The following is a 57671-nucleotide window of genomic DNA, read 5'->3' as shown; positions in this document are numbered from 1 at the left end:
ACTAGCAGACAAGCTTTCAGCACGCGGATTTGATGTAGAACCGCTAAATGGTGATATCCCACAATCTGCCCGTGAGCGCACGGTTGATAAGCTTAAGCAAGGTAATATCGACATTTTAGTAGCAACAGATGTTGTTGCACGTGGTCTTGACGTTGAGCGTGTGAGTCACGTTATCAACTACGACATACCCTATGACAGTGAGTCGTATGTTCACCGTATTGGTCGTACAGGCCGTGCCGGTCGTCAGGGTGATGCAATACTGTTTATTTCTCACCGCGAAAAGCGTTTGTTATTCTCAATTGAGAAAACAACTAAGCAGGCTATTGAAGCAATGCCTATTCCTTCAATTAGCGAAATAAACCAGACCCGTTTGACGCGCTTTAAGCAGTCGGTAATGGAGGCAACGCAAGACGATAGTATTGAATCTTTGATGCCAATTGTCGAAATGATCAAAGATGAGAACGAAGCTTCTCCAGAAGTACTTCTTGCAGCAATGATCAAAATTGCTCAAGGCGACGAGCCATTGATGCTTAAAGAAGGCGATCGTCCAGACCTTAACAGCAAGCCGCCTCGCGATAGTCGTGAGCGCAATGACCGTGGTGGCCGTGAGAGCAGAGATAGAAAGCCAAGAGCGCCTCGTGGCAATCGCAAACCAGACGAAGGTATGCAGCGTTTTCGCATTGAAGTTGGCCATGTGCACGGTGCTAAGCCGGGTAACATCGTTGGCGCCATTGCAAACGAAGCTAACATTAACTCGAAGAACATTGGTGCTATCGAGATATATGACAACTTCAGCACGGTAGATTTGCCTGAGGGTATGCCGAAGGAAACTCACTCTACGCTTCAAGCAACTCGTGTTGCAGGTCAGCGCTTAAACCTGCGTGAATGGTCGGATACACCACCACCAAAACGTGAAAATCGCGGTGAAAGACCAAATCGAGCACCTCGAGAAGATCGCGGTAATCGTGATAACCGTAAGCGTAAGAACTAAAAAACAACTGTAAACGCCTTTATATATCAATATGTAATATGAAGGCTGTTTTCGTTGTTTCTAAAAAAGAAGAATTGGCGCAAAATAGCGTCAGTTCTTTTTTTTTATGTGCTCCCTATGGATTACTTTCCCTTATTTTTAGACGCTCGCTCGCTTAACTGCCTTATTGTAGGTGCAGGTGAAGTGGGGGCTCGAAAGCTCGAGCTTATTATGAAGACCCCCGCCACCATTACCGTGGTGGCCCCTTGGGTGTGTGATACGGTAAAAGCGTTGGCGAAAAACGATAAAGTTACTCTTATCGAAAGAGAATTTATCGATAGCGATTTAGCACATAAAGACATGGTGTTTATTGCTACCGATAAACCTGAAGTTAACCAATATATTCACGATTTAGGTCGCGCCCAAAAAGTGTTGGTAAACGTTGTAGACAATACGCCGTTATGCCAATTTATTACGCCTTCTATTGTCGATCGTTCCCCTATTATTATTGCTATGAGCAGCGGTGGCGTGGCCCCTGTATTGCTCCGCTATTTACGTCAGAAGCTAGAAACCGTACTGCCTGCCAACCTCAGCAGGCTTGGCGCATTCTCTGAGAAGTTTAGAGATAAAGTAAAACAGGCACTCGACGGTGTGACTGCCAGACGCTACTTCTGGGAAGATGTACTCGACGGTGACATTGCTGAGATGGTTGAAAAAGGGCAAGACGAGAAAGCAGACAAAGCTTTCGACATAGCCCTCCAAGCGGCGGCAGAAAACAAAGAAGTCAAAGGGCAAGTGTATCTTGTGGGTGCAGGTCCAGGCGACCCAGATCTACTCACCTTTCGCGCATTGCGCTTAATGCAAAAAGCCGACGTGGTTGTTTACGACCGCTTGGTCTCCCCTCAAATTTTAGAATTAGTGCGACGGGATGCCGAAAAGATTTATGTGGGTAAAGCCATGAGTAACCACACACTGCCTCAAGATGATATTAATCAGCTCATGGTTGATGAAGCGAAAAAAGGAAATCGCGTTGTAAGGTTAAAAGGCGGAGACCCGTTTATTTTTGGACGAGGCGGCGAAGAAATTCAAACTCTCATTCAGCACGGTATTGAATTTCAGGTGGTACCTGGCATTACCGCCGCCAGTGGCGCATCAAGCTATGCGGGAATACCGCTTACTCACCGCGACCACGCTCAATCGGTAGTGTTTGCTACAGGTCACTTGCGAAACGGTACCATCGATTTAAATTGGTCCGCATTAGCACACCAAAATCAAACGGCTGTTTTTTACATGGGGCTTACTGGTCTGCCGGTAATCTGCGAAAAGCTCATTCAGCACGGCTTACCAGAAACCACACCCATTGCACTAGTACAGCAAGCTACCACAGATGCTCAGAGAGTACTTATCGGTACACTATCCGATATATGCGAGAAGCAAGAAAAGGCGCAGCTTAAGCCGCCCACCTTGGTGATAGTTGGTACCGTTGTAAGTTTGCATAATGAGTTAAACTGGTTTCAACAGTAGCTAAGCTAAATTCTACCTTGAATATTTTTATACAAAGAACATACTCAAACGGCAGGGAAGAGAGCTTTCCTGCTCAGTAAATTGGCTTTGTATAGAAAAATGTTGGTAAACCACTATGCGCGAACGCACCGCCGTTAAACTATCACGAGGGCTTGTGACATCATTGGCTGCATTGGTCATAGCTGTGGCAACAAGCTTGTGCATCAATGTTAAGGTTAGTGCAGAACAACTCAACTTTGCCACTTCCAATAACGGCGATAGCGTTACATTCAACTACCAATGGACAGATAGCAAGCAAGTGGTTCATTCGGTGAGTTTTGAGTTGCCACGAGAGACAATTAAACAAAACCCCACGCTTCAACCGAATTACAAACCTAAAATAGCCCAGCGCTATGTCATGGTGGCGCTATTAAAAGAATCTCAAAAGCTTAACCCTAAAGAGGCCAAAGTAAGTCTTAAACGTCAGCAGGACGGTATTGATATTAAGGTTACGTCACCAAGCGAGGAAAAGGCAGCCGAGGTGCTAGAGAGCCTTCAAACCGTGCAGCAAACTGCATTTAACACCTATTTAGATGAACATTACTACACTCGCTTCTCCACAATCTTTAATCAGCGCGCGGTAAAACCCGATCACCTTCGTTATATAAATGAGTCGGTTAAACCTATGGTGCCAGTATCTCAGGCGTTTTATGAAAAATTAGCCCCTCAATCTAATTCGCGAGATTACTTTGCCCTGCTGCTAAGTTGGATCCAAAGTATTCCCTACAATGCCATGGAAGATAGAGTTGCAAGCAACGGTTCCGGGTTTGTTCCGCCGATAGGTTTATTGCTTCAAAACAGTGGTGACTGCGATAGTAAAGCCGTTTTGGCATCTTCTATGGTGAGAGCGTTTTTACCCACCACAAATATGATCATTGTTTTCCTCCCCAACCACGCGCTTTTAGGCGTGGCTCTAACGCCAATGGTCGACGATGAAACTATTGAGTTCGAAGGTAAGAAATACGTGCTTTACGACCCCACTGGCCCTGCGCAAATCCCCTTTGGTCAGGTATCAGAGAGTACAAAGCAATTTATTGATACGGGAAGGTTTCAAATTGAGCTGGTAAAATAAAGAAAGCCCGCAATGGTCACATAAATAGCGACCATTGAGGGAAATACTTAACGCTATCGGTCGAAAGAACTTATAAATTTTCCTCGGCGAAGCTTGCTAGACGACTTCTTACCACGCCATCTAAGTTGATAGTGGCACTGCCTGAGAAGTCTTTAAACTTCTCAACCAAATACGTTAACCCCGAAGTAACGGCACTAAGATAGTTGCTGTCTATCTGCGCTAAGTTGCCCCCTACGATAAGTTTGGTACCTTCGCCACAGCGGGTAATTATGGTTTTCAGCTGAGATGCCGTTAAGTTTTGCGATTCATCAAGTATAACGATAGCGTTTTGAATACTGCGACCACGCATAAAATTCACCGATTTATACTGAATGTTCGCTTTTTCCATAATGTAATTCATCGAGCCCTTTGTATTTTCATCGTGCTTGTGGAGCACTTCCAAAGAATCAGTGATAGCCGCCAGCCAGGGCAGCATTTTTTCTTCCTCCGTACCGGGTAAAAAGCCAATCGATTCCGCAATTTCTGGCGTGCTGCGGGTTACAATTATCTTGTCGTACATGTTGCGCTCTACCACCATTTCAAGAGCGGCAGCCAACGCTAACAGGGTTTTACCACTTCCAGCAGGGCCAGTAAGAATAACCATATCAATATGAGGGTCTAACAAGGCGTGTAATGCCATACCCTGACCGATATTTTTAGGAGTAATGCCCCACGCATGTCGGCTCATAAGTCGCTCGTAACCTAAATCGAGCACTTCTATATTGTCGCCAGATATCTCTTCAACAAGCCCGGCAAACTCCTTGCTGTCATCAAGCAAGAATTCATTAATGTAAGCCTCGGGCAGTATAGACTTGGGCACCGTGTGTATGGTGTCTCGGCCCTCTGTGCGGCTATCCACACTTTTCACATTATCCCAAAAGTTGCCCTCGAAGGTATGAAACCCTCGGGATAAATATTTAATATCGGTGATTAGCTGATCGGTACGGTAGTCTTCGACATGAGCAAGGCCAGCGCCCTTCGCTTTTAAACGCATATTCAAATCTTTTGTAACCAGCACTACCTTTTGAGGAGCGAAGGTTTTTTGAATATGTAGCGCAACATTGATAATACGATTGTCGTTTTCATTGCTGGTAAAAACCTGCTGCGCTTCGACCATATTTAAGTCAGCAAAAATAGATAACTTCCCAGAAGGCGCTGTATCTCCTGCGCCTAATCCTTCCATTGATACGCCTGCCAGCATCTCTTCTGGTGTGGCATCGTGAAGAAGGTCTTCCATGGAGCGAATTGACACTCGAGCGTCGCGAGCAACGTCTTTTTTGCTGTCTTTAATATAATCGAGTTCCTCTAGCACCGTCATTGGAATGACAACGTCGTGTTCTTTAAAAGAGAGAAAAGCATGAGGTTCGTGAAGCAAAATGTTGGTATCGAGGACGTATATTTTTGTATCGGTGGCGTTTTTTCTTGGCATCCTTTACTCCGTAAAATATGGCCAAGCCAGCCAATGAAAACCATGGCCAGCAAGCTACAGTTCCACCACTAGAAGGATGTCGTTCGAAACAGGACCATCCCCCTAATCGCGTCGACTGAGAAGCAGTCAAAAATAAACTGCCTCGCGCGTTTTAGCACGGCTAGAACAAAATCGTGCAAACGCTTAATTCCACCATAATCTAGAAATCGAGAATTCGCACTGTTTTTATATTTTTTTCTCCATTTAGTTGCGATATGAGCCCTTGTAAGAATTGGCGATATAGAAAAATAACTGTGCATTTTTAATCTTTACAGTGCCGGTAAACGTTTCAACACACACGTAATTGAACAAAAAATTGGCTTACAGAAACTGTGCTGAACAAGCTTATAGCAAAAGCGCAGTGGGAAAACATCCAGATAAAAAACGAATAGCGTTAACTGGTGATAATCAGCCCGCCTCAGCCTATAAGCAGGACAGGATGTGAACTTGAAATGGAATTGATTTATGTTGACGATAACTTACCCGGCATTACTAGGAAGCGTAAAAACGATACGTGGCTTTATTTCGATCCGGTTGGCAACAGAATAACAGATGACAAGATTATCCATCGATTAAACGCATTGGCGCTACCTCCCGCTTATAAAGACGCTTGGTTTTGCCCAGAGGAAAACGGCCACATTCTTGCCACAGGCATCGACAGTAAAGGCCGTAAACAATACCGTTATCACCCAGAGTTTAGAGCACAACAAGAAGAGAAAAAATACGAGGCTTGCGCGGTATTTGGTAACAAGCTTCCCTTGTTAAGAGCTCGCCTGATATCTGATCTGCAGGGAGATGAACTTACCGTTGAGCGCACAGTAGCGGCAATTGTCAGGCTCATGGACTTAGGTGCGCTTAGGGTTGGCAATGAACGCAATGTAAAACTCAATAAGAGTTTTGGCGCCACTACGTTGCGAAACCGTCACGCCAAGCTTACTGGTAAAAATATCCAGCTTAGGTATCGTGCAAAATCGGGTAAGGAGCGAGAGGTAAATATAACGGATAGAGTGCTAAGCCAAGTGATTAAAGCGCTTCAAGACCTTCCCGGTCAGCACCTTTTCCAATACATCAGTAATGGCGAGCGAATCAATGTTACCTCCAGTGAAGTGAATAACTATATTCAGCGCATTATGGGAGAAGAGTTTAGCGCCAAACACTTTAGAACGTGGCGAGCAAGCACAATTGCATTTGAGCAACTCGCGAAAGCTAGGGGAAACCTTACGTTAACGGTTATGCTCGATAGCGTCGCTAAGCAACTAGGCAACACGCCCTCTATCGCCCGTAAATCTTATGTTCACCCTGCGCTAATTGATTTATGTAAAAAAGATGAGGAAACTCAAAGGGCATGGCGACAGTCTCTCTCTTTACCTAGAAAAACGAAATACTTAAGCCGCTATGAACGCGGGCTTCTCGCATTTTTAAAAGAATGACTCAAAATTGCGCGATATTTTCTTCATTTACCGAAAATTTCGTGCAGCAGTGATCAACACACCCTAGTATTAATGACTTATCACAACGCAATGCGTACAATACCGCCCCCGCAAAAAAGGTTGGTGATTTATGAGTTCAGACAGTCAATTTTCTATTGGTCAGCGTTGGTTAAGCAACACGGAAACCGAATTGGGATTAGGCGCCATTATTGGCGTTGATTTTCGTTCAGTTGAAGTTTTGTACCCAGCAACTGGCGAAGCGCGCATGTATACCAAACAAGAAGCGCCTTTAACACGACTCATATTTGATATTGGCGATACCGTTAAGAGCCAAGACGGCTGGGAAATGACAGTAACTGAAAAGGAAGAGAGCCAAGGGGTATTCATTTATCACGGCTTACGAGAAGACACCAAGGCTCAGTCTCGACTTCCTGAAACTATGCTCGACCATCATATTCGCCTTAACCAACCTGAAAAGCGCTTGTTTAGTCAACAACTAGACCACCCCAAATGGTTTGATTTACGAGAAAGCGCCTTACGCTATCAGTATGACTATCAGCGTTCGACTACAATTGGCGTAGCTGGCGCGCGTATTTCACTTATTCCACATCAATTACATATTGCTTCTGAAGTGGGTAGCCGTCATGCGCCGCGAGTGCTGCTTGCCGATGAGGTGGGGCTGGGTAAAACCATTGAAGCTGCGCTTATTATCCATCAGCAAATAAAAACTGGACGAGCATCTCGTATTCTAATTTTAGTGCCAGATTCGCTAATGCATCAGTGGCTAGTAGAAATGTTGCGCCGTGTTAACTTGGCGTTTGCTATCTTTGACGAAAGCCGCTGCGAAGCCTTAGATGAAGAAGGTATTAATCCCTTCGACAGTGAACAGCTAGTATTGTGTAGTATCGACTTCTTAAGCAAAAGTGAAAAACGTCAGCAGCAGGTTGAAGATGCGACTTGGGATTTGATGGTTGTAGATGAGGCGCATCACCTTTCATGGTCTCAAGAAGCACCGTCTCAAGAATATCTTTGCGTAGAAGCACTCGCTAATAAGACACCAGGTGTATTGCTGCTTACGGCCACACCAGACCAATTAGGTCACGAAAGTCACTTTGCCAGACTGCGTCTATTAGATCCTGCGCGCTTTCACAGTTATGAGAGCTTTTTAACTGAAGAGTCTCAATATAGCCAGCTTGCTGATGCCGTAGCTCCACTTCTTTCAGATGCCGAGCCAAATGAGAAACAGCGTACAACGCTATGCAATTTTGCGCCTGAGGTTATGGAGCATGCGGGTGACTTATCCACCTCACAAAACAGGCACGCCTTACTGCACCAGCTTATCGACTGTCACGGTACAGGACGTATGCTGTTTAGAAACCGTAGAGCGAATATCGAAGGTTTTCCCGAGCGTAAACTTTCGGCGTACGAACTTGCCTTACCACAAGAGTATGAAGCCGCCGTTGAAAGCGATGACTTGCTGGTAGCTCTTTATCCGGAGCGCACGCCTTGTGTAGTGAACAGTTGGACCAAGCTAGACCCTCGCGTGAACTGGCTGATGGACTTCATGCAGGACATAAAACCAGAAAAGATATTGCTGATTTGCGCCAGCGCTCGCACTGCGCAAGAGCTAGGAGAAGTCATTCGCACGCAAACCGGCATACGACACAGTGTATTTCACGAAGGCATGAGTATTGTTGAGCGCGACAAAGCGGCGCACTACTTTGCCGACGAGGAAGAAGGCGCACAAATTTTGCTGTGTAGTGAGATAGGCAGCGAAGGGCGTAATTTCCAATTTGCCCATCATCTTGTTTTGTTTGACTTGCCTATTACACCAGACTTGCTTGAGCAGCGTATAGGTCGCTTAGATAGAATCGGACAAACTCACACAGTGAATATCCACGTGCCTTACCTGGCAAAAAGTGCTCAGCATGTGTTGCTAGATTGGTATCACGAAGGCTTAAACGCGTTTGAAAAAACCTGCCCCACAGGCTCTGGCGTGTTTGACGATGTGAAACCACTATTAATGAAAGCATGTTTGCACCCTAGCGACATGACGGTACGCGACGAGCTCATTAATTTGAGCGTAACGCTAAACAGCCAGCTGGTTGCTCAACTTGAGGCGGGCAGAGATAGGTTGCTAGAGCTTAATGCATCTGGTGAAGGCCGTGTCGAGCAGTTACTCGAAGATATTATCGCACTTGATAGCGACCAGGATTTATCACGATTCATGGGGCGTGTGTTCGACGCTATTGGTGTTCAGCAAGATGAAAAAGGCAACGACTGCTTTATTTTAATGCCAACGGAACAAATGGTGAGTCAGCTACCAGGCTTAGATCCTGAAGGCATGACAGTAACGTACAAGCGACGTGTGGCAACAACGTTGGAAAATGTACAATTTTTGAGCTGGGATCACCCGTTAGTTCATACCGCCATTGATGCCGTGCTTACTGACGTACACGGCAAAAGCAGCATGGCCTTTATTGCAGACCCTGAGCTTCCCAAAGGGGCATATTGGATAGAGGCATTGTTTGTTCTTCATGCTCAAGCGCCAAAAGCATTGCAGCTCGGTCGATTTTTACCGCAAACGCCGGTAAGAGTGTGTCTTGATGCACAAGGCAATGCCGTAGATTTAACATTTGATGTTAAGCGTAAGGTCAATCGTAAGATTTCAGCTCAGCTGCTCAAGGCGCTACAACAACCTCTTAGCATTGCGATTGAGAAAACCCGCACGCTAGCTCATCAGCAAGCTAACCAAAAATTACACGACGCGCTCAATACTATGCATACAACGCTCAATGATGAAATTCAGCGGTTAAAAGACTTACAAAAGCGCAACCCGGCTGTACGCGACAGCGAAATTGAGTTTATTGAACAGCAAATGAACGCCCTTGATAAAGTGATACAGGGCGCAGATGTGCAGTTTGATGCTATTAGAATTATAGTGAATAACCCGTAATGGCCAATCCAGCGTTCGTCTATAACCCACCATATCACCCCTATCTCAATTTTTTGTATAGAGATGATTTTATGGTGGTGGCACTAAAACCCAGCGGATTACTGAGTGTACCTGGCAGGCTTGAAGCCCACAAAGACGCACTCATTACCCGCGTTAATAAAGTTCTGCCTACTGCGACTGTAGTGCATAGGCTCGACATGGCTACGTCGGGCATTATGGTTATGGCGCTCACAAAATTCAGCCATCGCGCTATTAGCAAGCAATTTGAGCTACGGGAAACGAAGAAGCGCTACTTCGCCCGGGTCTACGGGCACGTTGAAAAAGACAGTGGCGAAATAGATTTGCCCCTAATTGTTGATTACCCTAACAGGCCCAAACAAAAGGTTGATCACGAGTACGGCAAACCTTCAGTAACTCACTATGATGTAATAACGCGTTCTACAGACAGCGAAAATCGCCCGTTTACGCTAGTGGCACTTCGCCCCATTACGGGTCGCTCTCATCAGCTCAGGGTGCATATGCTATCTCTTGGCCATCCAATACTTGGAGACCGTCTTTATGCCCATGACAGGGCATTGTCGATGGCAAACCGTTTACAGCTGCATGCAGAAAGTTTAAGCCTGAAACACCCAAAGTCGAACAACTGGCTGAATTTTCAAAGCACCATCCCATTTAGCGACTTTAAACCGACGCCGCTTACTACTTTTGCCTCGGTGCACCTCGCCAAATAACTCATGAACGCAAACATCAGAAAGCGAAATGGCTGAAACGCTGCAGCCCACAGATTTGATAAACTTTACCGAGTAGCTGCCGATATACTATTACCCATTCAGTAAGTATTGAAGACATACTAGCTGATACCGAAAGTTCTCGACAAGTAAGCTGAATTTAAAGGTTCCAAAGTTATGCAAAGGTGCACTGCTATCATGTTGTCTCTGCTAGCGCTAGGCGCAATGCCTTTTGCTGCCTGCGCAGACTACTTTACTGATATCAGTCATGGCTTTGCACTAGGCGAAGTACAAGAACTTATGGTTGGCGAGCAAGTCGCACCAATTATTGAAGTTGAATCGCAAACGCCGCTTTCTCAAGGCGTGGCAATTATTCTTGTTGAGCCATTTTTGTCTAATTTTTCGCTGGCACAAAGCAAAGAGCTGGCAGATTACCTTTCACAGAAAGGCTGGCGTGTAGTAATCAGCCCGTTTAATATGAGTATGATGCCATTGTCTGAAGATACGGCCAGTGAAACAACTGGCGCGTCCTCATCGGCCACAGATCCCTCGGACGCTGCATCAAGCACGTCGAATAAGGAGGATAGCTCTGTCTCAGATAGCGTTTCAATTCACCCTCGAAGCACAAATTTAACCCAATATTTCGATTTTGACGACACCACTCAGCAGCTTTCAACCCAGCTATTAGCGCTCAACAACAAGCTTCAGAACGTGCAAGGCTATCGCTTAGTAATTGCTCAAGGAATGATTGCTGCAGCGTTTTTAGACGCTACTAGTAAAAATAGCGACTTTGAACCCGATAGCTTTATCAGCATTTCTCCGTACTGGCCTCAACATACTGTTAACAAAGGTATAAGTAAGCTTATAGCCGCCAGCACGTTCCCGGTTTTAGACCTTTCTATAGAAGGGCTTAGTGACTGGGAGAGCAATACCGTTGTCATGCGCAGAAATCGTGCAAAAACTAGCCTAAAGCTACATTACCGACAAATAATCCTCCCTTCATCCAACTCAGTCTTTAGTCTAAATAAAAATCAAAAAACCCCACACATTCAATTGGTTGCAAATAACACCATTGGCTGGACACGCTATTTAGGCTGGTAATTTTTTGCATTCACCATTAGTCTAAATTGATACGCAGATCAATTACCTATCGGTATCTCCGCAAAAAGTAACTCGAGTTTAAGAGCAGTCGCAATGTTATGAACTATAATACGCTCAGTAGTAAGAAAACGGTTGGGGTCTTATGACTGTGACAGAATTTGTTGATAGCAAGTCAAAACAGTTGTGTTTTTATCTAAAAGCTTTTTGGAACGAAGGCTTGCCGGTAGAAGAGCTCGAATTGTTTTTTTGGGACTGCATGGAAGAATGGGGGCAAGTCGACTGTACTCTCACACAACCTTACACCGAAAAAGAGCGCGTATTCTGGCACGTGCTGCATCAAATTCATTACTGGAATGACGACAAACTTAAAAGTGACCAGATATTGATTGATGAACTCACTCATTGTGTCAGCTTTTTAGAAAACACTGGAAAGTGCCCTATAGACTGCGTTGGAATACGACCTTAACCCCTACTCTTTTATCGCCATCAATGAGTCCATAGCACACCTTGTTGTAGTTTGGGCCTCTTTAAACTCGTAAATTCCATATCCTCAGTTACTTGCAAAAAGTAGTAACCTCAAAAACCCTTTATCTGAAGCTTTTTTGTAGAAAAACACTGCCACCCATAAAAAGTGCTGACGCTGTTTTCAGCTTTCTGACAGAGGTCATTGGTTGTACGTGTTGCCATTTTCCCCTTTACATGGCTCAATACACAACTTGACTCTCTGATGGGCAATATTTTGCTAGGCGCTATAAAAACATATAACGACAAACGCTTTTTAAGCATTTTTTGCTTTGGTATTGCAAGTGGTTTTCCATGGATAATGATAGGCTCTGTGCTGTCAGCCTGGCTAAAAGACGACGGTCTGTCTCGCTCGGCCATTGGGTTATTCGGCATTATCTTTGCCACTTACTCAATCAACTTCTTGTGGTCTCCACTGGTGGATAGACTAAAACCACCGATTTTAGGCCAGCGAAAAGGCTGGATTTTTTCCATGCAGATTGGCATCGTTGCATGCTGCATAGCCATGTCTCAACTCACCACTTCGTCTCATCTTTTTTACATCGCGCTTGTAGGGCTTTTCACTGCCATTTTTTCAGCCACTCAAGATATTGCTATTGATGGCTTTCGCATAGACTGCATTGCCGAAGATGATAAAGACGGTATGTCTGCAGCCTCTTCCGTAGCAACCGCAGGTTGGTGGACAGGCTATGGCGGCTTGGGTGCTATTCCTTTTTTCCTTGCAGATCTGACTGATTGGAGTTGGGCCAACATTTATTTGTTGCTAGGGGTATTAATGGGCGTGCTTGCTATAGCTACGTTACTGGCCAGAGAGCCGGATATCGACAGAGATGCACTTTTTGACCGCATAGATTCTAATGGAACAGGCACTGGCTCTGTAGACTCTAAGGCCGGCGTCAAAGATAAAATTTCACGCTGGTTAAAGAGCACATTAGTAAGCCCATTTTCTGAGTTTTTTGCTCGAAATGGAGTGAAACTAGCGCTTTCCTTCTTATTATTTATTTTTCTCTTCAAAATAGGTGAAGCCTTTCTCGGGCGCATGAGCATTGTTTTTTATAAAGAAATTGGCTTCACCAACAGTGATATTGCTACCTACTCAAAACTACTGAATTGGTGGGTAACTATTGTATTTTCGCTGTTAGGGGGAATTGTAAACATTCGCTATGGCATTTATCGCGGATTAATGGTGGCTGGCATCGCTATGGCAGCGTCTAATTTACTTTTTGCAGTAATAGCACAAACAGGCCCTTCCACCTCATTACTGGCCTTCACCGTGATTGTAGACGGTTTTACGGGGGCTTGGAGCACGGTAGCCATGGTGGCGTTTATATCGCTACTGTGTAATCGCGCCTTTAGCGCCACGCAATACGCCCTAATGGCATCTTTAAGTGTGGCAGGAAGGACATTTGTCGCCTCTAGCAGCGGAATAGTTGTGGACAGTTTGAACGGAAATTGGAGTCTGTTTTTTATACTCACGGCGGTAATGGTGATACCAAGCTTGGTGTTCCTCTACAGCATTCGAGAGCATATTAAAAACGTGCAAAATCCGTTAGCGCCGAGAACATGACGGCCATAGTATTACACTTATTCTAACTCAACCTCGTGAACGCAATACTGGTTACGCCCACTCTCTTTGGCACGATATAGCGCTTGGTCGGCTTGTTCTAACCAAACCATAGGGCTATCCAGGCTTTGCTCAAACTGTGCAAGCCCCAAACTAACAGTGAAGGTAATGGTTTGCCCATCGTGCTCTACTTCAAGGAGTTCGGCCAGCCCTCGTATTCGCTCGGCAACACGCGTGGCGTTTTCAAGCGTAGAATCGGTAAGTATGATGGCGAATTCTTCGCCGCCGTAACGCCCTGCAAGATCAGTTTCCCTTACGCAGCGCTTGATAAGCGCGGCCAGCATTTTAATGACCTTATCCCCCGCTTGGTGACCGTAGGTATCGTTGACCCGTTTGAAATGGTCGATATCTAACATCATTGCGGTACTGGGCTTGTTTCTGCGTTTTGAGAGCTTATAAAGCTCTTCAAACCGCTCTTGCCAATAGCGTCTGTTGTACAGACCGGTTAACCCATCTACCCTACTGGTAATTTTAAGCTCTTCATTAAGCTCTGCCATGCCGCGCTTGCCTAGCGCTTGCTCTGTCACGTCGTAAACCAGAATGCAGAAATTTTCTACACTGCCGCTATCGCCCACAAGAGGAAACATGGTCACGTTTTGGTACATATGCGACGCGGCGCTGGTCACCGGTCTGCTACTTCCAAACTTGAATAAATACGGACGCTGCTCCCAAATAATAAAGACAGGGCTTTTAAGACTGAAGACCGGGTCTACTTTTGCCGTTAGCCACTGCTTATCTATTTCAGGAAAGTGTTCAAATAATGAGGTGCCCAACAGCGACGATGCTCGTTTACCGCTGTGGTTAGCCATAAACTTATTCCACACCTCAACTTCGAACTGCTGGTTTAAAATGACAATACCGACTTCGATAGAGTCTAGTAATTCATCAACAACATTAGGCGTGGAAGAAAGAGTAACACTGCTATGCATCGCTATTGACGCTCCCTGTCGGTGTTCATTAATCGCGCGTAAATTTGATTCATTGCATTGCCGGGAAACAACAGCAACAAATCAAAAGAGATGTCCTTGACTTTTATGGCATAGCCAATTTCAACGGCCATAACTTTGCCCCATTGATGCACATTCTCACTTAGAAGCGTGGAAAGGCCTTGGTGTTGCCCTAATAATACGGGGTGAGTATGACTGAATGCCACCGCCAACTGCTCTGACAAACCATTTAAGCAAGCACCAATGAGAATATTAGACACATCCATCAGTGCCTCAAGCTCTAGATTTTCAGATGATGCGGAGGGCGCGTATTTAAGTAATTCAACGATATTCTGTGATTTTGTATCGTTAAAAATAACCAAGGCTTCACCGCTTATTCCTTCACTAACAAAGCCCTTAGAGACTGCAGAAACACGATCGTTTCTGTTGATATCTGCAACAGCCATTGAGAGCTCATTGCTCTCTATTAAGTTAACATTAGGAATAGGTAAATCGATAAACTCACCTAATAACTTGGCAAGGTTTTCACCTGCGCGCCCCATGGCGACATTCACCATCTCGCGATAGGCGTCTAACTTTTCTTCTTCGGTGACCGCGTCTTCGCTATTCCCAATGGCGTTCCCAATGGCATTGCCAGCGGCTGGCGTAGCACTACTTTGTTGGCTAGTGCCCCCCGTTGCCAAGCTGGCACCGCTATAAATGCCGTAGGAAGTTAAAATGTGCATGAGCTTGGCATTGTCTATGGGCTTGCGAATAAAATCGATAGCGCCGAGCGACAGCATACGCTCACGCGCTTTCTCTTGCACATCGCCAGATACCACAATGACTAGACACGGAAGATCTTCTTTGCGAATCACCTCCATAGTCTCATATCCATCCATTACCGGCATATTCAAGTCTAAAAAGACAATGTCGCCCTTTCCTTCTCGAATTTGGCTAAGCGCGTCTTGTCCATGCTCTGCAAAAGATACCTCTACATCCCAACCGTCTGGAATACTGCGCGCCATTTGACGCCGAGCAAACCCGGAATCATCGCAGATCAAAATGGGAGTACTCATTATATCTCCTCAGATAGCGACAGGGGCTTTTATATGTGGGTGAGACTGATAGTTTTTAAGCTCAAAGTCTTCGTATTTAAACTCAAAAATATCTTTCACTTCTGGGTTAATTTCCATCGTTGGCCGTGCAAATGGTTCACGGCTAAGCTGAAGCTCTACTTGTTCGAGGTGATTAGAATACAAATGTGCATCGCCAAGGGTATGAATAAAATCACCGGGCTCTAGGTCGCACACTTGAGCAATCATCATGGTAAGCAGTGCGTAACTAGCAATATTAAATGGTTTTGTGACATTGGGGGGGTAAACCTAAAATCGTTTCGCACAGAACTGCAAGAAAATAGTTTAAGACTCATGATTATATACAAAACTAAAATACCAACCATCAAATTTTTTACTTGCTATAAGAGGCATATCAAAAGACGTATTTTCTGCCGATGAAATAATGTTATTGTAAGCATGAACTTTTTTATCAAATGTTTTTGGTGAATCAATTTGATAAGTGTAGGAATATTTTTTCCCCATACCAGCAAAACCTTCCGCATATACTAACACTTCCAAAATGCATTGAGAGTCTTTCCCTGATCTATAATCAACATATTTTCCAGATACCTTATTTAGCAAAACATCCAATTCAACTATACTTTCCTGCCCGGTTTTTCTTGGTGTGTATCTTTTAAATGTATCAGACTTGTCTAATTTGCAAGCCATTTCTGTCAGCTCACTAAACACTTCAGAATTGACTTGATAATTTTTTACTAGCCCCTCAAACGTTGGCCTATCCGAGCACGAAAACATAAAGATCGAAAACAGTAATAAAGAAAAAAGTCTCATTTTGAATGTTACTCCTATTTAGTAGAATACAAGGAAAGCCTAGCGGCAGAAAATAATTTCTACTACTAGGCTAATAAGTTAAGGAATAGCCTTATTCAATCCAACAATAAGTTGGGTAACCTTCTTGCACAAAGCACCATTCTTCTCCACCATCAAAAGGCGGCACTAAATAGCCTCCATCCCCGCCAGAGCTGCCTGAACCTCCACCTAAGTTTCCGCTTCCTCCACCAGAGCCAGCAGTCCCCCCCGGTAAGTTTGATATAGTCTGCTCATCTAAACATGAAATTGAAGACTGATTGTTTATGTCTTTCATAAAAACTTCTTTGTAATATCGTACACCTCTTAGCGTTTGTTCAGCATCCCCGGGAGCGTCTCCAGTATTCGTCAGAAACGCTTTAACTCCTGATGGAAATGATTTCCAGCCTTTACCATTTACTTGTTGGTAAAAAGCTGCCCCACGTAACAGAATAGATTCAGATAATCCAAGAGCTGAGCCAATAGCTCCATATAGAAAATTACCCATCTCTGCCGTAAGCGGTCAAAATAGACCGCTCTTTTATTCTTAAGCTAAGCCCCTAAAATCTAATCATTGATTAATATAGGAGAAAATATCAATGACTAGACGAAGCTTCTGTGTTGGTTTTTTTTGGCGAAAGATCTGATCACCAAATGCCATGAATGTTCCCTAACTCTTTGACTTTATTTTACTATTCGTGGGGATAGCTCAGGATTTAATTCAAGGACTACCATATTGCACAACTGTCTAATATTCAACCAGTTTTCATGGGTTTTTGGTTTACCTGTAAATGTTTGGGTAAAGTTCTTATTAAAGCCCGTATTCAAGCCAAGTCCTTTTTTACGTATTTCTCTAAAAGTTCCGTAAGTTTTTCCTCAATATGATCACCATTTAAAATAGCTTCAAATAGCTCACTAGCCATCTCAATCTGAGACAATTGTTTTTTGCGTGTTTGAACTTTAACCTCCAAATCACGTAGTAATTCGATATTATTCATTTTGGCTGCTAATCCTTCACTTCGAGATAGTGCCAAATAGTGCCGAAGGGATTGAGGATTTGAATGACCCGCTTTTTCAGCAGCCTTTATCAATACATCTTGAGCAGACTTTGGTTGCCCCCGATCATCAAAACCATCAAAAGCAGCAACAATATCCGTTAAACCTTTTGCCCTAACGCGATGGCCTGTTCCTGAAACCCCTGCCTTTTTCATTAAGCCTGAAAGCCTTCGAGAAATATATTGTTTATTCAACGGTTTTCCTGTTGTAGAGGCAAGGAAAAGTTCATCGGGTTCTTTGTAAAATTTATTTCGCTTTTTCGCAGCGCTAACCGCATCTGAACGCTCATTTTCAATGTATTCGCGAATTAACTCCATTGTTTCTGGTAGGAACTCCAGATCGCGATCTATTTTTCTTTTACCTGTCACTTCAACGTAGAAGAGCTTATTTTCGGCCTGATATTCTTCTATTTCATCCCAGTCAGGTACATCAGAGACTTTGATTTGCAAGGCTTCCATTCTTCTTGCTGAGCGTTCATAGATTGTAAAAATTAAGGAATCTCGCGTCCCAACCACATCTGATTCCTCAATCGTAACTGCATGCAGAAGTTCTAGATCATCATTTGTCGGAGTCGGTTTCGCTTTAGACGTTGACGATGGTATATGGGGCCACTTCCAACTAGTTTTGGTTTTCTCAGCAGAGATTGCGTACTCTTTGTCGTCATCATAAATGGCGACATGATGGCGAATAACTTTATTGCGTTCAGCCCATAAGTAAAAATCAAATACAGTGCGTAATACACCTGCGACATAGCTGTCTTTATTGCCACTCATTATTTTAGCATCACGAAACTCAACCAAATGACCGTCAGACACATTTTGCCATGATAATCCCTTACCTTTTTCATCAATAAACCTTAAGAAGGTTTGTAGTTGATCTGCATAAGTGGTTACGGATGTGATTTGATCGGTATCTTTTATCGCCTTAAAAATAAGATAATTGCTTACCGCTTCGATAACCCCATTGGCATCGAAAAAAACAGGAACACCGCTATATGATGATTTGCTAAATGCCCCTTGTAAAATGCAGTTTTCATCGGTTGTTTTATAAAAGATCATTAGGCGCTCTTACTTAGCTGATTAAGCCGTAATCTATCGAGGTGATGGTTAAGTCCAACAATTCGCTGTTCAACTGTTGGTGGTTTATTGACCGCTCGTTTAATTAGCTCAACATTCCCTATAAACACCACCTGTTCAACACCTCTGGTTAGTGCAGTATAAACCCATGTTCGATCAATCATTTTTCCATTGATTACTGGAATGATAACTCTACGAAATTGTGAACCTTGTGCTTTATGGCAGGTGATTGCATACCCCCACTGTAAAGTATCGATATCATTTTCATCTAGCAACACTTCTTCGTTGTCAAACGCAACGGAGATAATAGAAAGAGGTAAATTTGCTCGTTGTGCATCTTCTATTTCACGAATTGTTGCTAACCGAGTAATCCTCCCCAAAGAGCCGTTCATTATATCCTTTTCCCAGTTGTTTACGGTTGCCATAACCATATCCCCCACCATTAGCCCTGTTGGTTCTGGTGCGGCATTTCCACGGTTTAAACAAACTTGCTGATTATCACCTACATACTTATTTGATAGTTTTCGGTTTATACCAAGAGTTCCCCAATCGCAATCCTTTGTTGTTGGGCATATAATTTTCACATCTGCTTGTTCATCAGTACCGCCTAGCTCATCTAAGATTTTCTCGATTTGTCCAAAAATATTTTCAGCATCTGCGCTAACAACTGTAACACCTGTAGCTTTCCCACAATAAGTAGGTAACTCAGTCCAAACACCTTCTCTAACGCTCTGTGAGACCATTGGAATGCCTGTGCTCTCATCTTGCCTCCAAACCTTGGTTAGCCTTGTTACTGGCTCGCTCAACTCGTCTGACAGCACATGAAAGACTTTCCCTGCACCAACGGGTGGTAATTGAGCGGCATCTCCAACTAAGATAATTTTTTGAGAGGGTTTAATACGCTTAAATACTCTGACCAATGAATACAAATCGACCATAGAACATTCATCAATGATGATATGTGTAGCAGATTGAAGTTTGTCTTGATCTAGCTTGTTGAGGAAACCAGCAATAGTAATTGCATCTTCCCCTGTTGTTTCCTGCATTCGTTTAGCAGCTCGGCCAGCAAGTGCCATTTGAATTGCCTGACCACCAGAATGATTTAACACATAAAGCAGTGCCTCTAGTACACTTGTTTTACCAACTCCTGCACCACCTGTTATCACTGACAATGGCTTTGATAAACCATAGTAGACAGCTTGGGTTTGTTCACTAGTTAAAGGGTAGTTAGCTTGCTGCCACGTAGTTAAGTATGTTTGAATACTACCGTCCATTCGCTCTTCTTGGGTGATAGTTCGATTATATATTTCATCTGCAATAAAGCTCTCCTGAAGCGATGCGCCACGACTCTGATAAAGGTCAGGGTTCAACATTACAAAGCCGCCATTTACGTAAACCTGTTTTAGCGCCAGTTTTGCTAAATCACTACCAATGAGCTTGGAAACTGACTTAAGTAAAGTTTCTGCATCTAAAGCAGTATTGCCATCGTCAGTATATGCCGCGAATAGCACTTCTGTTACTGCTGCATGAAGCCTTCGTGGATCATCATGCTTTATTACAAATTGCTCAGTTGCAATCTTATCAATCTTCTTCCATGTCACTGCGAAAGCAATAAGTCTGTAAGGGTCAGCTTCAAGTTTATCTACTGCGTCATTGCTATATGCAGCTATAAGTTTTCGCCCAAGCCATACAGGTAAACGATAAAGTTCTAGCCATTCAACCAACTTGCCTTTTTTATCATGATGCCACCCTTGGATAAGGGTATGAGCTTTGTCTTCTGTAAGTTCTTCAACTTGTGATAATGCTTTAAAATTTTTTTCATCCAAGAGTCGGTAAATGTCTTGACCAAAGGCTTTATACAGAGCTGTTGCGGTTTTGACTCCAATATTGGCAAATGTTTCGTTGAAGGTGATATATGAAATGAAGTTTTCACCTTTCGGCTGATGTTCAACGATACTGGTAGCTTTAATTTGCTCTTCGACTTCTCCTGTATGCTTGTTGATATACTCACCATGTTGGCGAGCTTTTACCTTAAAGCGCTGACCTTGGTATAGGCGAAAGTCTTCACCTGCCAATTTCCCCGTTAGGAGTACATTAACTTGTTTGTCTGAGTGCAGTCCCTCATTATCAAGAACAATAGCTTTAAAAACACAACCATTATCACTTTTATAACGAACACGTTTTACTTCAACGTCTACAACAACGTTTACCACGGCAAACGCCCTTGTGCTGCAAGTTCATCATCGGCATCAACCCAGCCATATTCATACAACTTAGCCTTGAAACGACCGTTATCCTCAAGCAATTGCGCATTGCGTTGCTCTAATCTTGATACCCTTTGCAACAATTGCTTTGTTTCATGATTCTTAACTCCGGGCGAAGGTTTAACATTAATTTTTAATCCATTAGCTCTGAGTTTTTTTTCATATTCAGCAATAACTTTAATAGCATGATCATTTTGTGATACCCAATTTGCGCCACAACCTAGGGTTTCGCGTATCCACGTACGATTAATTCTTCCATTGACTATCTCGATGTTGTCATTTTCAAAAGAAGATTTAAGTAATTCGTCCAAACTGGATTCTAAGTTCTTCCGCTTACTTTGGTTGTCAGTTCGCATTATTACCACCTTTAACAAACTCAACTTTAGTTACTTTAGACGCCTTTCTATTCTCGTATTGCGCTAATTTTTTACGCAGTAAAATGATTTCATCACGTGCTATTTGTAATTCACTTAACGTTTCATCTAGTTCTTCAGTTAAACCTTCAACTTTGCTGTTAATTAGTATTAACTCTTCTTTTAATCGCTTAGTTTCTTGGGAATATTGCACATATTGGTTTGCTGCATTGGTCAATGACTCATTGAGTTCTTTGTTTTTCGCTTTTAATTCAGTTAATTTTTGTTCTTTTGGCTTTTTAGGTAGTTTCTTTTGTTTTTTTAGTGTCTCTAAGCAATTTGCAATCTTTTTAACTTTGCGACCATGCTCTTTATGCGAAGTGACAAATGAACTTGGGCTGCCTATTTTCTCAATGCCCAATTCATCACAAACCCAATTACGCACCTTTGTTAGACTGGTAGGTATTTCAAGTTCGGTATGAGCACCTATAATTTTTTCATTCAATACTCTAAGACGAAGCTCAATTTGCTCAGCCAACTTTTTCGCTTTATCTTCATTGCTTTCTGGACTATTCATTTGGCACCTCAAAAGGAGAGCTTGCATTAGCTTTTGTTAATAATTCTTGTAATGAAACAATTTGAACTCCAGTAATTTCATCAAGAACAGAGCCTTTCTCACAAAACGATTTAGTTTTTTCTCTTGCCTTAATATCATCAGAAATAGCACCTGAAAAACGATCTGTATAAGCTGCAAAAGGGCAACCGCCACACGTTTCGACAGAGCCTTTTGCAATATTAGGTTCACCTTTATCATTGGCACAATTTGAGTGCTTTCTTAGTACGGTTTTTTTAGGGCAAACACAAATAGTTCCCCAAACCTGTTGGGTAAATTCGGCTCCAACACGTTTCATATAACGCATTAGTTTTTCAACAACTCGCTCACGCTCAACAACATCAACTTTGCCACGAAAATGTGTTAACCAATCTGATAATTTTCGCTTGATTTTGTCACCGCTTTTGCCTCCTATGATTGCCTTACCAGACGCTACTCTTCGTAAGAAACTGGCGGTCCATCCTTCACCAATCTCTTTCATTTCCTTCATGAATTTTTCATCGGTAATATATCGTTTGGTCATTTCGATATTAAAGTGACGTAGATGATGCGACAGTGCGCCAATATATGCACCCTCAAAACGATAGTAATAGAGCAAAGCAAACATTCTACGAAATTGATGAAATGAAAACTTCCACTCATGAGATGAATCTTTGCTTACAAAAGAAGTGTAAAAATCTTGAAGGCTACTTCTCACTTGTTGATCGTTTAATTTAACGACTTCACCTTCTCTGGAAACGTATTGCCATAATGTATCGTTGTCAGATAAACCTCTTGCTTTTTCGCTGAGCTTTTCAAGTATATTAATGGCTTTTTTAACTAACACTGGAACTGGGCACAAGTCATACCGCTGACTTGTTTTTTCAATGTAAATAGTTAGCCAATAAGCACCATCACCTCTTTCTTCATCGATACATTGATATCCGAGATCGAAAATCTCTTCCTTTCGCCTTGCTGTTAGTGAAGCGATAACTGTAAAGCATGCAGAAGCAAGATAACGAACAACACCTTCTAGAGTTGCAACTCCATTATTGCTCTGTTTTCCATCCCTGATATTGAGGTTTAAGCCTTTATTTGATAACCGCTTTATTGCGATTTCTGCATCAGCACCTGAGGCATATAAATCAAGAATCTCATCACCGTAGTTAAGCACCCAATTTGCACTTTCTCTCATCATTGCAAAAGCAACTTTAGGAGGTATAGTTTTGGTTCTCTTACTTGCTGTTCCAAGTCTACTAGCGGCTTTCGATGCCCCCTCAGGGAATGGATTTTTAGGGAATGGTTCACTTTTAAAGTAATGTTGCCAGCTCCAAATTTCCTCCAGTGGCATCAATTTTCTGTGTAAATCCTGAATTGTGACAATATTAGGGATAAGGTCTAATTCCTCTAATACGTCCTGAACAGTAAGCTTTTCCAGTTCAATGCCTTCAAAATCCTTTTTTAACTGACTCTCATACCAATCAAGAATTCTAGTGGTGTATGTAAAGTTTCTAATTGGCAAACCATTAACACCAACCAGCTTATATATTTCACCTCGTTTAAGGGTGTTGGCTTGCCTGAATGGTAACTTACGTCCTTCAAGCAAATGTTTTTTGATAGCGTTAAATACTTTTTCAGGAATGCTAAGGGAAAACTCTGCGCCAAAAGCAGCATCATTTGCGAACTTTTCAAGATGAGTTTTAGTTATTTTTGCTAACGACCTGATTTTGTATTGACTTAACCAACAAATAAACGATAACAGCGACCTTATCCGCTGCGCATGGACTGAAGCGCCTATAACGGGGTTGTGTAACCGAAAAACCTCTACATACTCAATTACTAAGTTGTAAAATTCCTTATTTCGCTTATCCGTTAACTTACTACCATCAAGTAGTTTAATATCAAACTCAACACTTGATTTACCGCGATTGTCACCAACTGTATCTGTTATTTCGATTGTATTTTCCGCAATCGAAATATTACTAAGCCAAGGCCAGCTTTCCCTATTACTTTTGAACTTCTCCTCAGCATCAGAAGCCTGAAAAACATCTAATAAAGCTAAATTACTCATTACCAAGGCTCCGGCATTGTAAAGTCACTATTACTCATTTTCTGATTAGCAATTGCAGTGGCTTGTTTCTTGATAAGGCTAAGCTTGCCTCGTGTCATTTTCTCATCTAAAACCACAGTGAATAATGCCTGCCAAGGCACCCAAACATCACTCCACCTATTCATATTCTTGGCAGTAAACGCGGTTTCACTGTTGTCTAATGCTGTCTTCCAAATAATCATGTCAGAAATAGATATAGGATCAGCACTTACTAGCATACGGTCATGCTTGCACTTAACGCAGTTTTCTACTTCATCGCATTTAACCCTTTCACCTGATTCGGTCACAATTTCTCTATCTTTACAAAAAACACCCCAGCCTGTTTTTTCAACTTTTTGCTTCTTTTCATTCCATTCTTTTTGAGTCATGTTCAGTTTTTTATGCGCATCTTCATCATCATAAACCATGACCACTTCAATCGTTTGCTGGAACTCCAGCATATCTTTTTCCATTTGAATACGGTGGGGAAGTTTATTGGTATAGCCTTCTGTAGTTGCACCTGATTCATGTTGAGCAATAAGTTGTGCAACGCCAAGATTCGCAGGATCTTTTAATTGAACATTCAACAAAACCGTTGGCCTAAGCATTGAAGGAACAAGTCTAAATTGCTTTAAATAACTAGAATGATTGCAAATAGCTTTAAACTCATCTCTAAAAGCAAACTCTGTTAGTGGTTGAACAGCCCCTTTTTGATAATATTGCAGCGTATCGTCATCTGATTCAGGTTGTGCTGAACAAATATACTCAAGCGCATTAACAGCACTTACACATTCTACGTTATCGCTTTTGACCGCCAGATCATCATAGATAGGCTTGCCAAACGATCTGTCCTTTTTACCGACTACCTTTTTATGTTGAGCAATGCCTGATTTACGAACACAATCATTAGGTAATGTTAGGGCGACAGCAACGTTAGCTCCGCTTTCACAAAGGTATAATGTTAATGCAGAGCTAATAGCCTTGCGGGTAGGAACTAGATAAGAAGCAACTCGTTCAATACCACCAAAGAGTTGATATTTTTTGTTCCACATTTGCATATTAGTGGTAGCTATATTTGGAGGACAGGCTTTGTAAACTGTTTTAATAATTTTAAGTAGGTTAGCAAGAGTAAGTTGCTTATTGTCGATAGGAAATATGTCTTTGATGTATTGAGACCATTGAAAGGAACTAATCGATACTCTTTTTTCCAACATTAAGCGAAATTCATCACAATCGACAGTTGCCAAATCGAGTAACTCAACTCCTTCTTTGTGCAGCACTTGCCACTGTTTAAAAACGTTACTCGCCTGAATTCGTATTTCTAACAATCGTGATTCCGTGATCTCCTGCATAGCTTCAGAAAGGTCATCAGGCAGGTCAGGCTTATTAACTTTTTCAAACATTAACGTTTCTAGAAAGGCTTTCGTATCCTTACCTTGACTTATTTCGATGCCACGATATTTTGCTGCATCTGTTAATATTTCCTCTACTCGCTCTAACTCATCCTTTTTGATGCTAGCTTCAAGTATCGACTGCCTGTGGCTTTTGTCTTTATTGACTCTACCTTTGGTTAGAAAGGTGTATTTAGGAAGAACTCTTGCGTCACCAAATTGAGTAATGATAAATGTGTTTAAGTTAGCACTAGGGTTTTCAAGTAATAGCGCTGCCCGATATGCCATACAAGCTCTACCAAAATCAGCTTGATTAACTTTTTTATTGTCGCGTAATGAATCAGCAACGTTCCTGTCTATATTTTTTGGATTGGCTAACCATTCGAAAAAATGAAGAATACGTAAATACTTATTTTTTACTGAGCCTGTTGCAGCTTTGTTAGTGACTGCAATAAATGCGGTGCCAATTTTTTCGGCCAATTCGAGACTGTATAATTCGATGAGCGAAGAAAAAGAATATACTCTACCATGCACTTCAGAGTATGGTGTTGCGCCTAAATTGAGTGTAGCTGCACCATAAACATTGAATGATTTTCTAGTTACACCCCGTAGCTGAGTTTGATGGAGCGTTTGTGTACGTTCATCGATCAATTTCATCAGGTTCGGACTAGTTCTGATGGTGTTTTTTGCAATATCTAGCTCTTGTGCTAACCATTTTATACTGATCACTCTTGATGAAGAATCCAGTACTAGTTCTTTGTTTTCGAGTATTTCTGACAAAGCATCCTTGTATTTGTCTCCTGCATACTGCGAATAGTCTTGTTGACTGATGAGTTCATCATATTCTTTGAACAACTCTTTTAATTTAGGAGCACGTGTTTCAGCTACACTAGTGCTTTGATTAGCCGCTAAACCAAACTCCGTCATTACTGATTTACGATTTAACTTTCCACGCTCATTGATAGGTAACTTTTGATTCTTGTTCAACTCTTCTAAATACTTTCTAATATCAGGAACTTTTCGCTCCCAAACCGTCCCCGTAATACCTTGTTCATAAAGCTTTTCATCAAACTCATTGAGCATGTCGCGTGCCCACTGCCATGACTCGGTTTTACCTACAAGAGAATTCGTGGGAAATTTAAACTTTCTTTCAAAAGCTCGGAACGATATTCGCCCAGACCTATCTCCTTGAGGGGCAACTGGCAAGCCATCAATATCACCTTTAAGCTTATCTAGTAGTTTTTTAAATCGCTTTGGAGTGCCATATTCAAAGTTCACCCCTGTAATATTACCGCCTTCTTTTGCGATCAAATCCTTTTCAAAATCATCAACAACATTTTTACACCACTGATATTTATCAAAACCGTGATAGTTAGATAAAGAGCAATGTTGAAAGCCATATGTTTTTTCAATCAGCGAGCGGGCTATTTTGCCTTTGTGTGTAGGTAACTCTTTCTGGCTGAGCAACTCCTGAAGGAATGATTTTAATTTCTCAGGAGTGTTATATGTTTCAAGCCCAGCCATAAATTGAGTTCACCTTATACCGCTACTGGTGCAGGTATTGCAGGGTGAGGGTCATATCCGTCAAGTTCGAAATCATCAATCGTATAATCAAATAATGAATCTGGCTTACGCTTTATAATTAATTTAGGAAATGCTTTTGGCTCCCGTGATAATTGCTTTTTAGCTTGCTCAATATGATTCATATATAAATGCACATCCATACCAAACCAAACAATTTCACCAACATCATAGCCAGTTTGCTCCGCAAGGAGCGTGGTAATTAAGGCCAAATTTGCAACATTAAATGCAAGCCCAAGGTAAGAATCACAAGAACGTTGCACCATACCACCAGAGAGTTTATTGGTATTTGGATCAACATAAAATTGATAATGCTTATGACAGGGTGGAAGAGCCATTTGATCAAGTTCACCGACATTCCAGCCGTCAAATATGATGCGTCTCGATGATGGATTGTTCTTCAGTAAATCAATTACCTGAGAGACTTGATCAATTTCTTGCCCATCTTCAGTTTTCCATCTACGCCACTGTTTACCATATACTGGCCCAAGATCACCCCATTGCTGAGCAAAATCATCGTTAGCAATGATACGCTGCTCGAACTCTTCCATCGTAATTGATTTATCTGCACTACCTTCAGGCTGAGCATCAATAAATTTTTTGTAAGGCCAATCACTCCAAATATGAACGTTTTGCTCAACCAATTCTTTGATATTGTGGCCACCAGAAAGCATCCATAGCATCTCTTTAAATGCTGTTTTCCAGTATACACGCTTTGTCGTAAATACAGGAAATCCTTCAGATAAATCAAATCGCATGGTATGCCCAAAAATGGCTTTTGTACCTACGCCAGTTCGATCAACTCTTTCGCTGCCTGTTTCTAATAACAAGGTCAGTAAATCTAAATATTGTTTTTCGGGGTGTATATTCATTAAGTTGCCTTTTTAAAATTTTGTTATTGATACAGGTTATCGTAACTTGTGCATTGTTTGCCATTTCATCTAAAAATTATTCCCTATATCAAAGTAATTAGTTCGCATTTATGTGTGTTTTGGACTATCAAACCAGCTCTTAAAAATCGTAGATAACGATTCACATAGGATATAATTTTAATAATAGTACAATTTCTATATATATCAATGTAAAAGATCACCCATTCGTGCGTGAGTATCGTTTTTATTATCACAAAAAAATACCACACCTAGGAAGATGTCGCCGCTGCGCTGGTAAAGTTGGCAGCTTAATTTGCCATCAAGCACATAAAACTGAAACATGGTATGACAAGGCGGAAGCGCCTGCTTCCCCATTGCAGCGTTTTCTTTCGGCGAGTATTGCGTATCGGGTAATGCAGCAGGGTTCCAGCCACTTACTATGAGTCGTCTGGAATCTGGGTTATCTTTTATTTGCTGAATTACATCAGATATTTGGTCAATGGTAGTGCCATCACCACGCTCCCAACTGCGCCATTGCTTGCCGTAAACCGGACCAAGCTCGCCATCTTCTGTTGCCCACTCATCCCAAATTCGCACGCCGTGCTCTTTTAAGTAAGCGATATTAGTTTCGCCTTTGAGGAACCACAAGAGTTCGTGAATGATTGACTTTAAATGACACTTTTTGGTGGTAACAAGAGGAAATCCTTCCTGCAGATTAAACCGCATTTGATAACCAAATACGCTTAACGTACCAGTTCCGGTACGGTCTTCTTTCTTCACACCTGTATCGCGTACATGGCGCATGAGAGCGAGATATTCTTTCATTGATTCTTATATCTTCTACGTTTTAACACTATTTTTCGTGCCCATATAAGCACGTACAATTAATCCTACGCCCAAAGCAATCATGGGTAGGCAAAGAAGCTGCCCTTGGCTAAGCCCCATTTGGTAAAGCCCTATATGTGCATCGGGCTCTCTGAAAAATTCCACTATAAAACGAAAACTACCATAGCCCAGCAAAAACAGGCCGCTTACTGCACCAACAGGGCGTTTTTTCGCTGAGTACAGCCATAAAATAATGAAAAGAAGCACACCCTCTAAGGCAAATTCATACAGCTGTGATGGGTGTCTGGGAACATTACCCGCATTCGGGAATATTACCGCCCATGGTACATCAGTGGTTCTACCCCATAGTTCTGCATTTAAAAAGTTACCAATACGACCCGCTCCCAAACCAATGGGCACTAGCGGTGCGACAAAGTCGCCTAACTCTAAAAAGGTAGCCTTCATGCGTTTGGCCTGCCAAGCTAGTGCCACAAGCACACCAATTAAACCGCCATGGAACGACATTCCACCTGCCCAAATCTTAAAGAGATACAGCGGGTTGTCTACAAACATACCAAATTGATAGAAGAAAACGTAGCCTACTCGGCCACCTAATATCACGCCTACAAAACTCCAAAACAATAGGTCGCTTAATTGGTCTTTATTCCACGGCGTTTGCGACAAGCGTTTTTGTGCAAGTAAAAACGCTGCGATAAATCCAACGAGATACATTAATCCGTACCAGCGTACGCTTAATGGTCCCAAACTAAAAATAACGGGATCGATACTGGGGAATACCAGGTAACTGCTCTGTTCCATTATATTATTCAATTCCTAAAATCATTCGAATACTTACCAGCACTAATAAGCAGGCAAGCATAGCTTTTAAAATACGCACGTTTACTTTTTGCCCGAGTTTAGCACCGATGTTTGCGGTAATCATAGAGGTAGCAATGATACCTGCTGCCGCAGGTAAATACACATAACCTAAACTGTACGCAGGTACATCTGGGGCGTTCCAACCGGCAATAATAAAACTCGACGTGCCAAATATTGCGATTACCAGCCCACAAAATGCCGCACAGCCTATTGCCGCACGGGCATTGACTCGAAACCACACAAGTGCAGGCACAAGTAAAGCGCCGCCGCCAATACCCATTAGCGCACTTATTATACCCGTACCACTTCCTACGCAACTGAGCACTGCTCTGCTAGCCTGGTTATCAGACTGCTTTTGCTTGCCGAATATCATCTGTGCCGCGATAAGAATAACTAATACGGCAAAAATATCTTTTAATAATTCGCCAGAAATATGACTCGCAATTTGTGCACCAATAATAGCGCCCACTGCAATCCCCATTCCTGTATACAGCACAATATTTTTTTGAATATTGCCTAACCGATAATGCGCATATGCGGATGACATACTTGTAAACACAATAGTAGAAAGCGACGTAGCTATTGCTACCGGCATTACGGTTTCTGTGGTCATACCGAGTAAGTGAACAAGCAGGTATGACAACACGGGAACGATAATCAAGCCGCCGCCAATACCCAGCATTCCCGCCAAAATACCTACAACTGAACCTAGAAGCACACAACTTAGAAGAATGACAACGACAGGTTCCATTCATTATCCTTTAAATATTTATCATCGGTGAGGGTAGCATAGTTACTATGACGTGGGGCAAAACACTGACGGCAATCAACCATCTTTTTCTATAACAAAACTTAGGTTATTTTTATTACGACCCAGCGCGAATTAACCCAGCTAGCGATTTTCTTTCAAGGTATTCGTTCAGATGAGTAAATACCTCTTGCTGCGAAGATGAAGTAAGCGAAAGAGAGAGCAATTGCTTACATTCTTCTAGCGTGACTTTGCGTAACAACCAGTTAATTTTACGAAGGTTAAAGCCATTCATACTTAAACGACGGTATCCCATACCCATAAGCAAAAGTGCTCCCGCAGGCTCGCCCGCTATCTCGCCGCAAATAGTAACGGGAGTGCGGTTAACATTCGCTTTTTGCACTATATCGTAAAGTGCGCCCAATACGGCTGGATGATAGCTATTGTATAAACTCGCCACCCGCGCATTGTTTCTATCAACGGCCAATAAATATTGTGTGAGGTCATTACTACCTACCGAGAAAAAGTCCACATGCTTTGCAAGTTGTGGCAGCTGATAGAGTACCGAAGGCACTTCAAGCATTATTCCAAGTTTGGGGCGTACTATGTTGTGGAGCCCTTCTTCTGCCTCTTCCGATATTTCTAAAAATGCCTGATTAATGAGTTGCTTGGCCTCAATTACTTCCGAAACCGTAGAAATCATAGGAAGCATAATTTGGAGGTTATTAAGCCCTATGTTAGCTCGCAGCATAGCGCGGATTTGAACCAGGAATATTTCAGGGTGGTCAAGGGTAAGTCGCACTCCACGCCATCCAAGAAATGGATTTTCCTCATTAATAGGGAAATAAGGCAGTGGCTTATCGCCACCCACATCAAGGGTTCTCATGGTTATTGGTAAATCTGGGGCAGCTTCTAATATCTGGCGATACAAAGTGACCTGCTCTTGCTCAGAAGGAAACCTTTCTCTAAGCATAAAAGGAATTTCAGTTCGGTATAAACCTACTCCAGCACCAATTTGCTGCGCGTCAAGCTCTACTTCAGCTGAGAGCCCAGCATTAATATAAAGCGACATTCGACAGCCATCAATTGTCTCGCAAGGCTTGTCAGCCTCCGCCTCAATTTTTTCAGCAATGGCCGACTCTTCTTCTATCAGCTGAATAAACTCAGCTTTAACGGGTCGAGCTGGCGATATTATCACCTCGCCAGAATAGCCATCGAGCAGAATTTCTTTGTCTTCTAGCAGAGCAGGCGACACACTCTGACAACCCATAACGGCTGGAACACCCATGGCTCTAGCCAAAATAGCGGCATGGGAGTTGTTAGAACCACGCACTGAAATAATACCCTGAAGCTTATCTCGCGGGCATTCAGCCAACATAGTCGCTGAAACTTCATCAGCAACGAGAATACAGGGTTCGGTTACCGACTTTTCAGCTAACTTGTGCCCGTTTTGCTCGCTCAAAATGTTAGCGAGTATGCGGTCAGACAAGTCTATAATATCAATGGCCCGCTCCTGCATATACGGGTCTTCCATAGCTCTGAAGCGAGCTGCGTAGCTTTCCACTACCATTTTTAATGATGACGCCGCATCCCACCCCTGACGGATTTTTTCTTCTACTTCACGTCCCAAGCTGTTGGCATCTAAAAGGTGATGATAAAGCTGAAATATTGACTTCACGTCGTCGGGAATGCCATCGTCTAAACGCTGAGACAAGGTGTCTACATGGCCTCGAGTGACTTCTACGCCTTTGCGATAAAGAGCGATTTGATCGGCCGGTGAGCGAGTTCGCTTTACCACCCAGTTTTTTAAATTAATTGACTTATCGGGTGAGAAACCTTTGCCGATGGCAAGCCCTGGAGACCCAGCGATGCCGCGCACGTTTTTCTGCTGGTCGACATGACCAGCAGTATGAGAAAGTGTTAACGCTCCTCGAATGTCCGCATTAGTAATTTCAAGAGCTAACTGAGCTGCTAAGGTAACTAGGAACGCTTCTTCATCTTCGCTGAAGCGCCTAAGATCAGTTTGCTGCAGCGTGATAACCCCAAGAACGCGACGCTGATTGGTAATAGGGGTACCAAGAAACGCGTTGTAATTGTCTTCTCTTACTTCGGGATAATGTTTAAAACGGGGATGGTGTTGCGCGTTTGCAATGTTAAGAGGCTCTTCCCGCTGACCAACTAAACCAATCAGTCCCTCGGTAAAGCCTATGCGAACATGTTCTACCGCGTCGGGATGCAATCCATCTGTCGCCTTTAATACGAACGCTTGGGCGTCATTATCGGCAAGGTATATTGAGCATGAGTCAACATTTAAGGTTTGCTTTACTCTGGACGCAAGACGAAACAAAGCGGTATCGAGTGCAGGAATTTGATTCATTTCCTGCACAATACGCTTTAACGTGTTTAACATTGCGCCTGAGCTATTAGGGGTATTCAACGGTTACTCCTGATTCCTTACCCGCGCCTGCGTTTTTTACCGCGTTTAGTTGAAGCGTTCCCCTGACGTTGAGGACTTCGCTGCTGCGCCGACATGACCACTGGGGAAAATTCCTTCATCACCCTGCGATAAACGTCACGTTTAAACGAAACAACATTTCTAATTGGGTACCAATAACTTACCCATCGCCAGTCATCAAATTCTGGGTGGCCTGTTTTTAACACATTTACATCGCGATCCTGACAATCGAGTTGCAAAAGAAACCACTTTTGTTTTTGTCCTATACAAACAGGATTACTACCTTGTCGAATAAGTCGCTTTGGTAGCTTATATCTAAGCCAATTACGGGTAACACTTAAAATAGTGACATCTTTTGATGTCAAACCTACTTCTTCGTGTAGCTCGCGGAACATGGCTTGCTCGGCAGTTTCCCCTTCATCAATTCCGCCTTGAGGGAACTGCCATGAATGTTGGCCATAACGTCTTGCCCAAAATATTTGTCCCATTTTGTTGCAAATCACTATACCCACATTCGCACGGAATCCATCGGCATCTATCACATAGACTCCCGGGCACACAATACTGGTAATATGTTTTCATTCTTCCACAAACTATGCTCCAATCATAGTGTTAATATTCAATGGCTAAGTTCAAACAGGAATTTTACGATAACAATGCAGCCTCCCCAGTCACCGCCAAGCACTCCAGACGAGTTACTAAGCCGCTGCCATGCTATAGCAGGTCTCTCTCTTGGTGAGTTGGCTTCTATGGCAAATGTGGCAATACCTGCAAACCTGCAGCGTCACAAGGGCTGGCCAGGCATGCTTATTGAAAAGTGGCTAGGTGCTAGCGCCGGCTCCAAACCTCAACAAGATTTCCCAGAGCTGGGTATCGAACTTAAAACCATTCCCATTGATGCATCGTTTGCTCCCCTTGAAACCACTTATGTGTGTTTTGCGCCATTGCTAATGCAGCCAGGCATTACTTGGACAACAAGTAACGTACGCAACAAACTACAGCAGGTATTGTGGCTTCCTATCGAGGGTGATAGGCGTATTCCCCTCGCTGATAGACGGGTTGCTACTGGGTTTTATTGGCGCCCAAGTGAGGAAGAAGACGCCCTGCTACGACAAGACTGGGAAGAGTTAACAGAAAAAATAGTGACCGGGCATGTCGAGTCCATTACCTCAAGGCAAGGCACTGCGCTGCACATTCGCCCGAAGGCCGCAAACGGACGCGTGCTAACAGAAGCCCGTGGACCTGAGGGTGAAAAGCTGCAAACCCGTCCGAGAGGTTTTTACCTGCGCAAAACCTTCACCCATCATATTCTCAATACCGCTTTTGGTCACTAATTCAGCAAACCGTTGCTATTCGCCGCTGCCATTTTTAAGCAAGTGCTTAACTAGGTAGTCGCTTAAAAACTTCTCAGAGTTTAAACCCAGCCGCTTTGCCACTGATGCAACCTTGGTGTCGGTTCACAACAGCACTTTTTTGGCGTACTCCAAACGGAAATGGTAAATAAACCGTCGGAAGCTTTTTTTATCAGACACGCGAAGTGCTATCGCTAACGAGGTTGGGTCGAGGTCTGCACTTCGACAAAACTCAGCGATGGTGAGGCCTCTTTCTTTATACGCTTTACTATCGATGGTGTGACGCTCGGCTTTTGAAATAATACTGCTTATTTCATAGGGTGTTGCTTTTCCTTCTTCTAACCTCTCATGTTCAAAGGGAGATGGAGACGTGTTTCTAACAAATAAAAGGGACGTTAATACAATAAGCAACCCAGTGCCCAACATTAAATGGTGATAACTCTCCCACCCCGCTAGACGGAAAAACCCAAACGTAGCTGCCGTTACAAGCAAAATACTCATAAAAGCAATGCCTACAAGCATGCCCATAAAGCCCGCAAGGCGAGCTATTTTAAATTCTCGAATATCCACGGCCTGTTCAGGTAGATGCCTGTGATAACTTTGAATATGCTCGGTAATAAGAATACCAATGAGCAATACGCTAAAGCCGGTGAGTAGCGGCGCAACGTAAGCCGGCCATAAAAATAGAGGCTCTCCTATTGGCGATTCAGACAACCATTGCATTCTTTGTGATGTGGGAATTAGCAGCACCGCTATTTGGAATAACGCCGTAATAATGAACGGCAGCCATAAACGCCGTCTCGCGGTAGGTTGTTCATACAACAAGGGCTTAATAGCCCTATAACAGCAAGTAATAGCCAAGACTGCGAAGATATCGGATAGGCCGTAGACTACCGCAAAGTCCGGCTCTCCACTTAAACGGATCCATTCATCAGCCATAAATAAAGGCCAGCATAGCAGTGCTGCGCATAACCACCCGCTCTTGCTTTCGCCTTTGTTCGATTTAATGAAGTACACAAGACCAATTAGATAGACGGTAAGTAGCAGTAACAAACCGTAATCTTGCACTGAAAAATACATCGCTATCACCTGTCCATGTGAATTTGAAAGAGAAAAGTCATGATGATACGTCTACGCTCTCTACCAGTAAACATCGCGCTGCATCGCCACTTTTCGAGTCCGCTCCATAATAATAATCAGCGTTGTCAGCTTTTGAGCTGTCCATTTGCGCAGCTCATCCTCTGTTTCTATTTCGGCATCATCTATAGATTTGTGCAACATTAGAAGCGCGTTAAGCTCATCAATACCCGTGAGAAGATCAAGCCACGGCGCTCTGAAATTGCCCCGTTCTTCTACAAATAAATCGCCAAGTAGAAAACCACTCCATAAGGTTTGCCTAAGCAGTACTTCTATGGCTGAGTAGTTTGCAGGCCCCATGTTTTTATTAAGAGGCATACTTTGTTGAACAGTTTGCCATCCCTGTGAGAGCCAGCCCTTCGCATGGTCTGAAACTTTATGATCGTAGCCCGTTGAGCAAGCTTGCCACGGCTTTCTCTGTACAAGGCGAATGGCTTCTATCTTTATATCGGTCGCTTCGTTATTGAAAAATAACTGCTTTGGCTGATGAGCGTGCATTAAGCCTGTTTTTCGCCCCTGCAAATAGCTGACAATGGCAGGGTGCTTACTTAGTGTTTTGCTAAACAAACTTTTCTTTGAGAGCAGATAGCGAAGGCTTTGAAGGTCGTCTTGCCATCCCCATTGCTGCGCGTAGGCGATAAGCTTTTTATGCAGACGAAGTAATTCTGGGCACTGCAGCACCGGCAAATAAAGCGACACGCTTTGCAGTAATAGCTGAATACTTTTTGCTACTTCTGCCAGCATTTTAATACTTCCGCTTTCGCAAAACACATGCTCGTGATGCTGCCAATGGGCTAATGCAATTTGAACGGCCTGACAAAATGCTTCTTCGGTGGAAATGCTCTCTTTTAAAGCAAGAAAGTTAGGCAATGGACGAATTTTAGCATTAAAGCCGTGAAGCAGCTGATAACCCTGCGCAGCTTTAGAAACATCGCTTAATCTCACTTCCATGTTGTCATTAATCAACAAGGCAAGAACAAACAGGCTGTCTACTTCGCCGTCAATAAGCTCAAGCTCAATTTCATTAATTGGCGAGCTAGCTTTGTCTGTGATGGCTTCGCCGCAATCTAGGACAATCTCCACCTTGCTGCCGTTTACCTCAACCACATACGCATTACGAGTGAAATGTGTACTGAACTGGCGTGTAAGACTACTGTTTTTGCTGCCTACGTCCCAGTCTTGAGGCCATACAGAGGCATCGAATAACGTCAAATCTGGCGTGGGTGTTTGTAAGTCGACATTGTATTCTGACCGCGTATGCAAACCTCCACTCACAACACCGTTGGTTTTCAGGGTTTGTTCATACCGACCATCATTCCCTCTTACTCGAAAACCCATCTTGTTTTGTTGAAAGTCGAATTTTTCGGTGTCGTAATAGTCATTTTCCAAACGCATTTGTTGGTGCGAAACAACCGTTACTTTTTGCTTATCAAACAGCGGGATCAAACGCTCGGAAAAGCGCTGCTGTGCATTCTCACCGGTCACAAATTTTAATTCTATTTCTGACATTGTTTTATTTCAGACATATTAGCTCTATGTAAAAGTAGTAGCTTTGGTTACACATCACGGCAAAATTAAAAAAACGCCGCTCTAATCGAAAAACGGTATTCATATTAGAATACGGGTGTGAAGGCACTTCTGAAGTACTGACACCTTACCCTTGTCGCTTGTTTTTGGCAATAACAGTAATGTGTTCTATTAGGTTGTGTATTGCCCTATACCCTGCCAACAATAGCGTAAATTACTGCTATTAAGTGCTGTATGACGGAACAAACTTGCCTTTATGTCGGTCAACCAATACCATCTTTATGATTTAAACGAGCAATTGGAATTTATATGATTCGAAAGTGGTTAGCCGTTGCCCTTTTCACGTACTCTTTTCAGGCAGTTGCACTGCAGGATATCGCTGATTTGGAAGCATCATCATCTCATTACATAAAAGATGATTTGTTCATTTTTATGCATACGGGACCTAGCAGGAACTACCGTATACTTGGCTCTATTGAAGCGGGTACGCCAATTACGGTGTTAACGCAAAATGACGAGACCGAATTCACCCAAATTACCGATAATGACGGACGTGAAGGTTGGGTAGAAAGTAAATTTATATCAAATACAATGTCGCGGGCTGAGCAATTGCCCAAGATTCGTGAGCAACTTGCGGAAAGTCAAAGTGCGTTACAAGCCTCTCAGTCAGAAAGCGCTCGGCTGCGCCAGCAATTGAATGACGCACGTCAGCAGATAACCCAGCTGTCTACTGAGAACGAATCGCAGGCTACAGCAATCGTAAAGTTAACGAGTAAAGTAGAAAGCGCCAATAAGGACGAATTAGTGACTTGGTTTACCCGAGGAGGCTTAGTGGCTGGCGGCGGTATTTTACTTGGTGTGTTACTTACCTACTTCCCTAAGAGAAGACGTCGCAGCAGCGAGTGGATGTAAGCGGCTGCAGTCGTCAAGCAATGTGGACAAGCAATTAAGCATAAAAACGCCAGCGTTCAAGCTGGCGTTTTTGTCTCTTAGTGTCTAAAGACTATTCGTCATCTTCAACCATGGTCATCAACGATGTGTTACCGCCAGACGCTGTGGTGTCGATACTTATCGCTTTCTCTGTGACCAAACGCTGAATAAGGTGGTCATTATATTCAGCACTGATAACTGGCAATATAGCGCCCTCTCTTGACGAAAGCATGGCCGTGATACGTGCCGTACGCTCTGTGCTTGAGTCTACTACTACGCCAGACAAGTCTTCATCCATCAACAAGCTATCTAAATGAGCAAGGCGTGCCACTTGGAATAAACCTTTCGGGGCACCTGTTGCTTCAAACTTGTTCTGAATTTCTACGGCTTCATCGTAGAAGATTTTAGATACAACAGAAACAACGGGGTTACCAGTTGAAAGTGCCGTTACAATCGACAGTAACCAATACTCAAAGGTAACTTCCTTATCCGCAAAACAAACCAATATTCCTCGAGGCTCGAGGTAAAGCTTGTTCGACTCACCCGTTGGTCCCGGCAGCACCTGAGGTTTGGCCAATTTACGCTCAATGCTGGTTAACTGCTGACGCGCTGTGGCAAGAGTGCGGTTTAAATCGTCTGCAAGCTCATCAACAATGTCCACCTTGGCAATTTTCGCTAGCAGCTGACGCACCATTGAAATACGATCATTCAACGCAGTATGTCGCCACTGTGTTTCCACCGCTTTCGCCTTGTCCATCATAACCTGGGCACGCTCAGCAATTTTTTCATCACCCACAAGCGCTTCATCGGTTCCGTCAACATCATCTATGTGTGATGGTTTAGGCGTTGCACGCTCCATGAGGAGTCTCGGTAGATAGTTTGGACCACCTGCTTTTGGACCCGTACCAGATAGACCTCGGCCACCAAATGGCTGAACACCAACAATAGCGCCAATCATATTCCGGTTAATGTACACGTTACCCGCACGGCTCTTCGCAGCTAGCTCATTGGCACGCTCTTCTATGCGCGAGTGAATGCCCATGGTAAGCCCGTAACCTGTACCGTTTATTTGCTCTAGTACGTTATCTAACTCTTTAGCTTTGAAGCGCACCATGTGAACCACTGGCCCAAACACTTCTTTTTCAAGCACATCAATATTGTCGATTTCGTAAAGCGTTGGTGGGAAGAAAGTACCATTTTCTGCATTTGCCGGCATTTCATTGCGATGCAGTACTTTACTCTTACCTTCCATAAACGATGCGTGGTCAGTAAGGCTCTTCAGTGCTTTCTCGTCAATAACAGGACCTACATCAGTAGACAACTGCGTTGGCTCACCTACGGTAAGTTCTTTCATAGCGCCAATTAACATTTCGGTTAGCTCATCGGCAATCTCTTCTTGTACAAATAGAACTCTTAACGCCGAGCAGCGCTGTCCGGCGCTTTGGAAGCCCGAGTGAATAACGTCGTCTACCACCTGCTCTGGAAGCGCGGTAGAATCCACAATCATGCAGTTTTGGCCGCCGGTCTCTGCAATGAGTGGTACCTGTTCGCCACCACGCTCTGCTAGCATTTGCGAGATTAAGGTGCCGGTTTGAGTAGAGCCGGTGAACATAACTGCCTTCACACGCTCGTCAGGAAGCAAGGTGTCACCTACTTCTTTTCCGGGTGAAATAATCAATTTAAGGGCGTCTTCTGGCAAACCAACAGAGTGCATTATATCTACAGCGCGCTTCGCAACCATACTTGTTTGCTCAGCAGGCTTAGCAATAACAGTGTTACCTGTTACTAATGCAGCAGCAACCTGACCTAGGAATATAGCTAGTGGAAAGTTCCACGGACTAATACACAGCACCACACCCCGTGGCACAAGTCGTTGGTCTTCTGCTAACTCTTTGCCTCTTACCGCATAATAACGGCAAAAATCTACTGCTTCACGCACTTCATCAATACTGTCTTGCGCAACTTTGCCCGCTTCACGCATACAAATAGCAATAAGCTCTGCCATGTGACGTTCTAACGCGTCGGCCGTGCGCTCTAGAATTTCAGCGCGCTCTTCCACATCCATCTTCGACCACGCATCGAAGCCAGCGTTTGTTTCATCAAGCGCTTTGAGCATGTCCTCACGCTTAGCGTAATAGTGGTAGCCTACGATATCGTTTTTATCAGCTGGACTTACAACTGGCGTTGCGCCTTCAGGAACACCGTCGGTAACTTTGTAATAGTCTTGCCAGCGTTCTAACTCGTGCTTAAGCGCCGTAACCGCGTTAGTGTCGGTAAGATCTAAACCTCGAGAGTTGTCGCGCTCTGGTGCGTACAGCCCTCGCGGCGTTTTAATCAGCTTGTTGTAACGAACCTTCAATCGCTGAGTTTTTTCCACTGGATCCTCAAGTAGGGTTTCCACTGGCTTTTCATCGTCAACAATAGCGTTTACAAACGATGAATTAGCGCCATTTTCTAATAGCCTGCGCACAAGATAGGCCAGCAAGTCTTCGTGTTCGCCAACTGGGGCGTAAACGCGACATTGAATTTTGTCATCCCTCACCACTTGGTCGTAAAGGGTATCGCCCATTCCGTGAAGGCACTGGAACTCGAACCCTTCTTTGTCGTCGCCAGCTAGCTCAACAATAACCGATGCAGTGTAAGCGTTGTGGGTGGCGAACTGTGGATACAGGGTGTCGCGATATTCAAGCAGTCTGTTAGCGCATGCATGATAAGACACGTCTGTTGATGACTTACGAGTGAATACGGGGAACTCTTCTAAACCAGCTTGCTGTGTGAGCTTGATCTCAGTATCCCAATAGGCGCCTTTCACTAAGCGAACCATAAGAGGACGGCCTACTTCTAGAGTAAGTACTCGCAAGTGCTCAATTACGTGAATAGCTCGCTTTTGGTAGGCTTGTACCGCAAGACCGAATCCAGTCCAGCCGTCTAGATCTTTATCGCGGAAAACAGCTTCAATGATATCAATAGACAGTTCAAGACGATCAGCTTCTTCAGCATCTACTGTAAGGCCGATATCGTGCTCTTTTGCCATCATACACAGCGCTTTCAAACGCGGTGGAATTTCTTCCATGGCGCGCTCGCGATGAGAAAATTCAAAACGAGGATGTATAGCCGACAGCTTTACTGAGATACCCGGCGAACGTTTAGGGCCTCGGCCGTTTGCGGCTTTGCCGATAACTTTTATCGCTTTTACATACGAATCGTAGTAACGGTCTGAATCTTTCATAGTACGAGCGGCTTCACCAAGCATATCGTATGAGTATACATAGCCCTTGGTTTCTTTCTCTTTCGCTCTCTCTACTGCGTCCTCAATGGTTTCGCCCATAACAAACTGACGACCCATAACTCGCATAGCAATGTTCATAGCTCTACGAATAACCGGCTCACCTAAACGACCCAGTGTCTTTTTCAACAAACCAAATTGTTCAGTTTTGCGCTTGTCTGCATAGTTCACCATATTTCCGGTGAACAGAAGGCCCCATGCAGATGCATTCACAAATAACGAATCTGAGTTGCCTAAGTGTGGTGTCCACTGCCCTTTAGACAGCTTGTCGCGAATCAACTCATCTTGCGTCGCTCTATCTGGCACACGCAGTAAGGCCTCGGCTAAGCACATCAATACAACACCTTCCGCAGTAGAAAGTGAATATTCATTAAGCAGTGCGTCAACGCCACCATGACCCTGTTGTTCACGGCGAATTTGCAGCACCATTTTCCTTGCTCGTTCCCACGCCCTACTTCTTGCACGAGGGTTTACCTCTGCAATGGGTAAAATTTGATCGACGGCTACCGACTCGCTGATGCGGTAGTAGTCTCGGATACGCTGACGTAGTGGCGAAGTTGTATGGAGTGTATCGTTTATGAGCATTGCAACCCTTTCGTAGAAATAGCTGTAACAAAAAAAGCGTTTCCGCCGTAAAAATAACGCCTACGGTTACATGGAAATCGCAAGAAAACAAGTGAAGTCGAATCTTCACGTTTGCACCTTTATACAGTTTAAACTTCGCACTGCTAAATGAAGATCAAGCTGTCTGGCAAGTAGCGCCGATAATAGCACAATATAAATCGCCGCAAAGCCTTTCCAGTCATGACTTTCAGCTGTTTACTACCGAGCCAAACTGTTAACGTGAAATTCACATAAAAGACGCAGATTACGATTCTTTAAAACGCATTTTTTTATTAAGAGTAATAGGTCATAAAAAAACGACTACAATTAAATGTCGCTGTTAAAAAAGTATCGCTGTATTTGATAAAAGGAGACTAGGCAGTTTGAAACTTGCGCCCACGTTTAACCTTATGACAAACGCCTAAAATAACGATTAAATGGTAAATGTATTATGTGGTTAAGAAATTTTAGCTTGTACCAACGCCTTGGAATAATTGTCGCGCTGATAGCACTTCTTTTTATAGTGCTTACTGGCATAATTTTAAACCGGCATTACCAAGCTCTTAAAGATAAGTCGTATAGCGAAAACAAACATCTTGTTGAAGTTGTGCATACCATGTTGCAAAGCTTTGACGCCATAGAGGGAATTTCGGAGTCTGAGGCAAAAGAAAAAGCACTGGCCGCTGTAAAAACACTTAGGTACGACGAAGGAAACTATTTTTGGATCCAAGATTCAACGCCGACTATGGTAATGCACCCTCTTAAACCCGCATTAGATGGCCGTGATTTGCGTACTTTTAAAGACGGTAATGGAAAAGCTTTTTTCGTCGACATGGCAAATGAAGTGAAAGCCCAAGGAGATGGCTTTGTTGACTATGTGTGGCCCCTTCCCGGCGAAGATGAACCCACGGAAAAAATTTCTTACGTTAAAGAGTATTCGCCATGGGGATGGACTATAGGTTCAGGTATTTATCTCACCAACCTTAACGCTGAATATGCTCACCTGCGTAATCTTATAATTGTGTTTTGTGTCATCAGTGTAATTTTAGTGGTAGCACTGATTTACATCATTGGCGGCAGTATTGTTAAGCCGGTACAAGAAATTGCAGAAAGAATGAAAGACATCTCTCAAGGTGAAGGCGATTTAACCCGCTTTTTGCCTGAAAGTGGTCAAGACGAAGTCACCCGAGTGGCTCGTTACTTCAATCAATATACCGACAAAATGCGCCAGTCTTTAATTGGTATAAGAGACAATATTTCGCAGTTAAACGAGCAAGCTGAGCGTGTTCAAAATTCTAGCGACAGCAGTAACAAACAAGCACAAACGCAGAATGAAAATATGATGCAAGTGGCCGCAGCCATGGAGGAAATGACGACACAAATAAGAGACGTGAGCTCTAACACCGACTCTGCAGAGAAAAGTACCAGTAGCGCTAGAAGCAACGTTCAAAACGGTGCGTCTGTGGTGAAAAGCACCGTAACCGATATTCACTCACTAACGGCGGACATTGAGAGCGTATCAACGGTAGTTACCGAGCTTGCCGCCCAAACCGAGAGCATTGGTGCAGTACTTGACGTTATTCGAGGCATTGCAGATCAAACTAACTTATTAGCATTAAATGCTGCCATAGAGGCTGCGCGCGCTGGTGAACAAGGTAGAGGCTTTGCGGTGGTTGCAGATGAGGTGCGTACTTTAGCGAGCAGAACCGGGCAAAGTACTGATGAAATTCAAGCTATGATTGAAAAATTACAGCACCACGCAAAAAGTGCCGTAGATGCTGTAACAGTGAGTCAATCTGCTTCAACGAAAACAGTAGAACGTGCAGCTCAAGCTAATGACAACTTGCAAGAGGCGGACAGGCTTATGACAGATATTGCCAATATGAGTAGCCAGATAGCTAGGGCGACGGAACAACAGGCCGAAGCCGCCAACGAAGCAAACATGCGAATAAACGCATTGTCTGGAGCCGCAGACAATAGTCTGCGAACGGCAGATGAATTAGCGGCATCTAGTCAAGCGCTGCGCGCAAGTTGCTTAGCGATTATGGACATTGCTAATCGCTTTAAGTTGTAAAGTCACAGCCGAACTAGCTGAGGGGCAGCAGAGATCGTTGATTTGCTCAGCCCCTCTTTTTAGCGAAATACGGCTTCAACATTGATAACACTTATGTATGGAACTGTTCTTGGTAGTACATTACACTGAATGGACGAGGTTATCCTCGCCAGTAAAGTAGAATCAAGGAGAGAGATATGAGTAGTAACGCTAAGGGCAAACCTATATTACTTTGGGTTGTCGGTTTTTTTGTCGCCATTTTTGCCATTTACTTTTTGTTCGCCAATACAATCATAAAAGCAGTGTTGGAATCTAAGCTTGGTGAGTCTTACGGCGCCGAAGTAAACATTGAACGCTTTGATCATTCTCTTTTCCCCACCACGGTAACTTTAGAAGGTATAGCCCTTACAAATCCTACTAAGCCCTCGCACAATCAAGTGTTCGTTGGCAATGCAAACGCCGACGTTGAGCTTGCGCCACTGCTCAGTGATAAAGTTATTGTTAACAACCTCAATCTTCTTGAAGTGCAGTTTGATACCGAGCGGAATGCGCCTGGCGAAGTATACAGAGTACCCGAGCGCTCTCTTTCTTTTGATGAAATAAAATCGAAAGCAAAAGACGCAGTACCATCTGTTGATGAATTACTAGAACGAAACCCGTTAAAAACTATGGCCGCTGTGGAAGATGCGAAAGCCGCTTATGAAACGTACGGTAAAGGGTTAAAAGAAGACTATGAGTCGCTCCCAGACAAATCGCGGATTGACTATTACAAAACCCAAATCGCTCAGCTACAAGAAACCGATTACAAAGATCCACAAGCTCTAGTTCAGGCAAAGTCTGCATTTGAAAAACTGAAAGAGGAAATGCAGGCCGATCGCGCGTTAATATCAGGCTTCACCGATAAAGCATCACAAGCAAGAGATGCATTGAGTGACAGCGTAGAAGCATTGAAGAATGCGCCGCAGCAAGACTATGCGCTGCTAAAAGGTGTTATAGCCGGAGATCAGGCAGCACTATCTCAGGTCACCTATTTTGTATTTGGCGATAAAGCTGCTGAGTACACAGAGTATTTAATGGCAGCGATGCAAATTGTTATGCCACTTATTCAGGGCGAAGAAAAAAGCGAAGCTCCTGCAGATATCCCTTCTATATTGGTGAAAGAAGCTAATGTTTCTGTACTTTGGCAAAACGAATCTATTAAAAGTAAATGGAACAATATAACCAACGTACATGAGGTGTTCGGAAACCCAACTACCTTCACTATTGAGGCGGCGGGTGAACTTCTGAAATCGTTTACGTCTAGCGGTGAATTCTTTATTGACGGTGACGGCGTAGATGCAAGTCAAAAGTGGTCGCTTGCCGGTGTAAATATGTCGAATATACCTTTATCAGGTAATGAGTCATTAACAGCGGTGCTGACTTCAGCGCTTATGCAAACTACTGGTTCTATGCAGGTAACCGACAACAAGCTAGCTGGCAGCGGAAAAGTGAACCTTCAACAGCTCGTTATGCAAGCTGCGGGAGAAAGTGATACCACCAAAGCTATTGCGCAAGCGTTAGAATCGCTATCAAGTTTAAATATGGATATGTTGCTTGATGGTACGCTCGCTAACCCAGACTTTTCCATTAAATCTGACCTGGATAACCAACTCGCACAAATGGCGCTATCTGGACTGACTGCGTCGCAGCAAGATAAGTTAGATGAATTAAATCAGAAATTAAATGCCATGGTTGGAGACGAACAGTCGTTACTTACTAATGAGCTGGGCGATATTGGCAGTATGCTCAGTGCGGCTCAGGGTGACAGCAATGCGCTTCAAGAATTGCTAAAATCGCAGTTAAGCAACGTGGTTGAAGAACAAAAAAATAAATTGTTCGATAAATTAAAAAGTAAGTTTGGCAAAGAAGAATAAAGCGTCTTTGACTCAAACTTGGTAATCGGCATAATAGCAAAGCGCAGGCAAACGCCTGCGCTTTCTTTGCGCTCAATGAACGGTTAGGTGAATGTGTGTTAAAAGGTAAATGGCTTCCCATTTTGCTGTTACTATTTTTTGGACTGCTGCAATACCGACTTTGGTTTGGTAAAAACAGCATTCCCGATTACTACAGCCGGAAAGCGGAAGTACAGACACAAGCCCTACAAAACGCCAATTTAGCTCAACGCAATGCTTTGCTAAACGCTGATATTAACGATTTAAAAATTGGTTTAGAGGCAATTGAAGAAAGAGCACGTAACGAGCTGGGATTAATTAAGCAGGGAGAAACTTTTTACCGAATTCTTCCTGCAGATTCGAAATGAAAACAATGACAATGCCTCGTGTTATAGCGGTAATTCCCGCCGCAGGGGTTGGCAGCAGAATGCAGGCTGACCGCCCAAAGCAGTACCTTACCATTGCAGGTAAAACAATATTAGAACACACCCTAGACGCTCTATTGACTCACCCAAGCATTCACAGCGTGGTACTTGCTGTTAGTCCCGATGATATTTATTTTTCCAACTTAGATATTAAAGAGAACAAGCGGGTTGATGTAGTTCATGGAGGAAAAGAGCGCGCTGACAGTGTGTTAAATGGAATAATGCACTTGCAACATGATGACTGGGCCCTTGTACACGATGCAGCTCGCCCCTGTGTATCGCATAAAGACATTACTGCGTTACTAAGTCTCATTGGCGATAACACCGTTACAGGCGGAATTCTTGCCACGCCGGTACGTGACACAATGAAAAGAGCAGCGATAAGCGAAGATATCCCACACCAAAATCAGCTCAATGTGATATCTCACACTGAAAGTAGAACCAATTTGTGGCATGCTCTTACTCCACAACTGTTTCCCGCACAATTATTACGCGAGGCCTTACAAAAAGGGCTTTCAGATGGCGTCAACATTACTGATGAAGCATCGGCTGTAGAATACGCGGGATACAAAGTGGGTATGGTTAACGGCAGCCCTGCTAATATTAAAATTACGCACCCTGCAGACCTGCCCCTTGCAGAATTCTATCTTCAACAACAATTAGAGGCGCGAGTTGCATGCGAATAGGACACGGATTTGACGTTCACAAGTTTGGGGGTGAAGGCCCTATCGTTGTTGGCGGTGTCAAAATTGAGCACAGCGAAGGACTCATTGCGCATTCCGATGGCGATGTATTATTGCACGCACTGTGCGACGCAATTCTGGGTGCTGCAGCACTGGGGGATATTGGTAAGCACTTCCCCGACACAGATGATAATTATGCTGGTGCCGACAGCAGAGTTTTGCTTAGAAATGTAGTTAGCGTAGCAAGAGCGAAAGGCTACAAGCTCGTCAATGCCGATATGACTATTGTGGCGCAAGCGCCAAAGATGGCGCCTCACATTGACAAAATGCGCGCATATATTGCACAAGATTGCGATGTTCAAATTGACGATATCAATGTAAAAGCCACCACAACCGAAAAGCTTGGATATACAGGCAGAAAAGAAGGGATTGCATCACACGCTGTGGTGTTGTTAGAAAAAGCATGAAGCCATTACACACCGATCACTGGCAATACTATTTTGCCAAGCCTGTCTCTACCGGCATTTTTAAATTTCAAGCTGACGATTTTCAGGTAGTAGAAGACTTAGGCTACGAGCCCTGCGGAGAGGGTGAGCATCAATTCGTTTTTATCGAAAAAACAAATACCAATACTGCCTTTGTTGCAGAGCAGCTAGCAAAATTTGTCGGCCTTCCTCTGCGGCAAATAAGCTATGCAGGTAGAAAAGATAAATACGCAGTTACCCAGCAATGGTTTGGCATACACGCTCCAGGAGTAGATGATTTCGACTTTAGCGATTGGCAACTTGATGGTGTCAAAGTCATAAAAAAAACTCGACATAATAAGAAGTTACGTACTGGGCAACTCAAAGGTAATCACTTTACCATCACGCTACGCCAGGTTGTGCATCCAGAAGCGATTATCGAACGCCTAGAACAGATAGCTATTCATGGTGTACCCAATTATTATGGTGAACAGCGCTTTGGCGTTATGCGTTTGAATGACATGGGCGAAGTGCAGCGAGGTGGAAACCTGGTTATGGCTGAGCGCATGGTAAATGGCGAAACGATACGCCACAGAAACAAGCGGTCTATGGCACTGTCCGCTCTTCGCAGCTGGCTTTTTAATGAAGTACTTTCTCATCGAATGGAACAGAACACCTTCGACACCGTGCTTCTTGGCGACGCACTTGTATTAACCGGCTCAAACAGCTTCTTCATTAATCGGGAAAATGAGCAAGAAAGTCAGTCTCGCTATGAAGACAAAGATGTATGCCCGTCTGCTCCACTGTGGGGTAAAGGACAATTAGCTACCGAGGCTAAGGCAGCGGAAATTGAAAATGCTGTCGCTAATGAGCACCCTGAGGTCACCACCTTTCTAAGGGAAAATGGGTTTGAACAGGAGCGTCGCGCCATAAAAATTTGGCCTAAAGAATTAACATGGCAGAGTAAGGGAGATTCGTTTACGATTTCTTTTAGTTTGCCAACGGGATGCTTTGCTACATCCGTATTGCGCGAATGCGTGGAAACACTGTCTCCGATTAACCGCGTTTAAGCAGACAAACATTTATAAATAAAAAGCGTGGCTAACACTAACAATATAGGAAAGTACGCAAGATCATGAGAGCTTCTAGAAAAGGAGACGCATTAGCGCAGCTGCTTTATAACGAGGGAATACGTTCACAAGCTGTGTTAAATGCCATTGCTGGTACGCCGAGGGAGGCTTTTCTTCCAGACGCATTAAAACACAAAGCCTATCAAAATACGGCATTGCCCATTGGCCAAGGCCAAACAATTTCGCAACCTTACATAGTGGCGAAAATGACCGAGCTTTTGCTAGAGAGCCCAAATAAGCCTGAAAAAGTGCTGGAAATTGGCACGGGCTCAGGTTACCAAACCGCGATCCTGGCGCAGCTTTTTACGCAAGTATTTAGCGTTGAACGCATAAAATCGTTGCAGTTTCACGCTAAGCGTCGCATGAATCAGCTAGATTTACATAACATTGCTATGAAGCATGGCGATGGCTGGAAAGGCTGGGAGTCGAAAGGATTATACGACGCCATTATTGTAACCGCTGCAGCAGCGAGCTTGCCCCAATCTTTATGCGAACAATTAAAAGAAGGTGGCAGACTCATTATTCCAGTTGGAAACGAGCAACAGTCGCTGCTATGCATTGATAGAGTGGAAAGCGAGCTGCAAACTAAGACTATTGAATCTGTACGTTTTGTCCCTCTCGTTGCTGGAGAATTAATGTGAAGCTTTTTGGGCCTCTCTATGACATGGCAATTCGCTGGGCAAAGCATAAACATGCCGCAAAATATTTAGGCGGGCTAAGTTTTTCAGAGTCTGTTTTCTTTCCTATTCCCCCTGACGTTATGCTAGCGCCTATGGCGCTGTCTCAACCCTTACTTGCATGGCGGTTTGCATTAATCGTCACTGTAGCATCTATTTTTGGAGGCATCGCGGGCTACTGGTTAGGTTTTTTCGCATTCGAAGCGTGGTTAGCTCCCCTTATTGAATCTTGGGGCTATACACACAAAATTGAAACTGCCACAGGTTGGTTCGAAACCTACGGTGTTTGGATTGTTTTCTTAGCGGGTTTCTCCCCTATACCGTATAAAATATTCACCGTAAGCGCGGGTTTTTTACAAATGGCATTTTTCCCCTTTGTGATTGCTTCAGCAGTAGGACGGGGTGCCCGCTTCTTTTTAGTGGCGGCGTTAATGCGTTGGGGAGGCGCGCCCATGGAGCAAAAATTACGTCAATATGTTGAGGTACTAGGATGGTCTGTTGTGGCGATTGCTGTTATCGCGTACTTAATATTGCGATAAAATGAAAAACAGCACTTTTAGATGCTTTTTCATTTACTTATTTTTAACAATATTGGCTGGATGTGCAGGTAGACAGGCACCTGCTCCGGTTGTTCTTCTCAACAGCCAAGTTGAGAGTGGTAGTGAAGAATACACTGCTAGTACCTACGTAGTAAGACCTGGAGACACGCTTTACGCCGTTGCCTGGTTTACAGGAAATGACTATCGTGATATTGCAGAATTTAACAAAATTTCAAAGCCTTATACCATATTTCCGGGTCAAGAATTACGTTTAACTGCACCTATCGTAAAAACCCCTACCCGCCATAAAACTACCAACAAGACCACTCGGTCTACACATCCGACCTCACAACCATTAGACAAAAGATCCATTGACCCACCTAATCCTCAAGCGTATGTTGATCGTAAAGAAAATGTTAAACCACAAAATGTTACAAGCGTCAAGAAACCGGTAACAAGTGTCAAAAAGACATCACCGAAAGGGTTTCCAGATAGAGTTAAGACGTGGATGTGGCCTGCTGAAGGCGAGGTTGTTGATACCTTTAGCAAAGCTGAGTCTGGTAACAAGGGGATTGACATTGCTGGTGCAAGAGGCAGTAATGTGGTTGCAGCAGCAGACGGTAAAGTTGTCTACGCCGGTAGTGCATTAAGAGGTTACGGTAAGCTTGTTATAGTGAAGCACACCGACACTTTTCTCAGTGCATATGCATATAACGACTCCATTTTGGTAAAAGAACGAGAATGGGTGTATGCTGGTCAAAAAATAGCCACCATGGGCAGTAGCGGCACAGATTCGGTAAAACTTCATTTTGAAGTTAGGTATCGCGGTAAGTCACTAGATCCGCTGCGATACCTGCCAAAGAAGTAACAATATAAAAAAAATAAATAATAATAAGAAAGCGACAAAGGAGAAACGTCATAAGGTAACCTTTAAGCAGGAGATTCACCATGGGTAAGTCAAATAAAGCCTTAGAATCAAAATCTCAAGATGACTTGGAAGTCATTGATATACCAGATGAAGTTAAAATAGAAGATGCAGTATCCGATGATATTGAAGCGGAAAGTGACACTGCAGTTTTTAACCAAAACGAGCAACCAAAAAATTTAGATGCCACTCAATTATACCTAGGCGAGATAGGCTTCTCTCCACTGCTCACTGCAGAAGAAGAAGTATACTTTGCCAGACGGTCTCTCAAAGGCTGTGAAGCCTCTAGAAAGCGTATGATTGTTAGTAATCTTCGCCTTGTAGTAAAAATCGCAAGACGATACAACAACCGTGGCCTGGCCCTCCTTGATCTTATTGAGGAAGGAAACTTAGGTCTTATTCGCGCTGTCGAAAAGTTCGACCCAGAGCGAGGCTTCCGTTTTTCAACTTATGCTACGTGGTGGATTAGACAAACCATCGAACGGGCCATAATGAATCAAACGCGCACTATTCGACTGCCTATCCATGTTGTCAAAGAGTTGAATGTTTACTTACGTGCATCTCGTGAACTGTCTCAAAAACTTGACCATGAGCCTACTGCAGAAGAAATTGCAATGGCACTAGACAAGCCTGTTGAAGACGTTACAAAGATGCTACGTCTAAACGAGCGTATTACTTCAGTAGACACCCCGATAGGCGGAGAAAGTGACAAAGCGCTGCTAGATATTATTGCTGATGAAAAAGAATATAGTCCTGAAGAGACACTTCAAGACAACGACATCAAAGGCAATATAGTTACTTGGCTTGAAGAGCTAAACCCTAAGCAACGAGAAGTACTTGCTCGTCGATTTGGGCTATTAGGCTATGAGCCATCAACACTTGAAGATGTGGGTGCAGAAATTGGGTTAACCAGAGAACGCGTTCGTCAAATTCAAGTAGAAGCTCTGCGCAGACTGCGTGATATGTTGAGCCATCAAGGGCTTTCGCTAGAAAGTTTATTCGATCAAATGAAATAGATATAAATTGGTGTAATAGAAACCAACTATACAGGGCAGCGTAGTATTTACGCTGCCCTGTTTTTTTGTGGGCTGCTTCAACTCTTCAATATCACGCAGACCGGCGCTGAAAAGTTACAAAGGTATAAGCATATTTATTTTTTTCGTCGGGCGCATGGGCTTCCCGTTCAGTTTCAACCCAATCTCCCTGAGACCGAAAATCTGGAAACTGGGTGTCTCCAGCAACTTTAAGATCGATAAAAGTGAGATACAGAGTATTAGCTAAAGGCAATAAGGCGTTGTAGATAGTACCACCACCTATTATCATTACTTCATCATTGCTTCCACACTGTGCTTTAGCTGCTTCTAAGGCTTCAGCCTGAGTATGCACTACCGTTGCATCTTCAAGTGTATAATCTTTATTACTTGTCAGAACTATATTTGGTCGCCCCGGTAAAGCACGGCCAATAGATTCATAGGTTTTTCTACCCATTATGACCGCTTTGCCCATTGTAACAGCCTTAAAATGTTTCAAGTCTGCTGGTAAATGCCATGGCATGTCGTTATCTGCACCGATAACTCGGTTTTCGGCCATTGCGGCAATCATTGATATCTTCATCTTATTCTCACTACAAACACGGTTAGTGGATATTACATACAAAAAAGCACGACATAAATCGTGCTTCTATTGAATTTATTTTTAAGCTTTAGCGACGATATTCAACATCAACGTCGTAGTCGTCTTCATCCCAGTCCTCATCATCGTCTAAATCGTCCATGAGATCATCATGAGCATCTAACGTGTTGCGATGGTATGTATCCCATTTGAACTCTACTTCTTTCTTCTCTTCCTCTTGCTCAGCTTCCGCAGGAAGAGTTTCAATGAAGTTCATTACATCGTTGCAAAGCGGATCGAGGTTAATTTTCTGGAACGCAGAAATTTGATAAACAGGGCCTTCCCAGCCTAGCGCATCAACAACTTGCTGACACCTTTCTTGCGCTTCTTCCTCAAGCAGCAAGTCTACTTTGTTAAAAACAAGCCAGCGGGGCTTCTCAGCAAGCTTAGGGCTGTATTTTTCAAGCTCTTGTACTATTGCTTTAGCGTTTTGTGCTGGGTCACTCTCATCTACTGGATAGATATCAACCACGTGTAGCAAAATACGGCAGCGCTCTAAGTGTTTTAAGAATTGAATACCTAAGCCAGCACCTTCTGCAGCGCCCTCGATAAGACCGGGTATGTCGGCTACAACAAAGCTTCGCTGAGAGTCTTGACGTACCACACCTAAATTAGGCACTAAGGTAGTAAACGGGTAATCGGCTACTTTCGGCTTGGCAGCTGAGACTGAGCGAATAAAAGTAGATTTACCCGCATTTGGCATACCTAATAGGCCAACGTCTGCTAGCAACATAAGCTCAAGCTTAAGGTTGCGAATTTCCCCCGGTGTGCCATTCGTCTTTTGTCGTGGCGCACGGTTGGTGCTGCTTTTAAAACGCGCATTACCTAAGCCGTGAAACCCACCCTGGGCAACCTTAAGCTTTTGTCCGTGACGGGTAAGATCGCCAAGAACTTCTCCTGTATCACAATCTGTTGCGCGAGTACCAATTGGAACACTAACTTCTAAATCTTGTCCCTTGCGCCCAATGCAGTTAGCACCTTGACCGTTTTTACCGCGCTCTGCACGGTGAAAACGTTCGAAACGATAGTCGATTAATGTATTTAGGTTTTCATCAGCAACAAGAAATACGCTGCCGCCGTCACCACCGTCGCCACCGTCTGGTCCGCCTTTAGGTACGTACTTTTCCCTTCTAAAGCCAATTACGCCGTTGCCGCCATCTCCGGCTTCAACACGAATTTCAGCTTCATCTACAAATTTCATTTATCACTCCGGGCAACTTTGCCTTGGGTTGTTACTAATTCTAAGAACCCTAAGTTTACACCACAATAAGCGCTTTCGCGTAACGGTATGCTTAAGGATTTAAAAACATTCGACCTGTGTCTCTTTAATAAAGACGCGCTTTCAATACGCACTTTCGTATACAACGTCAAAAAATAAGGTCTCATATCGAGTAGGGTGAGGCTTGCGCCTCATCCCTCTCACAGAACCGTACGTACGGGCCTCGTATACGGCTCCTGCATACTTCATATCACTTGCTAACAACGCCCTTGCCATTCGGATTATCTTCCCCTCAGTCAGGGTGATTCAGGTTTCTTTCAACCTGACGGGTTTGCCAGCTTCGCTGGGCAAACAAAACAAAAAACCCCGCAAACGCGGGGTTTTTGAAAGCTTTCTTGGCTAGTTAGCGCAATGCTTACTCGCCTACGATGCTTACAAACTTACGGTTCTTCGGTCCTTTAACATCGAACTGAACTTTACCGTCTTTAAGTGCAAACAACGTGTGGTCTTTACCGATACCCATGTTGTCACCAGCGTGGAAACGTGTACCACGTTGACGAACAATGATGTTACCAGCAAGAACAGATTCACCACCAAAGCGCTTAACACCTAGGCGTTTACTCTCTGAATCACGACCGTTTTTGGTACTACCACCAGCTTTTTTGTGTGCCATGTGTTCGTGCTCCTCTTATGCGTTGATACCAGTGATTTTCACTTCCGTGAACCACTGACGGTGACCAGCTTGCTTGCGCGAGTGCTTACGACGACGGAACTTAACGATAGTTACTTTATCGCCACGACCGTGTGTTACCACTTCTGCAGTCACCTTACCACCAGCAACGTTTGGTGTGCCGATTTTTACGTCGTCACCGTTGCTTACCATTAAAACTTTGTCAAATTCAACCGTTTCGCCTGGGGCTACTTCGATTTTTTCAAGACGAACGGTTTGGCCTTCGGCCACACGGTGTTGTTTACCGCCACTTTGGAAAACCGCGTACATAGTTAACTCCGCTCTGCGTCCACTGACGCGTCAATTCAAAAAACAGGGCGCAAATTCTACGTGAAACATCTGTAAATCACAAGCCCGATTCGTAGAAAAAATGATTATTTTTCCAACATGGAGCGAATTATGCCTCAATTGCTTATTTGATGCAGCTTACAATCGCGTAAATATGGATAAAATTTAAAAAAATTGTGCGTTACATCATTAAAAATCTACTTTCTTCACCAAGTGAAGGTAGTCAATTTTGGTGCTGAAAACACAAATTTCGAATATCTAACTTAAAATTGATCATTTTGATCTTCGTGCTTATTACTTTGCCTGCATGACAACCTACATGGACAACGCGATCCCTTTTTACAAAGCTACGATCCGAGAAAAATAGTGGTTACATTTCTTACAAACACGGCTAAGTCTGGAGCAAAACGCACAACGCAGAGAAAAATGCTTAAAGCAGAATTCACAAAGTATCAAAAATAACGGCTTTAACAAAAATTGTAGTATTAGAGGCCAAATGTCTAACTCTTCTCGTTTTTCTGATATTTTCTTTGCCCCTTTTTCTATTTTCTCCCCTTATTCACTGCTTTTTTCTCTCTGTTTTCTGTTCTTTACTCTCTATTGGCAGCCTAGCATTCATCAGCGAAGTTTTTTAAAACGGTATGCTAACGGTTTGTTCTATTGGCTAAATAGCTGTAGTAAATACAGAGGCGCAAAGTTCTAACATGCTTAAGGAGCAATTTTTGACGGGTATATCAATGATTACATTTCAATTGCGTTAAACTGTCATTTTTTAAGACAATTTGGTGGATAGTGCGAGCCATTAAGGTACAATCGCCATCAATATAGTACCAATTGTAAGAGTAAGTATTTATTGCCATGCCTATGGATATAGACCAAATTCGCGCACTGTCGAACGACGATATGCAAGCGGTTAATGCGCTGATTCAACAACAAGTAGATTCTGACGTAGCACTAATTAACCAGCTTGGCTTTTATATCGTAAATAGTGGCGGTAAACGCTTACGTCCTCTTCTTACCGTGCTAAGCGCACAAGCAATGGGCATTCAAAACAACGACCATCACACGTTGGCCGCCATTGTTGAATTTATACATACCGCTACTTTGCTGCACGACGATGTTGTTGACGAGTCGACCATGCGCAGAGGGCGTGAAACGGCAAATGCCGTGTTCGGAAACCAAGCGTCAGTGCTCGTGGGTGACTTCTTATATACCCGTTCTTTCCAGATGATGGTAAGCCTTAAGCGTATGCGAGTTATGTCGATTCTGTCTGAGGCAACTAATCAGATTGCCGAAGGTGAAGTACTGCAGCTAATGAATTGTAACGACGCGAACACCACAGAATCTCGTTACTTCGACGTGATCTATGGCAAAACTGCGCGTTTGTTTGAAGCGGCAACGCAACTTGCGGCGGTTTTAACTGACCAGAGCGAAACGATAGAACACGCCATGCAAGAGTACGGTAAGCATCTTGGTACCGCGTTTCAATTAGCTGATGACTTGCTTGATTACATGGCTGATAGCGAAGAAATGGGCAAAAATGCGGGCGACGACCTTGCTGAGGGTAAACCCACGCTGCCACTGTTATACGCCATGTGGCATGCGGAAAACGAAGACGATAAAACGCTCATTCGCGAGGCTATTGAACAGAGTAACGGTTTGCCACACCTAACAAAAATACAAGGCATAATGGAAGCTACAGGTGCGCTGGACTACACCAGACAATGCGCACATAACGAAGTAAAAATGGCAATAGACAGCCTTGCGCCTATTCCAGACTCTGACTATAAAGAAGCGCTAATCTCTCTAGCTCACATTTCAGTAGAGCGCACCAGCTAAAAAGCTGGTGCCGTTTAAAGGCAACGCAGCTCTCGATGCTAACTCTCCAGTATGTAGCCCACTACCCCCACTAAAAACCCTAGTATTCCTCCTAGTGGCGGTAGCCAGTGGTTTTCCATTCGTATTTGCGGTGCAATATCTTGAAAAACAGAATATAAGATCCCGCCTGCAGCGAAGAGCATAATGCCGCTAGTAATAACCGGAAATTGAGATAAAAAGAAATAGCCAATTAAACTGAAAATTGGCCCTAATAACGCCATTAATACAAAAATGATAATCAGCTTATTGCTGCGCTTTTTATTTTTCGGCAGCATTTCTCGGTAAGCGTTAAAACCTTCAGGTAAGTTTTGTACCGCAATTAGCGCCCCCAAAAGCAACGTAGATCCGCCAAGCGCTGCTGTTGCTCCCAATGCAATAGACTCGGGCACAAAGTCGCTCAGCATAGCTGCAAGCTGACTACCAGCAGTTTTCTTTTTTGCCAAAAAGATATCGAGTGACATAAAAGCTAGTGAGCCACTTACAAAACAGGCTACTACCCCAAACACTGATAAATCCATTGCCCCTTTAGGCACTAATACCAACCCAACCGCTGATATCAAGGCTCCCGCTCCCAACGCCAAAATACCGTGTCTCAACTCTTGCTCCAACCACTGTGGTTGAATACTCTTGCGCGTTGAAAGCATGGCGCCGGCAGGCATAGCTAAACCTGCAATAGTAGCAACAAGAAGTAAATTGATAACGCTTGAATCAAACATAGTGCTGCCCTTCCGTTGTGCAAACATTATATGCGAAGGCTAACCGTTTTTTATCAAAATACGTTAGCGGCTTCAGGAAGCTCGTAAAACGAAGCTGTATAACAAAGCTATAAAATAAACTAAAAAGAGCAGCGTATAACTGCTCTTGTGTTTTTATAACCATTTCGACATTCTTGCAAATACCCAATGAAACTATAAAGGCAATTAGTTAAGCCCTAGGTCGCGGGTCATATTTTCGTTTTTGTCACGATGAACAATTATATTGTCCTCTATGCGGATCCCGCCGAATGGTTTGTAGGCTTCTACCGTGTTCCAATTGATGTATTTCGAGGCTGGCGTTGCTTTTAAGTCTCGCAGTAAACTCTCGATAAAATATAGTCCGGGCTCGATAGTGAACACCTGTCGCGGCTCTACCACTCGTGTACAACGAAGAAAAGGATGATCTTCTGGCGCAGTCTTAGGCGTGCCTCTGTCATCATTAACTAAGCCACCAACATCGTGTACCTGCAACCCAAGAAAATGACCTATTCCATGAGGGAAGAAAGTGCGAGTTATCCCCATCTCAACAATTTCTTGAGGCGTTAGGTTAACAACCCCGGTGTCATGAAGAATTTGCGCAATTCCATCATGAGCGAGCAAATGAATATCGGTGTATGCCACACCTGGCTTCAAATTATCAGCAAGGGTAAGGGTTACCTTATCTACTGCTTTAATAAGATCTGCAAATAACGATGATTGTTGACTGTAGGTTCTCGTTATATCGGCGGCATAGCCGTTGTAGGTAGCACCTGCATCAATAAGAAAAGAGCGTGAAGTGCTAGGAGCAATATTGTCACACTGCATGTAATGCAAAATAGATGCGTGCTCATTTAACGCCACAATACTGGTGTAGGGAACATCGTTGTCGCCCTGTCTGCAAGCGGTTGCATAGGCTAAATTGATATCGAACTCGCTTTTCCCTTCTCTAAAAGCCTGTTCTGCCGCGCGATGACCTGCAACGGC

47 protein-coding genes and 2 pseudogenes (2 of these 49 cut by a window edge) are annotated in these 57671 nt (G+C 43.6%); 22 read left to right on the top strand and 27 right to left on the bottom strand.

Going from position 1 to position 57671, the window contains the following annotated elements; all coding sequences use genetic code 11:
- From BM528_RS03040 to BM528_RS03030, 3 genes are all read left to right on the top strand, one after another.
- On the top strand, positions 1-991 hold the 3' portion of the coding sequence (locus BM528_RS03040) for a DEAD/DEAH box helicase (RefSeq protein ID WP_071978605.1). The gene continues 782 nt to the left of window position 1, outside the view; only the last 991 of its 1773 coding nucleotides appear in the window; its start codon lies off the left edge, out of view; its stop codon occupies positions 989-991.
- Between the two features lie 117 nt (positions 992-1108).
- Entirely contained in the window at positions 1109-2494 is a 1386-nt protein-coding gene (gene cysG / locus BM528_RS03035; protein ID WP_071981125.1) for a siroheme synthase CysG, read from the top strand.
- A gap of 115 nt (positions 2495-2609) precedes the next feature.
- A complete protein-coding gene (locus BM528_RS03030; RefSeq protein ID WP_232230562.1) occupies positions 2610-3605 on the top strand; it encodes a hypothetical protein in 996 nt (331 codons plus the stop codon).
- 70 nt (positions 3606-3675) lie between these two features.
- On the opposite strand, the gene BM528_RS03025 is transcribed toward BM528_RS03030, so the two are convergent.
- Positions 3676-5073 (bottom strand): PhoH family protein, encoded by a 1398-nt coding sequence (locus tag BM528_RS03025; protein ID WP_071978604.1) that lies wholly within the window; start codon positions 5071-5073, stop codon positions 3676-3678.
- Between the two features lie 491 nt (positions 5074-5564).
- Here BM528_RS03025 and BM528_RS03020 point away from each other — a divergent pair, with 491 nt between their 5' ends.
- The 6 genes from BM528_RS03020 to BM528_RS02995 all read left to right on the top strand — a co-directional run bounded on the left by BM528_RS03020 (position 5565) and on the right by BM528_RS02995 (position 13416).
- A complete protein-coding gene (locus BM528_RS03020) occupies positions 5565-6542 on the top strand; it encodes a DNA topoisomerase IB (RefSeq protein ID WP_071978603.1) in 978 nt (325 codons plus the stop codon).
- A gap of 130 nt (positions 6543-6672) precedes the next feature.
- On the top strand, positions 6673-9498 hold the full coding sequence (rapA, locus tag BM528_RS03015) for an RNA polymerase-associated protein RapA (protein ID WP_071978602.1): 2826 nt from the start codon (positions 6673-6675) through the stop codon (positions 9496-9498).
- Positions 9498-10229, top strand: a complete 732-nt coding sequence (gene rluA / locus BM528_RS03010) for a bifunctional tRNA pseudouridine(32) synthase/23S rRNA pseudouridine(746) synthase RluA (RefSeq protein ID WP_071978601.1) — start codon at positions 9498-9500, stop codon at positions 10227-10229. Before rapA ends, rluA begins: the two co-directional genes overlap by 1 nt.
- A 195-nt stretch (positions 10230-10424) precedes the next feature.
- Entirely contained in the window at positions 10425-11327 is a 903-nt protein-coding gene (locus tag BM528_RS03005) for an alpha/beta hydrolase family protein (RefSeq protein WP_232230561.1), read from the top strand.
- Positions 11328-11469: 142 nt separating this feature from the next.
- Entirely contained in the window at positions 11470-11793 is a 324-nt protein-coding gene (locus tag BM528_RS03000; RefSeq protein WP_071978599.1) for a hypothetical protein, read from the top strand.
- Between the two features lie 261 nt (positions 11794-12054).
- On the top strand, positions 12055-13416 hold the full coding sequence (locus BM528_RS02995) for an AmpG family muropeptide MFS transporter (protein WP_071981123.1): 1362 nt from the start codon (positions 12055-12057) through the stop codon (positions 13414-13416).
- 17 nt (positions 13417-13433) lie between these two features.
- On the opposite strand, the gene BM528_RS02990 is transcribed toward BM528_RS02995, so the two are convergent.
- The 17 genes and pseudogenes from BM528_RS02990 to rppH all read right to left on the bottom strand — a co-directional run bounded on the left by BM528_RS02990 (position 13434) and on the right by rppH (position 33047).
- The gene (locus BM528_RS02990; protein WP_071978598.1) at positions 13434-14402 is read right to left on the bottom strand and encodes a sensor domain-containing diguanylate cyclase; all 969 of its coding nucleotides are present in this window, start codon (positions 14400-14402) and stop codon (positions 13434-13436) included.
- 2 nt (positions 14403-14404) lie between these two features.
- Complete coding sequence (locus BM528_RS02985) at positions 14405-15478, bottom strand: response regulator (RefSeq protein ID WP_071978597.1); 1074 nt, start codon at positions 15476-15478, stop codon at positions 14405-14407.
- Between the two features lie 9 nt (positions 15479-15487).
- A pseudogene (gene thyA / locus BM528_RS02980) lies at positions 15488-15760 on the bottom strand (thymidylate synthase); the annotation flags it as partial.
- A gap of 60 nt (positions 15761-15820) precedes the next feature.
- Complete coding sequence (locus BM528_RS02975) at positions 15821-16309, bottom strand: hypothetical protein (protein WP_071978596.1); 489 nt, start codon at positions 16307-16309, stop codon at positions 15821-15823.
- Positions 16310-16400: 91 nt separating this feature from the next.
- Entirely contained in the window at positions 16401-16832 is a 432-nt protein-coding gene (locus tag BM528_RS02970; protein WP_071978595.1) for a polymorphic toxin type 44 domain-containing protein, read from the bottom strand.
- Between the two features lie 316 nt (positions 16833-17148).
- Positions 17149-18438, bottom strand: a complete 1290-nt coding sequence (locus tag BM528_RS02965) for a tyrosine-type recombinase/integrase (protein WP_071978594.1) — start codon at positions 18436-18438, stop codon at positions 17149-17151.
- Complete coding sequence (locus tag BM528_RS02960; RefSeq protein WP_071978593.1) at positions 18438-20669, bottom strand: AAA family ATPase; 2232 nt, start codon at positions 20667-20669, stop codon at positions 18438-18440. The genes BM528_RS02965 and BM528_RS02960 overlap by 1 nt, the downstream gene beginning before the upstream one ends.
- Positions 20663-21076, bottom strand: coding sequence for a hypothetical protein (locus tag BM528_RS02955; RefSeq protein WP_071978592.1), 414 nt, complete (start codon positions 21074-21076; stop codon positions 20663-20665). The genes BM528_RS02960 and BM528_RS02955 overlap by 7 nt, the downstream gene beginning before the upstream one ends.
- Positions 21066-21650: a hypothetical protein gene (locus tag BM528_RS02950; RefSeq protein ID WP_071978591.1), complete on the bottom strand. Its 585-nt coding sequence runs from the start codon at positions 21648-21650 to the stop codon at positions 21066-21068. Before BM528_RS02950 ends, BM528_RS02955 begins: the two co-directional genes overlap by 11 nt.
- Positions 21643-23736: a tyrosine-type recombinase/integrase gene (locus tag BM528_RS02945; RefSeq protein ID WP_071978590.1), complete on the bottom strand. Its 2094-nt coding sequence runs from the start codon at positions 23734-23736 to the stop codon at positions 21643-21645. Before BM528_RS02945 ends, BM528_RS02950 begins: the two co-directional genes overlap by 8 nt.
- On the bottom strand, positions 23736-26669 hold the full coding sequence (locus tag BM528_RS02940) for a hypothetical protein (RefSeq protein ID WP_071978589.1): 2934 nt from the start codon (positions 26667-26669) through the stop codon (positions 23736-23738). The genes BM528_RS02945 and BM528_RS02940 overlap by 1 nt, the downstream gene beginning before the upstream one ends.
- 14 nt (positions 26670-26683) lie before the next feature.
- Positions 26684-27598, bottom strand: coding sequence for a thymidylate synthase (gene thyA, locus BM528_RS02935; protein ID WP_071978588.1), 915 nt, complete (start codon positions 27596-27598; stop codon positions 26684-26686).
- Between the two features lie 258 nt (positions 27599-27856).
- A pseudogene (gene thyA, locus BM528_RS02930) lies at positions 27857-28423 on the bottom strand (thymidylate synthase); the annotation flags it as partial.
- A gap of 15 nt (positions 28424-28438) precedes the next feature.
- The gene (lgt, locus tag BM528_RS02925; protein WP_071978587.1) at positions 28439-29242 is read right to left on the bottom strand and encodes a prolipoprotein diacylglyceryl transferase; all 804 of its coding nucleotides are present in this window, start codon (positions 29240-29242) and stop codon (positions 28439-28441) included.
- Positions 29243-29246: 4 nt separating this feature from the next.
- A complete protein-coding gene (locus BM528_RS02920; protein WP_071978586.1) occupies positions 29247-30053 on the bottom strand; it encodes a sulfite exporter TauE/SafE family protein in 807 nt (268 codons plus the stop codon).
- Between the two features lie 115 nt (positions 30054-30168).
- Positions 30169-32460, bottom strand: coding sequence for a phosphoenolpyruvate--protein phosphotransferase (gene ptsP, locus BM528_RS02915; RefSeq protein ID WP_071981122.1), 2292 nt, complete (start codon positions 32458-32460; stop codon positions 30169-30171).
- Positions 32461-32504: 44 nt separating this feature from the next.
- Positions 32505-33047 carry an RNA pyrophosphohydrolase gene (gene rppH / locus BM528_RS02910; RefSeq protein ID WP_071978585.1) on the bottom strand — a complete coding sequence of 181 codons (543 nt, stop codon included), beginning with the start codon at positions 33045-33047 and terminating at the stop codon, positions 32505-32507.
- 114 nt (positions 33048-33161) lie between these two features.
- On the opposite strand from rppH, the gene mutH reads away from it, so the two are divergent.
- Complete coding sequence (mutH, locus tag BM528_RS02905) at positions 33162-33839, top strand: DNA mismatch repair endonuclease MutH (RefSeq protein ID WP_071978584.1); 678 nt, start codon at positions 33162-33164, stop codon at positions 33837-33839.
- A gap of 123 nt (positions 33840-33962) precedes the next feature.
- On the opposite strand, the gene BM528_RS02900 is transcribed toward mutH, so the two are convergent.
- Together BM528_RS02900 and BM528_RS02895 are read right to left on the bottom strand one after the other, a co-directional pair.
- Positions 33963-34937 carry a DNA mismatch repair protein gene (locus tag BM528_RS02900; RefSeq protein ID WP_232230560.1) on the bottom strand — a complete coding sequence of 325 codons (975 nt, stop codon included), beginning with the start codon at positions 34935-34937 and terminating at the stop codon, positions 33963-33965.
- Between the two features lie 60 nt (positions 34938-34997).
- Positions 34998-36503, bottom strand: coding sequence for a CYTH domain-containing protein (locus BM528_RS02895; protein ID WP_071978583.1), 1506 nt, complete (start codon positions 36501-36503; stop codon positions 34998-35000).
- A 327-nt stretch (positions 36504-36830) separates the two neighbouring features.
- Between BM528_RS02895 and BM528_RS02890 the strand changes: the two genes are divergently transcribed.
- Positions 36831-37433: a TIGR04211 family SH3 domain-containing protein gene (locus BM528_RS02890; RefSeq protein WP_071978582.1), complete on the top strand. Its 603-nt coding sequence runs from the start codon at positions 36831-36833 to the stop codon at positions 37431-37433.
- Positions 37434-37524: 91 nt separating this feature from the next.
- Here BM528_RS02890 and putA read toward each other — a convergent pair whose 3' ends face one another.
- Complete coding sequence (putA, locus tag BM528_RS02885; RefSeq protein WP_071978581.1) at positions 37525-41322, bottom strand: bifunctional proline dehydrogenase/L-glutamate gamma-semialdehyde dehydrogenase PutA; 3798 nt, start codon at positions 41320-41322, stop codon at positions 37525-37527.
- A gap of 469 nt (positions 41323-41791) precedes the next feature.
- Between putA and BM528_RS02880 the strand changes: the two genes are divergently transcribed.
- The 10 genes from BM528_RS02880 (at position 41792) to rpoS (ending at position 51183) form a co-directional block, all read left to right on the top strand.
- A complete protein-coding gene (locus BM528_RS02880) occupies positions 41792-43414 on the top strand; it encodes a methyl-accepting chemotaxis protein (protein ID WP_071978580.1) in 1623 nt (540 codons plus the stop codon).
- A 176-nt stretch (positions 43415-43590) separates the two neighbouring features.
- Positions 43591-45306 carry a TIGR03545 family protein gene (locus BM528_RS02875; RefSeq protein WP_071978579.1) on the top strand — a complete coding sequence of 572 codons (1716 nt, stop codon included), beginning with the start codon at positions 43591-43593 and terminating at the stop codon, positions 45304-45306.
- A gap of 95 nt (positions 45307-45401) precedes the next feature.
- The gene (gene ftsB / locus BM528_RS02870) at positions 45402-45692 is read left to right on the top strand and encodes a cell division protein FtsB (protein WP_071978578.1); all 291 of its coding nucleotides are present in this window, start codon (positions 45402-45404) and stop codon (positions 45690-45692) included.
- A gap of 5 nt (positions 45693-45697) precedes the next feature.
- Positions 45698-46435, top strand: a complete 738-nt coding sequence (ispD, locus tag BM528_RS02865) for a 2-C-methyl-D-erythritol 4-phosphate cytidylyltransferase (RefSeq protein WP_071981121.1) — start codon at positions 45698-45700, stop codon at positions 46433-46435.
- Positions 46426-46899, top strand: a complete 474-nt coding sequence (gene ispF / locus BM528_RS02860) for a 2-C-methyl-D-erythritol 2,4-cyclodiphosphate synthase (RefSeq protein ID WP_071978577.1) — start codon at positions 46426-46428, stop codon at positions 46897-46899. The genes ispD and ispF overlap by 10 nt, the downstream gene beginning before the upstream one ends.
- Positions 46896-47966, top strand: a complete 1071-nt coding sequence (gene truD / locus BM528_RS02855; RefSeq protein WP_071978576.1) for a tRNA pseudouridine(13) synthase TruD — start codon at positions 46896-46898, stop codon at positions 47964-47966. Before ispF ends, truD begins: the two co-directional genes overlap by 4 nt.
- A gap of 65 nt (positions 47967-48031) precedes the next feature.
- Positions 48032-48667, top strand: a complete 636-nt coding sequence (locus BM528_RS02850) for a protein-L-isoaspartate(D-aspartate) O-methyltransferase (protein WP_071978575.1) — start codon at positions 48032-48034, stop codon at positions 48665-48667.
- Complete coding sequence (locus tag BM528_RS02845) at positions 48664-49242, top strand: YqaA family protein (RefSeq protein WP_071978574.1); 579 nt, start codon at positions 48664-48666, stop codon at positions 49240-49242. The genes BM528_RS02850 and BM528_RS02845 overlap by 4 nt, the downstream gene beginning before the upstream one ends.
- Position 49243: 1 nt before the next feature.
- Positions 49244-50110 (top strand): peptidoglycan DD-metalloendopeptidase family protein, encoded by an 867-nt coding sequence (locus BM528_RS02840; protein ID WP_071978573.1) that lies wholly within the window; start codon positions 49244-49246, stop codon positions 50108-50110.
- Between the two features lie 80 nt (positions 50111-50190).
- The gene (gene rpoS, locus BM528_RS02835; protein ID WP_071978572.1) at positions 50191-51183 is read left to right on the top strand and encodes an RNA polymerase sigma factor RpoS; all 993 of its coding nucleotides are present in this window, start codon (positions 50191-50193) and stop codon (positions 51181-51183) included.
- A 91-nt stretch (positions 51184-51274) separates the two neighbouring features.
- Here the strand turns inward: rpoS and folA are convergent, their stop codons facing one another.
- The 4 genes from folA to rplU all read right to left on the bottom strand — a co-directional run bounded on the left by folA (position 51275) and on the right by rplU (position 54057).
- Positions 51275-51781, bottom strand: a complete 507-nt coding sequence (gene folA / locus BM528_RS02830; RefSeq protein ID WP_071978571.1) for a type 3 dihydrofolate reductase — start codon at positions 51779-51781, stop codon at positions 51275-51277.
- 88 nt (positions 51782-51869) lie between these two features.
- On the bottom strand, positions 51870-53039 hold the full coding sequence (gene cgtA, locus BM528_RS02825; RefSeq protein WP_071978570.1) for an Obg family GTPase CgtA: 1170 nt from the start codon (positions 53037-53039) through the stop codon (positions 51870-51872).
- Positions 53040-53472: 433 nt separating this feature from the next.
- Entirely contained in the window at positions 53473-53730 is a 258-nt protein-coding gene (rpmA, locus tag BM528_RS02815; protein ID WP_071978568.1) for a 50S ribosomal protein L27, read from the bottom strand.
- A 15-nt stretch (positions 53731-53745) separates the two neighbouring features.
- Positions 53746-54057, bottom strand: a complete 312-nt coding sequence (rplU, locus tag BM528_RS02810; protein WP_032095642.1) for a 50S ribosomal protein L21 — start codon at positions 54055-54057, stop codon at positions 53746-53748.
- An 882-nt stretch (positions 54058-54939) separates the two neighbouring features.
- On the opposite strand from rplU, the gene ispB reads away from it, so the two are divergent.
- Complete coding sequence (ispB, locus tag BM528_RS02805) at positions 54940-55914, top strand: octaprenyl diphosphate synthase (RefSeq protein WP_071978567.1); 975 nt, start codon at positions 54940-54942, stop codon at positions 55912-55914.
- A gap of 38 nt (positions 55915-55952) precedes the next feature.
- Here the strand turns inward: ispB and BM528_RS02800 are convergent, their stop codons facing one another.
- Complete coding sequence (locus BM528_RS02800) at positions 55953-56669, bottom strand: ZIP family metal transporter (protein ID WP_071978566.1); 717 nt, start codon at positions 56667-56669, stop codon at positions 55953-55955.
- 204 nt (positions 56670-56873) lie between these two features.
- On the bottom strand, positions 56874-57671 hold the 3' portion of the coding sequence (pepQ, locus tag BM528_RS02795; protein WP_071978565.1) for a Xaa-Pro dipeptidase. Its footprint extends 522 nt past the window's final position; the window shows 798 of its 1320 coding nt (coding positions 523-1320); its start codon lies beyond the right edge, outside the window — the gene reads right to left on this strand; the stop codon is at positions 56874-56876.

The organism is Alteromonas sp. RW2A1 (genome assembly GCF_001886475.1).
Taxonomy (GTDB): Bacteria; Pseudomonadota; Gammaproteobacteria; order Enterobacterales; family Alteromonadaceae; genus Alteromonas; species Alteromonas hispanica.
This window is presented reverse-complemented; position numbering and strand designations above follow the sequence as displayed.

Excerpts from the sequence above, each read along its gene's own strand:
- BM528_RS02895 (WP_071978583.1), bottom strand. The coding sequence starts at position 36,503 with ATGTCAGAAATAGAATTAAAATTTGTGACCGGTGAGAATGCACAGCAG.
- BM528_RS02940 (WP_071978589.1), bottom strand. The coding sequence starts at position 26,669 with ATGGCTGGGCTTGAAACATATAACACTCCTGAGAAATTAAAATCATTC.
- BM528_RS02900 (WP_232230560.1), bottom strand. The coding sequence starts at position 34,937 with ATGTATTTTTCAGTGCAAGATTACGGTTTGTTACTGCTACTTACCGTC.
- ispD (WP_071981121.1), top strand. The coding sequence starts at position 45,698 with ATGACAATGCCTCGTGTTATAGCGGTAATTCCCGCCGCAGGGGTTGGC.
- BM528_RS02850 (WP_071978575.1), top strand. The coding sequence starts at position 48,032 with ATGAGAGCTTCTAGAAAAGGAGACGCATTAGCGCAGCTGCTTTATAAC.
- BM528_RS02975 (WP_071978596.1), bottom strand. The coding sequence starts at position 16,309 with ATGAGACTTTTTTCTTTATTACTGTTTTCGATCTTTATGTTTTCGTGC.
- rpmA (WP_071978568.1), bottom strand. The coding sequence starts at position 53,730 with ATGGCACACAAAAAAGCTGGTGGTAGTACCAAAAACGGTCGTGATTCA.
- rpoS (WP_071978572.1), top strand. The coding sequence starts at position 50,191 with ATGGGTAAGTCAAATAAAGCCTTAGAATCAAAATCTCAAGATGACTTG.
- ptsP (WP_071981122.1), bottom strand. The coding sequence starts at position 32,460 with ATGTTAAACACGTTAAAGCGTATTGTGCAGGAAATGAATCAAATTCCT.
- truD (WP_071978576.1), top strand. The coding sequence starts at position 46,896 with ATGAAGCCATTACACACCGATCACTGGCAATACTATTTTGCCAAGCCT.
- BM528_RS03030 (WP_232230562.1), top strand. The coding sequence starts at position 2,610 with ATGCGCGAACGCACCGCCGTTAAACTATCACGAGGGCTTGTGACATCA.
- BM528_RS02840 (WP_071978573.1), top strand. The coding sequence starts at position 49,244 with ATGAAAAACAGCACTTTTAGATGCTTTTTCATTTACTTATTTTTAACA.
- ispF (WP_071978577.1), top strand. The coding sequence starts at position 46,426 with ATGCGAATAGGACACGGATTTGACGTTCACAAGTTTGGGGGTGAAGGC.
- BM528_RS03020 (WP_071978603.1), top strand. The coding sequence starts at position 5,565 with ATGGAATTGATTTATGTTGACGATAACTTACCCGGCATTACTAGGAAG.
- rluA (WP_071978601.1), top strand. The coding sequence starts at position 9,498 with ATGGCCAATCCAGCGTTCGTCTATAACCCACCATATCACCCCTATCTC.
- BM528_RS03025 (WP_071978604.1), bottom strand. The coding sequence starts at position 5,073 with ATGCCAAGAAAAAACGCCACCGATACAAAAATATACGTCCTCGATACC.
- BM528_RS02955 (WP_071978592.1), bottom strand. The coding sequence starts at position 21,076 with ATGCGAACTGACAACCAAAGTAAGCGGAAGAACTTAGAATCCAGTTTG.
- BM528_RS02920 (WP_071978586.1), bottom strand. The coding sequence starts at position 30,053 with ATGGAACCTGTCGTTGTCATTCTTCTAAGTTGTGTGCTTCTAGGTTCA.
- BM528_RS02995 (WP_071981123.1), top strand. The coding sequence starts at position 12,055 with ATGGGCAATATTTTGCTAGGCGCTATAAAAACATATAACGACAAACGC.
- BM528_RS02990 (WP_071978598.1), bottom strand. The coding sequence starts at position 14,402 with ATGCATAGCAGTGTTACTCTTTCTTCCACGCCTAATGTTGTTGATGAA.
- BM528_RS02945 (WP_071978590.1), bottom strand. The coding sequence starts at position 23,736 with ATGAGTAATTTAGCTTTATTAGATGTTTTTCAGGCTTCTGATGCTGAG.
- BM528_RS03000 (WP_071978599.1), top strand. The coding sequence starts at position 11,470 with ATGACTGTGACAGAATTTGTTGATAGCAAGTCAAAACAGTTGTGTTTT.
- ispB (WP_071978567.1), top strand. The coding sequence starts at position 54,940 with ATGGATATAGACCAAATTCGCGCACTGTCGAACGACGATATGCAAGCG.
- mutH (WP_071978584.1), top strand. The coding sequence starts at position 33,162 with ATGCAGCCTCCCCAGTCACCGCCAAGCACTCCAGACGAGTTACTAAGC.
- rplU (WP_032095642.1), bottom strand. The coding sequence starts at position 54,057 with ATGTACGCGGTTTTCCAAAGTGGCGGTAAACAACACCGTGTGGCCGAA.
- BM528_RS02875 (WP_071978579.1), top strand. The coding sequence starts at position 43,591 with ATGAGTAGTAACGCTAAGGGCAAACCTATATTACTTTGGGTTGTCGGT.
- putA (WP_071978581.1), bottom strand. The coding sequence starts at position 41,322 with ATGCTCATAAACGATACACTCCATACAACTTCGCCACTACGTCAGCGT.
- rapA (WP_071978602.1), top strand. The coding sequence starts at position 6,673 with ATGAGTTCAGACAGTCAATTTTCTATTGGTCAGCGTTGGTTAAGCAAC.
- BM528_RS02800 (WP_071978566.1), bottom strand. The coding sequence starts at position 56,669 with ATGTTTGATTCAAGCGTTATCAATTTACTTCTTGTTGCTACTATTGCA.
- folA (WP_071978571.1), bottom strand. The coding sequence starts at position 51,781 with ATGAAGATATCAATGATTGCCGCAATGGCCGAAAACCGAGTTATCGGT.
- BM528_RS02985 (WP_071978597.1), bottom strand. The coding sequence starts at position 15,478 with ATGAGTACTCCCATTTTGATCTGCGATGATTCCGGGTTTGCTCGGCGT.
- lgt (WP_071978587.1), bottom strand. The coding sequence starts at position 29,242 with ATGGAACAGAGCAGTTACCTGGTATTCCCCAGTATCGATCCCGTTATT.
- BM528_RS02950 (WP_071978591.1), bottom strand. The coding sequence starts at position 21,650 with ATGAATAGTCCAGAAAGCAATGAAGATAAAGCGAAAAAGTTGGCTGAG.
- BM528_RS02970 (WP_071978595.1), bottom strand. The coding sequence starts at position 16,832 with ATGGGTAATTTTCTATATGGAGCTATTGGCTCAGCTCTTGGATTATCT.
- cysG (WP_071981125.1), top strand. The coding sequence starts at position 1,109 with ATGGATTACTTTCCCTTATTTTTAGACGCTCGCTCGCTTAACTGCCTT.
- BM528_RS03005 (WP_232230561.1), top strand. The coding sequence starts at position 10,425 with ATGTTGTCTCTGCTAGCGCTAGGCGCAATGCCTTTTGCTGCCTGCGCA.
- BM528_RS02890 (WP_071978582.1), top strand. The coding sequence starts at position 36,831 with ATGATTCGAAAGTGGTTAGCCGTTGCCCTTTTCACGTACTCTTTTCAG.
- thyA (WP_071978588.1), bottom strand. The coding sequence starts at position 27,598 with ATGAATATACACCCCGAAAAACAATATTTAGATTTACTGACCTTGTTA.
- BM528_RS02880 (WP_071978580.1), top strand. The coding sequence starts at position 41,792 with ATGTGGTTAAGAAATTTTAGCTTGTACCAACGCCTTGGAATAATTGTC.
- BM528_RS02965 (WP_071978594.1), bottom strand. The coding sequence starts at position 18,438 with ATGATCTTTTATAAAACAACCGATGAAAACTGCATTTTACAAGGGGCA.
- cgtA (WP_071978570.1), bottom strand. The coding sequence starts at position 53,039 with ATGAAATTTGTAGATGAAGCTGAAATTCGTGTTGAAGCCGGAGATGGC.